Consider the following 56,816-nt stretch of genomic DNA (forward strand, 5'->3'; position numbering starts at 1 on the left):
CGCCCGCCCCGCCCGCCCCGTCCGTACGGGCGAACCCGGCCCCGGCCCCCGCCGCCGCGCCCCGGACCTCCGCCGCCGCGCCCCGGACCTCCGCCGCCGCGCCGCGGACCGTCCCCGCGCTCCGGCAGTGGACGCCCGGCAGCGGCAGCTACGCCTTCGGTGCGGACTCGCGCATCGTCGTCGACCCGGCGTACGCGGACCTGCTCGCCGGGGACGCCGCCCCCTTCGCCGAGGACCTCGGGGCCCTGGCGGGCCGCACCGTCCCCGTCGTCGACGGCACCCCCGCCACCGGCGACATCGCGCTCACCCTCGGCGACGGGTCCCTGCCCGCGGAGGGCTACCGGATGACCGTCGGTCCCAGCCTCACCGTCCGGGCCGGCACCGCCGCCGGCGCGTTCCTCGGTACCCGGAGCGTCCTGCAGCTGCTGCACCAGGCGCCGACCGTCCCCGCCGGCACGGCCGTGGACTGGCCCGACAAGCCCGAGCGCGGCCTGATGGTCGACCAGGGCCGGAAGTTCTTCACCGTCGGCTGGCTCAGGGAGCACATCAAGGAACTGGCCTACCTCAAGCTCAACTACTTCCACTTCCACCTGTCGGACACGTTCGGCTTCCGGCTGGAGAGCGCCACCCACCCCGAGGTCGTCTCCACCGCCCACTACACCAAGCGGGACGTCGCCGACCTCGTCGCCCTGGCGGCCCGCTACCACGTCACGATCGTCCCGGAGATCGACACCCCGGGGCACATGAACGCGGTCCTGGCCGCGCACCCCGAACTCCGGCTGAAGAACCGGTCCGGCGCCGCCAGCCCCGAGTTCATCGACCTTTCCCTGCCCGGCTCCTACGCCCTGATCCAGGACCTCGTCACCGAGTACCTGCCGCTCTTCCCCGCCCCCTACTGGCACATCGGGGCGGACGAATACGTCACGGACTACAGCCAGTACCCGCAGCTGCTCGCCTATGCCCGCGCCCACTACGGCGCCGCCGCCACCGCGAAGGACACCTACTACGGCTTCGTCAACTGGGCGGACTCCGTGGTCCGGGCGTCCGGCAGGACCACCCGGATGTGGAACGACGGGATCAAGGCGGGAGACGGCACCGTCCGCCCGGACCCCGGCATCCTCGTCGAGTACTGGTACGACTACGGACTCACCCCGCAGCAGCTCGCCGATGCCGGCCACACCGTCGCCAACGAGTCCTGGACGCCCACCTACTACGTGCTGGGCGGAGCCAAGCCCGACACCCGCTGGATGTACGAGAACTGGACCCCCGACCTCTTCCAGGGCGGCAAGGGGCTCACCGACCCCGCCCGCAACCGCGGTTCGCTCCTCCACGTGTGGTGCGACAACCCGAACGCCGAGACCGAGGAGCAGATCGCGGCCGGCATCATGTACCCGCTGCGCGGCCTCGCCCAGCAGACCTGGGGATCCCCCAAGCCCGTCGCCACGTACGCGGACTTCACCCCGATCGTCGTGGCCGTGGGCCACAACCCGGCCTGGCCGGCCGGTGGTCAGAGCGGTGACCTGGCCCGGAACCGCCCGACCACCGCGTCCAGCACCGAGACCGCCGCCTTCCCCGCCGCCGCGGCCACCGACGGCGACCCGGCCACCCGCTGGTCCAGCGCCTATGCCGACCCGCAGTGGCTCCAGGTCGACCTCGGCGCCGCCCGGGCGGTCGGCCGGGTGGTGCTGCGCTGGGAGGCCGCGTACGGGACGGCGTACCAGATCCAGCTCTCCGACGACGCGAGTACCTGGCGCACCGCCCGTACCGTCACCGCCGGGACGGGCGGCACCGAGACCCTGACCGGACTGGCCGGATCGGGCCGCTACGTCCGGATGTACGCCACCCGGCGCGCCACGTCGTACGGCTACTCCCTGTACGCCTTCGAGGTCTACGGCGACCAGCCGACGGGCCCGCACACCCTCACCGCGGGCGGCAAGGCGCTGGACGACCCCGGCAGCTCGCGCACCGCCGGAACGCAGTTGATCACCTGGTCCCCGCACGGCGGCGCCAACCAGCAGTGGCAGCTCACCGCCGACGCCGACGGCGCCTACACGCTGACGAACGGCGCCTCGGGCCTGTGCGCCGACGTCGCGGGCGGCTCCACCGCCCCCGGGGCCGCGGTCATCCAGTGGACCTGCACCGGCGGCGACAACCAGCGCTGGCTGCTCACCCCGATCGGTGCCGGCGCCTACACCGTCTCCTCCAGGAAGAGCGGACTCCTGATGACCACCGCCTCCCTGCAGGACGGCGCCCAGCTCACCCAGCAGCCCGACTCCGGTTCCGCCCTCCAGCACTGGCGGCTCGGCTGAGCCGGGCCGGGCCCGGGCGGTCGGCGCACCGAGTCCCGGCGCACCGCGTCCCGGCGTGCCGCCGCCGCCCGCCGGCCCGTGGCGGGGATGACGCGGAGTCCGGCCATCCGTTTCGTGTCCGAAAGCCGCTCGTCGCGGCCGGGACCGCGGGGTCCGGGCTTTCGGCGGCGGGGGCGGGAGGGCGCGGCGGGCGGGGGTGCGTGCCGTTCGAGGTGCGGTGACCGTCCCGCCGGCCCCGTCCGCGGCGCTCGCCGCAGGGCGGCCGCTTTCGGCCCGCCCGGCCGAGTCGGTGCGCGCGGGAATGGCCGGAGCGGACGCTGGGCCGGGCCGGGGGCCGACTCCTACGATTCGGCTGTCCGGACGCCACCCCCTCTTGCTGGATTGTCATGGACATGCCTCTCACGCGTGCGGCCTCCGCCGGCTCCGCACCCCCCACCCCCGCGCACCACCGGTAGCGGCCGCGTGCCGCCCGGTCCCCGAAGCAGCGATAGGAGAACCATGGCCGGAGGACTCCTGATGAGCAGCGCGATCGGCGTGCTGCTCGCAACGACACTGCCCGCCCACCCCACCCCGTCGGCGTTCACGGACCCGCCGACGGACCGCATCGTCATCGACATCGCGACCGTCAACGGATCCGGCTGCCCGAAGGACACCGCGGCCGTCGCCGTGTCCGAGGACAACACCGCGTTCACGGTGACGTACAGCGAGTACCTCGCACAGGTCGGCGGCGGCGCCCCCGCTACGGCCGCGCGCCGCAACTGCCAGCTCAACCTCGTGGTGCACGTGCCGCACGGGTTCACCTACGCGATCGCCAGCGCCGACTACCGCGGATACGCCTCCCTCGCGGCCGGCGCGAGCGGCACGGCGAAGGCCTCGTACTACTTCCAGGGCTCGCCGCAGACGGCCTCGCGGGAGCACCCGTTCAACGGGACGTACGAGGACAACTGGCAGGCCACCGACTCGACCGACTGGGCCCAGCTGGTCTGGGCGCCCTGCGGGGTGCAGCGCAACTTCAACATCAACACCGAGCTCCGCGTCCGCGCGGGCACGTCCTCGCCGCGCGCCACCAGCTACATGACCATGGACTCCACCGACGGCGACATCAGCACGGTCTACCACCTGGCCTGGCGGGAGTGCCCGCCGGCCTGACCCCCTCGGGCGGGGACCCCGTGTCCCCGCCCACCCGATCCGGTGACCGGTGCCGGGTGAACGGCCCAACCCTCCGGTGGGGCCCACGCCTTCGTGCGGAATCCCGAGCGCCGACTGAGCACGGCCTTCGGGGTTCCGGTCCCCGCGTGCGGGTTCCGGTCCCCGCGTTCGTCGTTCCGGCTCCCGTGCCGACCCCGCCACGCCGTGCGCAGGGCCGCACGTATACGGGTGCGGGCGGCCGGCGACGACGTGCCGTGCCCGACCCGGGTCACCGGCGCTCGACCAGGCCGGTCGCGCGGCCCTCGGTGTCCCAGCGGACCTCGAGGACGCGCACGACGGCGTCGCGGTCCAGAGGGCCGAACACGTGCGGGAACAAGGTGTCCTCGGGCACACCGGGCGGCGGTGCGGGGACCGCCGCCTCGGACTCGACCCGGCTGGTGAGCCGGTCTTCGTCGATGAGGAGGGCCAGCAGCGGCCGGGGCGCCGCGCGGTAGAAGGCGTTCGCGACGGCCAGCGTGGTCGGCTCGTCCGGGGAGCAGTGGACGAAGCCCTCCTCCTCCAACGAGGCGGGGGCGTACGGGCTGTCGGGGTCGGCGCTCCATTCGGCGAGCGGTACCGCGTGGTAGATCACGTCCCCCACCGTAGCGGCCCGGGCGGACGTCCCGCCCGCTCGCGGCGCCAGGCCACCCGGACCCTGCTCGCCAGGTTCGGCCCCGGGGCGAGCTACTGGACCAACGCCGTCGCCGCCGCCTCGGACCCGGAGGTCGACCTCGTCGCGAGCGCGCCGCGGGCGCCGGGCGGCCGGTTCCGGGGGCCGGGTGTTGCGGTCCGGCAGCACCGTCCGCCCGACACCGCGCGGCGGGCGTGGCGTCGCCGCCCGCCCGTACCTCAGGCCGCCACGACGGCCAGCCAGATCTGGAACTCCCGGTCGCCGTCCCCCACCTGGCAGTACTCCTCCAGGACCAGGTGCCGGTCCGCCACCGCCCACACCAGGCACCGGTTGCCGTCACCGCTGCGCAGGCAGTGCCGCACGTGTGCCAGCGGGGCGCCGTAGGCGGCGCGCAGCCGCTCCGCCACGTCGGCGTAGATCCGGCCGAAGGCGTCCTGCGCGTTGTCCTCCAGGAAGGGGTACTCGGCGAGCGACTCGGCCGCCAGCCAGGTGCTCGCGAGGGTGTGCACCGCGCCGGTCGAGGCCCCCTCCAGGTCGTACTCGTCGAGCTCGTCGAGGTCGTACGGGTCGTCCCGGCGGCCGAAGATCAGCGAGCAGGGGTAGAAGCGCCGGGCCGGCCGGTCCAGCAACTCCCGCACCACCGGACCGGGATCGCCCCCGCCGGCCGCGACGTGGTCGACGTACGCCTCCGGCCGGCCGGACAGGTAGGGCGGCTCGGACGCGAAGGTGCCGGGCCCGGCTGTGCCGCGCCAGACGGTCCCGCCCGCCGCGTCCCGCAGCACGACCGCGCTGCCGTCGGGCGCGTCCACCGCCACCCGGCACACGTCCCTGCCGTCGCGGCCGACGTACGCCACCTCCGCGTCGACCGTCAGGAACGGGGCCACGCCGTGCCCGCCGTCGAACCCGAGGACCCAGCCGTCGCCGTCGGTGAGGGGTTCGAGGTGCGGGGTGGGGACGAACGTGCCGTCCGTGCGCAGCACGCCCCACGCCGCCCGGTCCGCCGCCCGGGCGGCCACGGCCGCCCCGCCCCCGTCGAAGTGGTCGGCCCATGCGTAGACGGCCTCGATCGCCCACGCCCCGGTGGCGTCCCGGAAGCCGCGGGTGAAGCCGTCGCCGACCTTGAGCAGGCCGCAGTGCAGCGCGTCGTCCATCTCGCCGTCGCGGGTGACGACCCGCTCGCCGCGGGCGTCCACGAACGCCACGAACGTCTCGCCGGGTCCACCGCCGACGGCGTACGCGAGGCCGTTCTCGTCGAAGGCCTTCAGCAGCCGGAAGGACGGTTCCACGACCCACGCGCCCGCCCCGTCGACCAGCCCCCACAACTCGCCGACCCGTACGGGCGCGGTGCCCCCGGTGTTGAAGGGGCGCGCGCCGTCGAACCGGGGTGGTACGGCGAACCGGCCGTCCCGGTCGACGTATCCGCAGCGCCCGTCCGGCACCCGGACGGCAGCCAGCCCGTTCGGCCCGAACCGGCCCGCGTCCCGGTAGCCTCCGCCGATCACCACGTCGCCCGCCGGGTCGGCGTACCCGGCGCCGACCTCCGTCCGGACCACGGCCAGTCCGTGGTGGAACGACCCGGCGCCGGTGAACCGGGCCGGCACCACGCGGGTCCCGGTGGTGTCCGCGTACCCCCACAGCCCGTGGGACCGGAAGCGGGAGAGGCCGGCCCCGTCGAACTCCGTGGCGTGCTCGAACGCCGGCCCGACCACCCACCGGCCCTCCCCGTCCAGGTATCCCCAGGAACCGTCCGGATCGGCCGCCGGGGCCACGAACCCGCCCTTGCCGTCCGGGTGGAACGGGCCGACGGCGCCCCACTCCGGCGCGCGCACGAGGCGGCCCACCCGGTCGACGAGCGCGAACCGCCGGCCGAAGGGCGCGGCGCCCTCGACGGGAACGGCATGGGGCGCGAGGGGTTCGGGGTGCATGGCGACGGCTCCTGTCCGGGGCCCGCGGCGTGCGCTGCGGGCCGGGGGCACCAGCCTAGGCCGCCCCTACGACAGCCGCCCGGGGCACCGCCGGTGGACCCGCGCCGCCGGGCCCGGTCCGAACTGGGGCATGATCGTCGGATGATCCACCTCGACGGGCGGCTGCCCGGTTCCTGGAACAGCGCCCCCATCGGCGTGATGGAGACGACTGACCTCTACTTCCTTCCCGACGGCCGGGGTTGGAGCCGGTACGAGAGCATCAGCAAGGCGCTCGACATCGGCCGCTTCCGCTGGCACTGCACGGATGCCCGGCTGCTCGTCCTCCGCTACACCTGGCGGGTCCACGGCGAGTGGGCGACGGACCCGGACGGCTTCGCCGTCGTCCACCACAGCCGACCGGACGACGAGGTCATCGAGACCGGCTACCGCGTCATGCCCCAGCCGTCGCCCGTGTCCGGCGCCACCGGGACGGCCCTGCTCCTGGACGAGCACGTGGACTTCGAGACGACCTTCTACCGGGGACGCGACGCCGTCACCCCCGCCGACGACCCCTCTGCCGCCTTCCTGCCCTACCGGCCCACGCCCCGCCCGGCACCCCCGCGCCCGGCAGCCCCGCGCCCCGCTCGGTGACGGCCGGCGGCGGCCGCCGGCCGCCACCGAGCGGGACCGTCACGGGTGCCACTCCGAGAGGAGGATGGTCGCGTCGTCGTGGAGGCGGTGGTCCTGGTGGTGGAGCAGGTCCACGATGAGGCGGCGCAGCGCCTCGGGCGCGTTGTCGCCGGAGGCCGTGGACCGCACGACGGTGTCCACCAGCCGCTGCTCGCCGAACAGTTCGCCGGCGGTGGAGCGGGCCTCCGTGACCCCGTCGCTGTGGAGCAGCACGCGGTCCCCGGGCTGGAGCCGGGCGTGGTGGAGCGCGGGCGGATGGCCGCTGTGGAAGGCGAACCCCAGGGGGAGTTCCGGATGCCGCTCCAGCGCGTGCGGCACGATGCGGCCGTCGCGGATGAGCAGCGGGGGCGGGTGCCCGCAGTTGGTCCAGGTGAAGTCCCCGCTGGTGGAGTCCAGGTGGGCGAAGACCGCCGTCATCAGCCGCTGCGGCATCCACTGCTCCAGCGTCCGGTCGATGGTCGCGACGATGTCGGCGAGCGACCCTCCCGACCGCCGGGTCGCCCGGCACGCGGCCATCGCCAGCGCGCTGGCCTGTCCGGACGCCAGGTCGTGGCCCATGGCGTCGACCAGCATCAGGTGCAGGCCCCCGTTCGAGAAGCTGTGGTCGAATGCGTCCCCGCCGATGTCGTAGGCCGGTTCGAGCACGGCACTCGAGGTCACCCGGTCGGTGCCGATGGTGCGCGGCGGCAGGAACGCCCAGAGCAGCTCCGCCTGGACGCTCATGCGCCGGGCGCGCTCCCGCGCGACCAGGAGGTCGCTGTGCGTCGACTTCGACACCACCAGCAGCGTGGCCAGCCCGGCCAGACTCCGGGACGCCTGCAGCACGGCGGGGGTGAAGGACGGGGCGGTGGCCCTCATGACGCCGATGCGCTCGATCCCGTCGACCATCGGCACCCACGCCGTGGTGCCGTCGCGCGACTCCCGGACCTTCTGCGTGCGGTAGGCCAGCCCGCCCAGCGAGCCGTCCACGGGCAGCTCGGTCTCCTGCGGCGGGGTGCCCGGCTGCGGCAGCGCCAGGAGCAGGACCTGCTGCACGTCGCTCACGTACAGCCTGGCGCCGGTGAGCCCCATGCGCCGGGCGGCGGAGTCGATCAGGCGCGGGATGTCGCCGGCCGGTGCCGTGTGGGACTCCTCGAGCACCTCGGCCAGCACGGCGTCGTTCGCTCTCACCGGGCCTCCAGGTCCGCCGCCCGGCGCGCCGGACGTTCCGGACGCGACCCTAACCGGCGGGACGGCTCCCGGGTCCCCGCGACACGGCGGCGACCGCGCCGCGGCGGCGGCGCTCCGTACGGTCCGCCGGCGACCGGGTCGCACCGACCCCGCGCGGTGTGGGCGGGGGGCTCAGTCGCCGCCCGCCACGCGGACCGTCTCCACCCACGGGGGCGGCTGGGGGGCGTCCGGGCCGATCAGGGCGGCGATCAGGCGGCAGGACGGCATCTCGTCCGGCCAGGGCGTGTAGCCGTCCGTCAGGACGACGACGACGTCCGGCCGGTCCGGGAGGGCGCGGGCGGCGCGGATGCCGACGCGCATGTCGGTGCCCCCGCCGCCCGCGAGCTCCACCTGGTCGGTGCTGGTCACGCGGGCAACCGCGTGCACGTCTGCGTCGCAGGCCAGGACGGCGACGCGGTTGCCGTGCAGGCCCACCTCCCGCAGGACGCCGGTCACCTCGCCGAGGGCCGCGCCCAGTTCCTCCTCGCCCATCGACCCGGAGGTGTCGATGACGATCGCCACCCGCGGCAGGGGCCGGCGCAGGCTGGGCAGGACGACCCGGCCGCCGAGGGCGGGGGTGCGCCGCGACGGCCGGCGGTAGGTGTAGTCGACCGCGCCGGCGGCCCAGGCGGTGGCCTCCCGGACCGCCCCGGCCAGCGCCGTGCGCCAGTCGACGGTGGGCTCCAGGACCTCCTGCGCCCAGCGCTGCCACCCCGCGGGGAGGGTCCCGCGGGTGCGCTGGTGGGCGCGCATGGCCTGCGCGGTCTGCCGGCGCAATGCGTCCGCCTCGACCGGGCCGAGCCGGGCCGGACCGCCCTCGGATCCGACCTCCCACGGGCTCGGTACCCCGTGCGCCCCCGACCCGCAGTCGCAGGCGTGCGGCGGGGTCGCCGGGATCGCCGCCAGGTAGGTCTCGAACAGGCCCCCCGTCGGGAGGCCGTACAGCCTCGGCTCCATCCGGCCCTCGGGCAGGGCCAGTCCGTCGGCCAGGAGGTCGTCGTTGATCTCGCAGTCCTGCGCGACGTTGACCCGCACCCGGTCGCGCTGGTCGGCGGCCGGCAGCCGCTCCGCCCGCCCGTGGTGGTCGCGCAGCAGGTGGGAGACCTCGTGGATCCAGACCCCGGCGAGCTCGACCACCGGCGTCGCCGCGACGAAGGCGGGGGAGACGTAGCACCGCCAGTGCCGGTCGACGGCTATGGTGGGCAGCCGGTCGGAGGGGACCACGGTCAGCGCGTACAGGGCGGACGCCAGGTATGGTCGCGCCTCGGCGGCCCGGTAGCGGGCGGCGAGGAGCCTGGCCCGGTCCAGCCGGGACGCCGCCCCGGTCGGCCGGGGCTCCGCAGGCGCCCCGACCGGCCCGGGCGCGTGCGCGGTGCCGGGTCCGTCGCGCCCGTCGGGTTCGCGGGGTTCGACGGCGTCCGTCCGCTGCGCCATGCCGGGTCAGCCGCCGCCGGGCAGTGCGCCGGAGAGCTGGAGCAGTTCGACGAACGCGTCGATGCCCGGCGGCACGGGCCAGTCCAGGTCCCGCATCGCCGCGAGGTCGGCGGCGGCCCGGGCGGCCACGTCGGGCACGCCGGCGTCCACGGCCTTGGCCAGGACGGACCAGCCCGCCTCCCACCGCGGCCGGGTGAGCTCGCTCTGCACGGCCGCGACCACGGCGATGAGGAACGCCAGCTGCCGGTCGCCGCGTTCGGGCAGCGCGAAGGCGTCCGGGTCGGCCAGCACCCGGTCCGGGTCGGGCAGGTCGAGGTGCTCCAGGTACGACAGCAGCTCGATGCCCGCGGCCTCGCCGACCGCGCCGGTGAGCGCGGCCGCCAGGGCCTCCCGGTCGGCACCGGACGCGTACCCGGTGGCCAGCAGTCGCAGCGCCATCTCCCAGGTGCGCGGCGAGGGCCAGGCGCGGCCGCGGCCCTCGGCCTCGGCCGGCATGTGGTGCACGAGGCCGGGGCGGGCGGTCAGGAACCCGGAGACCACGCCCCGGGCCCGGGCGACGGCGCCGGGGACGCGGCCGGGGTCGACGGCGGGGATGGCCACCTCGGGCCAGGTGCCGGCCATGCCGCGGGCGACGGTGCGCGGGTCGTGCGTCCAGTCGAGGTGCACGAACCGGTTGGCCAGCGGCGGACTCAGGTGCCAGCCGTCCGCCGCGCTGGACGGCGGGTTGGCCGCGGCGACGATCCGTACCGACTCGGGCAGCACGAGGCTGCCCACGCGGCGTTCGAGGACCACGCGCAGCAGGGCCGCCTGCACGGCCGGCGGGGCGGAGGACAGCTCGTCGAAGAAGAGCAGGCCGTGACCGGTGCGGGCGAGCCGCACGGCCCAGTCCGGCGGGGCCATCGGCACGCCGGTGGTGGCGGGGTCGTCGCCCACGATCGGCAGGCCGGCGAAGTCGGAGGGCTCGTGGACGCTGGCGATGACGGTCTCCAGCTCCACACCGAGCGCGTCGGCCAGTTGCTGCATGCCGGCGGACTTCCCGATGCCCGGCTCGCCCCACAGCAGCACCGGCTGATTGGCCGTCACGGCCAGGGCCAGGGCCTGGAGCTGGACGTTGGCGCCGGGCTCGGTGCGGGTGGCGCGCAGCCGGGCACCGAGGGCGTCGGCGGCCGCCAGCGCGGGCGGCGGCGGGGACGACGGCGGGGGGCCGAGCGGGGCCGGGGGGCTCACGCGTCGTCCTCCTCGTACTCCTCGTCGTCCTCGCGCTCGTCCATCCACTCGTCGTACCAGTCGGCCCCGATGCCCGGGAACTCCTCCTCGACGCGCGTGCGCAGGAAGGACAGGTCGGTACGCCGGTAGCGGCGCACCAGCTGGGCCAGCGAGAGCTCGGCCTCGTCGACGACGTCGATGCGGCTGCCGGCCGCGACCAGGGCGTTCACGAGCGCGACGGAGCCGCCGAACTGGACGGCGACCTGCAGCGGCGTCAGGCCGCCGAGCGTGCTGGTCGCCTCGAGGTCCAGGCCGGCCGCCAGCAGCCGCGGCAGGAGGTCGTCGTGGTCCAGCAGGTTCAGCACGTGCAGCAGCGTGTACCCGCGGCGGTCGCGGACCCGCGGGTCCGTACCGGCGTCCAGCAGCGCCGTGACGCCCGGGGTGTCGCCGTGCTGCGCGCGCAGGAACAGCTCGCGCCGCTCCTCCTTGAGGGCGCGCGGCAGCCGGCCCTCGCCCGAGGTCCAGTGGTGCTGGACGGCGAAGCAGCCGGAGACGGCGCCGCCGAAGGCCCGCATGGCCCGCTCGCGCTGCTGCTCCGCCGCACTGTGCCGCAGCAGGTCCAGTACGCCGCCACCGGAGCGCACCTCGTGCCACTCGCCGCGGCAGCGCACCCGGACCGGCGCCGGCAGGGCCGGGCCGGGCGGGCCGGCGGCGGGGCCGGCAGCGGGGAACAGGGCGGCGGCGACCAGCGGGTGCAGCTCCTGCGGGGTGATCCGGCCGGAGCGGACCAGGTCGACGTCGACCGGCCGGCTCCGGGCGAACTCCGGCAGCCGGGCCAGCCGGCGCGCCTCCTGCCAGTGGATGGTGGACACCTTCAGGCCGCGGCTGCCGGTCGGCTCCGCGACGATGTTGCCCATCCGGCTCACCACGACCCGGAAGCGGTCGCCCTCGCCGGCCGCCTGCAGGAGCCGGACCTCGGCCTCCAGGCGGGTGAGGTCGACCAGGGTGCTCGCCGTCACGACGGACGGGGCGGCGGGGTTGCCGTACCGGTTGGGCGACTCCGGCACGGTCAGGTCCCGCTCGATGCCGGCGGCCGCGTACGCCTCGGCGACGTCCTCGCGGGCGTGCAGCAGCGCGACCCACTCAGCGCGTGCGGCCGGGTCGTCGGTGCCGGGATCGGCGTCGGGCAGGTCGGGTCCGGGGAGCGGGGTGCCGTCCGCGGCGAAGAACGGCAGCCGGTCGGCACCACCGGTGAGGCGGGCGCGCAGCTCGGCGGTGCGCCGGCCGTCCCACAACGGGCGGGCGGCGATCCAGTTCTCGACCCGGAAGCCGTCGTTGAAGGTGTAGAGGTCCTCGTGCTCCCGTGCCGGCACGGGAGCGCAGTGCAGCCGCAGCCGCTGCGGCCCGTCGACCATCGCGCCGGTGGTGGCGGACAGCACCGGCGCCGTGGCGCCCGACCCGTAGCGGGCGAACAGGACGCGCACCCCGGGCAGGAGGGTGGTACGGCCGCCCAGCGTGCGGGGCAGGTGCCAGCGCACCAGGTCCGGGGCCAGATGGCGCAGGTCGTCCTCGACGGCCTCCGCGACCGCGGACCCGTACCGGTCGGCGAGGTCGGACAGCGTGAACGTGACGTCCACGGCGGCCACGGCGCAGGCGGCCCCCCAGTCGCCGGCCGACCGGTGTCCGGTGGCCCGCTCGATCATCCAGCGGGGTACCGCGTAGCGGCGGGCGCGCTGCCAGGACGCGCCGTCGTCGGCCAGGTATCCGCCGGGCAGCCGGAGGACCTCCGACGGCCGGGTGCGGGCGCTCATCGGTACACGCTCGTGATGGCGGCGAGGTCGGGATGGGCGGGCCGGGCGGGCCGCAGGCGGGCGGTGAAGGACCGCTTGACCTTGCGGGGCAGACCCGGGCCGAGGCCCACGTACTCCAGCGGGGAGCCCTCGGGGACGGCGCCGAGCAGCTGCTTCGCACCGCGACCGGTGAGCCCGGTGTGGCGCAGTTCCAGGCGGCGCAGCGGCGTGCCGGGGAGGGCGGCGGCCAGCGCGTACGCCCCTTCGTCACCGGTGGCGTTGGCGGGGGCGCCCAGGCTGCGCTCGGACAGCGGTCGGCCGAGGTCGAGGGCCTCGATGCCGCCGAGCGCGTCGGCGAGGGCCAGAGCACCGGCCGGACCGATGCCGTTGCCGCCCAGGCCGAGCCGGACCGGGCGCGCGGGCTCGGCCGCCGCGGCGGCCGCGAGCACGGCGGCGCCCTCGTCGCCGAGGTGGTTGGCGGGCAGGTACAGCTCGCGGACGCCGGCCTCGCGGACGAGTGCGGCGAGCAGCGGCGCGTCGTCCGCGGTGAGGCCGTTGCCGCCCAGGAAGAGCCGCTCCAGCGGCGTCCCGCGGGTGCGCAGGGCGTCGAGGAGGACGCGCACGCCCTCGCCGCCGATGCCGGTGTTGACCAGGTCGAGCGTGCGCAGGGTGCGGTTGCGGCGCAGCAGCGCGGCCAGGGTGCGGGCACCGTCCTCGAAGACCGGGTTGCGCTTCAGCCACAGGGCCTTGACCGAGGTGTCGTCGGCGAGTGCGTCCGCGAGGGCGGTGACGCCGGTGGGGCCGATGCGGTTGCAGCCCAGGTAGAGGGTGCCGATGCCGTGGTCGCCGGCCGCGAGGGCGGCGGCGAGCGTGTGCGCACCCTCGTCGCCGATGGCGTTGGTGCCGAGCAGCAGGTGCCGGGCGTGCGGCGACCGGGCGGCCGCCTCCGCCACGCGGGCGGCGCCGACCGGGCCGAGCCCCTGCTTGCACAGGTCGACGCGGCCGTCCGCGCGCAGCGTGCCGAGGGTGAACGTCTCGTCGCCGGCCAGGTCCTGGCCGGACGCCAGTCGGGCGAGCAGCGGGTCGAGCCCGGCCGGGTCGGCGAGCGGCAGGTCGGGGTGCTCGATCGCGGGGCACCGTACGGGTATCGGCCGTGTCATCACCACTCCACCGGTTTCCATCGCCGGTGCCCGGCGTCGACGCGACAGGAAAGAAGACGCAAGACCGGTCGGATTCGAACCGACGTCCTCCAGCTCGATGCTTGGGCGCGACGACCTCTGCGCTACGGCCTTGCTGCGGAGATCATAGCGGCACCTCCCGCCGGACTCGATCACCAGTTTGAACATTTTGCGCCACCGACCGTGAGCGCCCGGGGCGCCCGTACCGGTAGCCCGGTAGCCCGGTAGCCCCAGGTGCTGCGGGGCGCGGCCGGAGGCGCCTGCCGGCACCGCGGTCCCGACGGGGCGCGGGCTCGGGCCGTGTGACGGCCCGTCGGGCCGCGGAGCGCCGGACGCGGGGTTACCGTGGCCCCGTGGAGCTGTTGCTGATGTCGGACACGCACGTGCCCGCCCGGGCCAGGGCGCTGCCGGGCGGGCTGCTCGACCTCGTACCGCGGGTGGACGTGGTCGTCCACGCGGGGGACTGGGTGGACGCGGGCACGCTCGACCTGCTGGAGGCGCGGGCGCGCCGGCTCGTCGCGGTGTACGGCAACAACGACGGGCCGGACCTGCGCGCCCGGCTGCCCGAAGTGGCGTACGCGGACCTCGGCGGGCTGCGGTTCGGCGTCGTGCACGAGACCGGCCCCGCCCAGGGGCGCGAACGGCGCTGCGCCGAGCGGTTCCCGGACCTCGACGTGCTCGTCTTCGGCCACAGCCACGTCCCGTGGGACACCGTCGCCGACGACCGGCTGCGGCTCCTGAACCCGGGTTCGCCGACCGACCGCCGGCGGGAGCCGCACTGCACGTACATGACGGCCCGGGTGGCGGACGGGGACCTGGTCGACGTACGGCTGCACCGGATCCCGCGCTCCGACTGAGCAGCGCACCTGGTCGCCGTTCGGCCCGACGCCCTTGATGGCGACGGGAGTTCCGTCCGGGGCGAACGCGTGGTGGAAGGTGAAGGCGTGCGGCGCGGAGCCGTGGTCGCGGAGGTGTTCCAGCCTGGCGACCCCGTCCCGCCAGGTGGGTATCACACTGTCGTGGACCCACCAGAACACGTAGTTCGGGTGTCCTGTCCTCTCGAACCAGTCGTAGCGCCTGTTCAGCGCCGCACGGTGCATACCGGTGTAGACGGCGTCGAACGCGGGGCGCAGGTCGGTCCAGAGCGAGAGGGTCGCGGCCAGGGCGGTGGTCTCCGCCGTACGGCCCTTGTCGTACCAGGTGGGTACGGCGAACCCTCCCCACGCACCCCAGTCCGCATCGAAGAGCGCGCCCCGGGCGATGTCTTCCGAGTCGGCATGGGCGAGGTACCCGGGTTGCCGGCTGATCTCCGGGTAGACGGCCGTCCCGCTGGCGTAGAACTCGCGCGTGAGGGGTCCGGGATCGGCAAGGGGGGACTTCAGGACGCCGAACGTGTACAGCGCAAGACGGGGCATGCGTGTCTCCCTGGTCGGGGCCCGGTGTGGACCCGGTAACTCCGCGGCGACCATGGGTGATCGCCCGGGATCAGGTGAAGGTAGCCGCCTTCGCGGGCCCTGTCGAAGTTGCGTTTTCCCTGCCCGGGTGCCCTCTTGGGCCCGCCCTCGCCGACCCCGTGCGCGTTTAGCACACGCGGGCGCGTCAACGGGCGGATTCCCGGCATGCCCACCCCCGGAGTGCGGGGCTCCGGCTACCGTGGCGGAAGCGGTCGACTCCGGTGGCGGCCGGGGGAGGAGCGGGCGAGATGGGCACCACGGTGGTGGGGTTCCGGCTCGGCTGGGACGCGAAGGGCCGGCAGGCGACGGTGGTGCTCACCCAGGCCGGGGTCCTGCACCACAGCACGGGGCTGCTCGGCATGGCGCCGCGCCCCGCACGGCCCCACGCCCCCACGGCCCCCGATCCGCACCCGGTGCCGCGGCAGGCCGCCACGCTGCGCAAGCTGTACGTCGACCTCGTCGACCGCGGCTACTCCCGCGAGCTCATCCCGCCCGCCTGCGTGCGCCTCGACGTGGACGAACACCCGCTCCACGCACGCCCCTTCGGCGACCGCGCGCCCCGCGCCCACCCCGAGCTGATCGACGACTTCACCGGCGTGGCCCCCGCCGGCCCCGGGTCGCTCGAGGACGCCCTGGCCGCGTTCTACACGGCGATCGGGCTCACCCCGCGCCGCAAGGTCCCCGTCCCGCCCGGCGCCGGAGGCGCCTCCCCGGCGGTCCGGGCGGCCCAGCGCGCCCTGTCGGAGGGCCGGACGCTGGCCTCCCGCCCGCGGCGCGGCGCCGGGTGGACGGTCACGACCGGGGGTGTGCGCCTGCACGCCGGCCCCGTCGGCGCGGACCTCAGCCACCGCGAAGTGGCCGACCTCCAGGCGGCCCTGACGGCGTGGCTCCGCCACCGGGGGCCGCGCGGCGGGTGACCCGCTGCTTACCCCTTGCTCCTTGCCGCTTACCGCTTGCCTCTCGCTCCTTGCCGGCTGTCGGCTGCCGGCTGCCGACTGCGCCGACCGCCACCGGCGGGCGGCGGCCCGGGCGGGCTACGCGCCGGCCCGCTCGGCCGTGAACAGCAGGTACTCCCACTCCATGGTGCCGTCGTCGAGATAGCGGCCGGCGAGCTCGGCGAGCGCCGCGTCCAGCGCGGCCACCCGCTCGGCGTCCTCCGCCACGAACCGGTACGTCGCGATGGTGGGCCCGTACGTCGCCTTGAAGAAGTCCCGGAAGTCCTCCGGCCGTTCGAACCGGTCGACGCGCAAGGCCTGCCGGCGGGCCTCCACCCCGGTGACCCGGTCACCGAACAGCGCGCGGACGTGCCCCTCGTCCCCCCACATCGGCGGCGGCTGGGCGCCGGGCGGCGGCGGGGGCGCGAACGGGCGCATGGTGGCGAACATCTGGCCGATGAACCCCTCGGGCGTCCAGTTGATCAGTCCGATCGTGCCGCCCGGCCGGCAGACCCGGACCAGTTCGTCGGCGGCCGGCTGGTGGTGCGGGGCGAACATGACGCCGACGCACGACATCACCCGGTCGAACTCGCCGTCCGCGAAGGGCAGCGCCTCGGCGTCCGCCACCTGCCACTCCAGCCGCGCCCCGTGCTCCTCGGCGAGGCCGCGGCCGACGTCCAGCAGCTCCGGCGTGAGGTCGGAGGCCACGACGTCGGCGCCGAGCAGGGCGGCGGGAATGGCCGCGTTCCCCGAGCCTGCGGCGACGTCCAGTACCCGGTGCCCGTCCTGGACGCCGCACGCCCGGACGAGCTGGGGGCCGAGTTCGGCGACGACCTCCGTGACGACCGCCGGGTAGTCGCCCAGGGCCCACATCGCCCGGTGCTTCGACTTGAGGGCCCGGTCCGCCTGGTCTGCCTGGTCTGCCTGGGCTGCCCGGTCCGCCTGACCGCCCTGGTCCGCTGCGACTGACTCGTTCATGACACCGTTCCTCCGCGCGCGTCCGGTTGGTCCCTTTTCGAGCCTAGCCGCGGGGACCGGACGGCGCCCCGCGGCCCCACCGGAGCCCCCGGCGGCGCCGCGGAGCCCGCCGTGGCCGTCACTCGTACTCGGTGCCGCCCTTGCGCGTGAGGTAGGCCGGGCTGACCGCCTTGGCGATGGCACGGCCGCCGGTGACCGGGCTGTAGCGCTCGGTGGCCGGGCGGACCACGACCCCCTCGCGGAGGTGCAGCTCCCCGCCGGAGACCGTCTCGCGGCCGGTGGCCGCGTCCAGCACGGCGGCCTGGTCGTACGGCCCCTCGTAGAGGCGCGGGACGAGAGGCAGTTCGCCGTCGAGCAGCCCGGCCGCGTCCAGCCAGTGGATCCGGCCGTCGATCTCGGCGGACACGTCGAAGACGGCGTACCCGGGACCGGTGGTACGCGCGTCGGCGCCGTACGCCAGGTCCTGGACGCCGGCGCCGAACACCTCGCCGAAGATCCCGACGCGGGCGGCCCCGAGCCGCTCGGCGAGCCGGGCGGCCGCCTCGGGGACGCGGTGGCCGCGGACGGCCCGCCAGTAGACGTTCGCCTCCGCCTCCTTGAGGGCCAGGCCGCGCGAGCCGAACCCCTTGGAGGAGACCAGCACCCTGGCGTCCTCGGCGACGTAGGTGAGCAGGCAGGCCGTGCCGTGCAGCTTCTCGGTGAGGACCACCGGCTCGCCGGGCTCGAAGATGTGCGGGTACCGCTGGAGGTTCTCGATGTCGACCCAGGGCAGCAGGTCCGGGGCGGACTCCACGTCGCCGTTCATGGTGGTGGGCACCGGCGGCACCCACTTGGTGATGCCCAGCAGCCCGGCGAAGTCGTCCCCGGCCGCCGCGGCCCGCTCCAGGTCGGTGTCCGCGACCGCGGCCGGTACGCAGACCAGCCCCTGGGAGAGCTCCCCGCGCAGCCGCACGGCCTTGACCCGGTTCGCGGCGCTGCCGGCCAGCCGGCCGGTGAGGCCCAGCTCCTCGACCAGCGCGTCCGGCAGGACGGCCTGCTCGGGGATGTAGAGGGCGATGTCTCCGGTCCGGTAGCGGCCCTTGGCCACCACCGCCCGGTAGAGGCCGACCTGGGCGAGTTCGAGGGCGTCGGCGTTCGGATGCTCGTGGACGGTCAGGACTTCTGCGGTGACTTTGAAGGTCGACATGCCCCCACTCTGACCAGCGGGAATTCCGCTGCGCGAGCGAATTCCGCTCTGCTAGGGGGTCTCGTGGACGCGCGGCCGGCGGCAAAAATCCCTGGCGCGGCGGCCGCGCAGCGCGAAGACTCGTCGGTCATGGCTGACATGGACGCGTTCCGGGAGGCGGTCACCGCATGGGCGGCCGGCGGCCCGGGTGAACCGGCCCGCGAGCTGGCCGCGCGCGGGCACGTCGCGGCGGCGGTCCTGCTCGAAGGGCGCAGCGATGCCGCCGCCGTCGACGCGCTCGCCGCCCGGCGCGGCCGGGACCTGTCGACGGAGGGGGTCTGCGTCCTGCCGATGGGCGGGGCCATGAGCGTGGGCCGCTTCGCCGGCCTCCTCGGGCCGACCGGCCTCGGCCTGCGGCTGACGGGACTGTGCGACGCGGCGGAACGCCCGTACTACGCCCGGGCCTTCGAGCGGGCCGGTGAGCCCCGCCCGCGGTTCCACGTCTGCGACGCGGACCTCGAGGACGAGCTCATCCGCGCGCTGGGTGTGCCGCGCGTGCGGGAGGTCGTCGAGGCCGAGGGGGAGTCGCGCCCCCTGCAGACCTTCCTGCGCCAGCCGGCACAGCAGGGCCGCACCGCGCAGCACCAGTTGCGGCGCTTCCTCGGTACGACGGCCGGCCGCAAGATCCGCTACGGACGCGTGCTCGTCGAGGCCCTCGACCCCGACCGCGTCCCCGCGCCCCTCGGCGACCTGTTGGACGACCTGCTCGGCGGACGCCGCGACGGGTAACGGCATGCGGAAGGGGCGCGCCCGACGCGATCCACGGGGCGTGGCGGCACCCGGAGGTTCCTACGGGGCCGGAGTCGCGGACTCCCGCGCCGCCGGCGCCGCTGATTCCTGCGGGGCGGGCGCGCGGCACGCGGCAGCGGCGTCGTCGTCCTCGGCACGCGGCCAGTGGCGCCCTTCGAGCGCCTCGGCGCTGCGGTTGAGCCGGACCAGGACGTCCTCCAGCTCCCGTACCTCCTCCGGTGACCAGCCCGCGACCACCCGGGCCAGGCAGGACCGGTTCACCTCGCGGTCGTCGGCGAGCCGGCGAGCGCCCTCTGCGGTGATGCGCAGCTTGCGGGCCATGCCGCCGTCCGGGTCCGCGACGCGCTCGGCCAGCCCGCAGCGCAGCAGCGCGGCCGTCTGGCGGTTCACGGTCGAGGTGTCGAGCCCGAAGGCGTCCGCCAACTGTCCGATGGACATGGGGCCCTGGGTGTCGATCCGGCTGAGCAGCAGGTACGCCGACCGCTCCAGGCGCTCGGGATCGCGCTCGCGCCGGGCCAGCACCTGGTGCCGCGAGAGGAGCATCAGCTCCCGCTCCAGTTTCTCCAGCACTGCGCCTCCCGCTCCTTCCGGCGCTCCATTATCGCGGACCCGTGACCACGCGGACGCGCCGGCCCGCGGACCGGCGTACCCGTGGGCCGGCGGACCGGCGGACCGGCGGACCGGCGGACCGGTGGAGCGGCGGACTCCGGCCTGCGCGGCCCGTCACGCCGACGGCACCGCACGACACCGCACGACGGTGGCCTGCGCAATATGCATGATACATAGCGTGTGTACTATGCACTCCTCGTTGCCACCCCGACGAGCCACAGCCTCAACCCGGAGGACCCGCATGCCCGTCACCACGTCCACCGCCTCCCGCGCGGCCGAGATCCTGTCCCGGCCCGTCACGCTGAACGGCCTGACCGTCCCCAACCGCATCGCGATGGCGCCGATGACGCGGATGTTCTCCCCCGGCGGCGTGCCCGGCGAGGACGTGCAGGCGTACTACGCCAGCCGCGCCGCCGCGGGCGTGGGCCTGATCGTCACCGAGGGCACCTACGTCGGCCACGAGTCCGCGGGACAGAGCGACCGGGTGCCGCGGTTCCACGGCGAGGAGCAGCTGGCGGGGTGGGCGAAGGTCGCCGCGGCCGTGCACGAGGCGGGCGGTACGATCGTGCCCCAGCTGTGGCACATCGGCATGGTGCGCAAGCAGGGCGACGCCCCGTACGCCGAGGCGCCCGCCGTGGGCCCCTCCGGCATCCGGGTCGACGGGACCGAGGGGGCGGGCAAGGCCATGACCCGCGCCGACCTCGACGACGTCATCGGCGCCTTCGCCGAGGCCGCCGCGGACGCCGAGCGAATCGGCTTCGACGGCGTCGAACTGCACGGCGCCCACGGCTACCTGCTCGACCAGTTCTTCTGGGAGCGGACCAACCGCCGCACCGACGCCTACGGCGGCGACGCGGTGGCCCGCACGAAGTTCGCCGCGGAGATCGTCGCCGCGGTCCGCGAGCGCGTCTCGGCCGAGTTCCCCGTGATCTTCCGCTACTCGCAGTGGAAGCAGGAGGCGTACGACGCCCGGCTCGCGCACACCCCGGAGGAGCTGGAGGCGATCCTGGCCCCGCTGGCGGCGGCGGGCGTCGACGTGTTCCACGCCTCCACCCGGCGCTACTGGCTCCCGGAGTTCGAGGGCTCGGACCTGAACCTGGCGGGCTGGACCAAGAAGCTCACCGGCCGGCCGACCATCACCGTCGGCTCGGTCGGCCTCGACGGCGACTTCATCCGCGCCTTCGCCGGGGAGGGCGCGGCGCTCGGCGACATCGACAACCTCCTGGACCGCATGGAGCGCGACGAGTTCGACATGGTCGCCGTCGGCCGGGCGCTGCTCCAGGACCCGCAGTGGGCGGCGAAGGTCCTCGGCAACCGCTTCGACGAGCTGAAGCCGTACGACGCTGCGGCGCTCCGGTCGCTCAGCCGGTAGCCGGTGGCGCCGGCCGTCCCGACGGCCGGTCCCTGGGCGCCCCGTGACGTCGGCGGACCGATGTCACGGGGCCTCCGCGTCCCGTCTCCTGCGGTACGCCACCGTGCCGCACACCGCGAGGAGGAGGACGGCCACGGCGGACACACCGAGGGCCGTCCGCTCGGCGAAGAGCCGCCCCAGCGCCTCGAGGGCGCCGACCCCCGCGGTCGCGTAGAGCAGCGCCCAGGCCGCTCCGCCCACGAACAGGGCGGGGAGGTAGCGCGGCAGCGGCATCCGCATGCTGCCCGCGAGGAAGTTGGCGGCGGTCTGGAAACCGACGGTCAGGAAGGAGACGGCGACCACCGGCGCCCCCCACCGCCGGATCGCCCGCTCGGCGCGGCGGAACCTCGCCGAGGACATCCGCCCGGCGAACCTGCTGCGCCGCGCGCCGGCACCGGCGAGCCACCCGACGGCGAACGTCCCTCCGGCGCGGAGCAGGACGATGACGTACAGGGCTCCGGCCGTGACCATGACCCTATCCACGGGGCCCCGTCCCGCACTCCGGCCCGGAACCCGGCACGCCCGTCACGCCCATGGCCGGCCCGCCCCGGCGGACCCACGGCGGCACGTACGAGCCCGTTCCCCGTCTCTCACCTGCACCCTGCCCCTTCCCGTTCCGTCCCAGGGCGTGCCCCTGCGGCACCGGCCCGAACCTGCAGCTCGCACGCGTGCATGCCCACCCACCAAGCAAGGTAAGCCTAACCGAACGTGCATGCGGAAATACAGGGCGCCCGGCCGCCGGCGGAAGGGGTCTGACCGGCCTGGCCGGATGCGGCACTCCGTCGCGATGGCCGAAACGCGCAGGGTCTCGGAACCGAACGGAATTCGAAGATCCGTTCTGTAGCATGATCGGCCCGCAGCAGGGTGCGCCGGTCCGACCAGCCGGTCGCGCAGCCGCGTGAAACATCTGATCCGGCCGCGCACGACCGACGGCCGAGGCGTTCTAGGGGGGATGTCCGTGCGGCACATCGCGCACGGTGGGGAATCGGGGGCACTGGCGTTCGCCGTGCTCGGGCCGCTGCGGATCCGGGGCGGCGTCGACGGGGCGACGGAGATCAAGCCGGGCTCGCCCCAGCAGCAGGCGGTGCTCACGCAACTGCTGCTGCGCCCGGGACTGGGCGTACCCATGTGGGACCTCGTCACCGGGGTCTGGGGTGAGGACCCGCCGGACGGCGCCATCGCCAACCTGCGGACGTACGCCTGGCGCCTGCGCAGGCTCCTGGAGCCGGACCCGGCCGCGCCGCGGTTCCTGGTGTCGGCGGGCGACGGCTACCGGCTCGACGTCCCCGGTTGCTCCGTCGACGCCCTGGAGGCCGCGGACCTGGCCGAACGGGCCGCGGCCGCACGCGGGGCCGGCCGGCTCCACGAGGCCGCCGGGCTCGTCACGGCCGCCCTCGGCCTGTGGCGGGGCGAGCCCCTCGCACGGGTGCCGGGCCCGTTCGCCGACCGGCAGCGCGAGCGCTGGGGCGAGCTGCGCACCGCCCTGCTCGAGGAGAAGTACGACCTGGAGCTGGCCCACGGCCGGCACCGCGGGGTGGTCCCCGAGCTGACCGCGCTCGCCGCCGAGCACCCGGGGCGCGAGCGGCTGCACGGGCTGCTGATGCGCGCCCTCCACGCCACCGGGCGCCGTACCGAGGCGCTCGCCCTGTTCCAGCGGGTCCGCCGCACCCTGATCGAGGAGCAGGGGGTGGAGCCGGGGCGGGAGCTCGCCGCCGTGCACCACCGGATCCTGGAGGAGGCGTCGTCGGGCGACGGGCCCGAGGAGTACGGGCCACCCGCTGCAGGTCCCGGCGCCGTTGCCGGCGCGGGTACGGGCCACGTCACCGGGCCGGCTCCGCATCCCGGTGCCGGAAGCGACCCGGGTGCGGCCGCCGGCCCCGGCACGGGGCAGTCGGCGGAGGCTGCGCAGCCGGCGGACCGTCCGAGCGACGGGGCCGCTGCGTACGCTGCCGTTCCCGCGCTCGTGCCCGCGCACGCTCCCGTGCTCTCTTCCGCACACGGCGCCGCGACCATTCCGGCACACGGCGCGGCGACCATTCCGGCACACGGCGCCGCGACCATTCCCGCACACGGACCCGTGCCTTCTCCCGCACGACCACCCGCACCCGCACCGGACCCCATCCGCACCCCCGCCCCCGCCCCCTCTCCGGCCCCCAGCGCGCCCCCGGCAGCAGGAGGGTTGCCCCGCGCCGTTCCCGCCCAACTCCTCCGCGCGGTGCCCGACTTCGTCGGGCGCCGTGCAGAGGTGGCGAGCCTGCGCTCGCTGCTGACCGCACCCGACCGGCGCAGCCTGCCGCTGGCCGCCGTCTCCGGCATGGGCGGCATCGGCAAGACCTCGCTCGTCCTGCACGTGGCGCACCTGGTGCGCGCGCACTACCCCGACGGCCAGCTGTACGCCGACCTGCGCGGGATGGACCCGGACCCCGAGGACCCCGCCATCGTGCTGGGCGCCTTCCTCGACGGACTCGGCTACCCCCTGCACCTGCTCCCCGACACCGTCGACGCGCGCGCCCGGCTCCTGCGCACCGTCCTGGACGGCCGCCGGGTGCTCATCGTGCTCGACAACGCGGCCGACGCCGCGCAGGTGCGCCACCTCGTGCCCGGCGCGCCCGGCTGCGCCGTCCTCGTCACCAGCCGCGCCCAACTCCCCAGCCTGGAGGGCGCGGTGCAGCTCGGGCTGGGCCGGCTGCTGCCCGAGGACGCGGCCACCCTGGTCGGCAGCATCATCGGCCCGGGCCGGCTCGACGCCGAACGCTCCGACGTCCAGGCACTCGTCGACGCCTGCGGCCAACTGCCGCTGGCCACCCGGATCGTGTCCGCGCGGCTCGCGGCCCGGCCGGGCTGGCCCATCGCCGCGCTGACGGCCCGGCTCCACGACGAGGCGCGCCGGGTGAGCGAACTGAAGGTGGGCGACCTGGCCGTCGAGGCGGCCTTCGACCTGAGCTACCGGCACCTGCCCGCGGCGCAGGCCCGGGCGTTCCGGCTGATCGCGGTGGCCACGGCCGCCGACCTGGGACCGCAGGCCGCCGGGGCCGTACTGCAGACCGACCCCTTCGACGCCGAGGACCTGCTGGAGGCGCTGGTCAGCGCGTCCATGATGGAGTCCCCGGCACCCGGCCGGTACCGCATCCACGACCTGCTGCGGGCCTTCGGCCGGGCCCGGGCCCGCGCCCACGACCCCGCCGAGGCCGACCGGGCCTGGGAGAGCCTGCTCGGCCACCTCCTCGCCACCGCCTGCAACGCCTTCGCGCAGCTGGTGCCCGGTGACGCGGTGGTCGGCTCCCTGACGTCGCTCGGCGCGGCCGGCGTGGAGTTCACGGACCCGCAGACGGCCCGCGGTTGGGCCGCCGAGCACTTCGAAGCGGCCGTACTGGCGGTCCAGACCTGCGCCGACCGGGCCGACGAGCAGTCCTACCGCCGGCTGCTGCCGGCCGCGACCGACCTGCTGGTGGCGCTCAGCCCGTTCGTGGGGGACCTGCGGCACGAACAGCTGGCTCCGGCCGCCCTCCGGGTCGCCGAGGCCGCCGAACGCCACGGTGACCAGCGGTCCTTCGGCCGCGCCCAGTGGCTGAGCTGCTCCTTCGCCCTGCGGGCCGGGCGGCTGCCGGCCGCCCAGGGCCACGCCCGGCTGGCGGTCGGGGCCTGCCGCGCGGCCGACGACGTCCCCGTCCTGCGGCAGGCGCTCAACGACCTCGGGCTGATCGCGGTGACCCTCGGGGACTTCGACGAGGCCATCGCCCACTACGAGGAGGCCCTGGCCCTGGCCCGCCGGCTCGGCCACCGCTCCGGGGAGATCGCCATCAGCCTCAACTGCGCGCTGGCGCACGTCCGGCTGGGCAACACGGCCCGGGCGCTCGGCGCGGCCGAGGAGGTCCTGGACGCGATCGGCGAACTCGACGACGCCGCCGCCCTCGCGTACGCGCTCTACGTGCGCGGGGTCGCACTCGCCGGGGCGGGCCGCCACGAGGAGGCCCGGGAGCAGCTCACCGAGGCCCTGGAAGCCTGCCACCGGGCCGGCGACGACGGCCGCGAGGTGCACGTCCGCTACCGGTTGGCGGACTCCCTGCGGCTGCTCGGGCGGTTCCCCGCGGCGGAGTCCATGGGCCGCCAGGCGGTCGCGCTGGCGCGCAGGCGCGCCGACGAGCGGGCCGAGGGCCAGGCCCTGCTGGTCTGCGGGCGGGTCCTGGCCGACCGGTCCGACGCCGAGGGCGCGCAGGTGTACCTCGAGCAGGCCCTGCACATCTTCGACGGGCTGGGGCTGCCGGAACGCCGCGACGTCGCCGATCTGCTGGAGCGGCTCGGCGGCCGTACCCCCTGAGGTAGTCGGCGCGCACACGGAAAGGGGCGGTGGCCCCGACTCCCAGGAGTCGGGACCACCGCCCCTTCGCCGTGCGCGCGCCCACCGCCGTCGTCGGGTCCGGTGAGGCCTACGACTCCGGCGGGTGCACCGAGGACCCGGTGTTGTTCCACGAGGGGACGATGCTCCCGGCGACCGTGACGGTGGTGCCGTCCGGCCCGGCCGGCGGCTGGCCCGAGGGCCGGGCCGCCCAGAGCCCCACCCCGGCGGCGAGGGCCGCCGCGGCGCAGAGCGAGACCGCCGCCGTCACGGTCTTCGAACGGCGGATGGACGTGGATCGGTGGTTCATGAGGGGCCTTCCGTCCCAGGTGCGGGGGATACGCGGGGAACTCTGCCAGGCGACCCGCCGGCCCCGATCTACAAACGATCGACGGTCGCTCCACGGCCGCGGACCGTGCGCGTCGAACGGCCGTCCATCGGGCCCCGCCTAGCGTTCTCGGTGTTCGGGGCGATCGCCTCGGACACCACAACACACCTTCCCGAAAGGGGAATTCACATGAACCGCAACCACGCCGTCGGTCTCCGTCCGCGCCTCGACAAGGTCGTCAAGAAGGGCTGACGCCCCGGCTGACCGGAGCGGCCGCCGCAGCCACCCCCGGCTGCGGCGGCCGCCCCGCCCCGCCCCTCCAAGGAAGGTGGCCCATGCCCCTCGGCCCCACAGCGCCCATGTCCCTGATCCCCGTGATCGACGAGAGGCTCCGTACGACCAGCCTCTGCCTGGCCGTCGCCGCCGGCTCACGCGACGACCCGGCCGACCGGGGCGGCGCGGCCCACCTGCTCGAACACCTCGTGATGTCCGTTCCCATGGCGGGCGGCGCCTCCTTCAGCGAGCGCGTCGAGCGGCTCGGCGGACGTACCAACGCCGAGACCGGCCTGGAGCAGATGCTCTACTACGCGCAGGTGCACGCCGACGACGCCGACGAGGTCGCGAGCCTGCTGCTGCGCGCCTTCACCGCACCCGACTTCACCACCGCGGCCCTCGACGACGAGCGCCAGGTGGTCTTCCAGGAGCTCGCCGCGGCCGCCGCCGACCCCGCCGACGTCGTCCAGGACGCCGTGCTCGCCGCGCTGTTCCCCGGCCACCCCCTGGGCCGGCCCGTCGGCGGTGACCCCGAGCAGCTGCGCGCGGTCACGCTGTCCGACGTACGGGCCGCGCACACCGCCCTGGTGGCCGCGCCCAGCACCCTGGTCGTCGTCGGTCCGCGCCTGCCCGGCGTGCTGGCCGACCTGCCGCGCGGCACCCGCCCCGCACCGCAGGTGCGGGCGCTGCCCGCACCCGAGCCGGGACGCGGCGCGGTCGCCGCCTGGCCGCTGGACGCGGACTACTGCTGGGTGTGCCTGGGCGCCAGGTCGCCCGAGGCGGGCTCCGCCCTGCGCCCCGTCTACACCGTCCTGGCCCAGCTGCTCGGCTCCAGCCCCTCGTCCCTGCTGTACCGGGCCCTGCGCGGCGAGCGCCAGCTGTCGTACGCCTTCCAGGCCTGGGACCGCGGCTACCGCGAGGCCGGCGCCTGGCGCGTCCTGGTCGGCACCGCCCCGCACCAGGCGGACGAGGTCGTGGGGGCCGTACGGGGCCTGCTCGCCGATATCGCCGCGCACGGGCCCGCCCCGGAGGACCTCGCGGCCGCGCGCCGCCAGGCGGAGACGAGCCTGCTGCTGGACACCGAGGAACCGCTGGAGCACGCGCGGCTGACGGCGGACCGCACCGCGGCGGGCACCCGGCCGTGGTCCCTGGACGCCGAGACGGCCGCGCTGCGGGCCGTGACGGCGGAACAGGTCCGCGCCGCCGCGGCCGACGTGGCGGACCGCCTGCTGGTGACCGTACGACCGGAGGGAACCCGATGACCGACGCCCACGGCACCGTCCCCGACCACCCGGCCCCGTCCGCCGCCTACTGGGCCGGGGCCGCGGCGGCCGGCACCGCGGTGCGCCGCGGCGGCCACCGGCTCGTCGCGGGGGCCAGCACCGACCCGCTGACCGGCGTGCGGGGCGTGCTCGTCGAGTACGCCGACCCGGGCGCGTTCACCGACGGCACGCTGGAGGCCGTCCTCGTGGACCTGCACGCGCCGGTCGGGGCGGCCACGCCGCGACCGGCCTCCACCGCCTCCATCTCCTCCGCCTCCATCTCCTCCGCCTCCATCTCCTCCGCCTCCATCTCCTCCGCCTCCATCTCCTCCGCCTCCACCGCCCGCGTCCAGGTCCGCACCCCCGCGGACACCGTGCTCCCGCCGCCCTGGCGGCGGTCGGTGACGTACATCTCCCGCACCGGCCCGCTGTCGGACCCGCCCCGCCCCGCCGGCCTGCGCATCGTCCCGGCAGGGGGCGCGCTGTGGCCCCCCGTACGGGACTGGATGGCCCGCGCCGTCCGACAGGGCGCCGCCGAGCAGGGCCTACCCGCGCCCGAGGAGGCGGTGGCGGCGGCCGTCGACGAGGTCCTCGGCGAGCCCGGCGCCGCCGTGCTCGTCGCCCTCCTCGACGACCGGCCCGTCGGGCACGCCGTCCTGCTCACCGGCGCCCGCGACACCGTCACCGACCGGGCCTTCGTCGAACTGTGGGACGTCCTGGTCGAACCGGGGGCCCCCGGCGCGGCGGACTGCCGCGACGCCCTGGTGGCCGCCGCGGCCGACCGCGCGGCCGGACTGCGCCTGCCGCTGCTCGGCCACGTCGTGCACCGCGCCGAGGAAGCCGCCTCCCGCGCGCTGACGTCCCTCCTCGTCCGGGGCTGGCACACCGACCACACCTACTGGACCGCCACGGCGAACGCCCCCGCCCCCGCACCCGCCTCCGCACCCGCCCCCGCCTCCGCGCCGGACGCCGCGCCCCCGGCCACCACCGCCCCCCACCCGACCCCGACCAGCAACGGAACCCCGCGATGACCACCACGAGCCCCGGCGACCGCCTGGACCTGGCCCTCCTGTACGCGCTCCTCGGCGTCCCGGACCACGAGGACGGACGCGACCTGGTCGCCGCGGCCCGCGAGGTCTCCGCGACCCTGCCCCAGCTGGTCATCTCCGTGGCGGCACGGGAGGGCACCCCCCTCGGCACCGGCAGCACGGACGAACTCTCCCGAGCCCGCGCCCGGTCGGCCCGCTACGCCCGGTTCCGGGCCGCGGTCGCCGAGGCCGCGCCGCGTGCCCGGGTCGTCAAGGGCCCCTCGCTGGCCGTGCGCTACCCGGCCGGGGTGGTCCGGCCGGTCGGCGACCTCGACCTCGTCCTGCCCGCGCAGGAGGACCTGTGGGCCGCGGCGCGGGCACTGACCACCGGGCACGGCGCCGCCCCGCACGAGCTGACCCTCGTCGCGGACGGGACCGGGCGCCTGCACGTCCTCCTCACCCTGGCCTGGCCGTCCCCCGACCCGCTGCTGGAGCAGGAGCTGCGCGTCGAGCTGAGCACCGCCGCCTTCTACGGGGACCTGGGCGCCCTCCCGCTGCGCGCCGGCCTGCCCGGCCCGCAGCCCCTCGCCGACCTGTTGTCCGTGGTGGAGGAGCGGCTCCAGCGGGAGTTCCACGCGAAGGACGCCGTGGACGTCCTCACCCTGCTCCACGCCGGGGAGCTCGACGACACCGCGGTCGTGGTCGACGCCCTGGCCGCCTTCCGACTCGCCCCCGAGGCCCTGGAACTCTTCGGGCTGGTGGGCGCGCACGCCCCGCACCCCACCCTGGAGGCCCTGACGGGCCTGCTCGGCCCCCTGGCCGCACTGGAGCGGGCCCGCCGTGCGGCCGTGCCGCCGCGGCCGGAGCCGACCGGCGTCCGGGCCCGCCTCGACGCCGGCCTGCCGGTCTGGGGCATGCTCCTGGACACCGGGGACACCGGGCCCCGCCGCGCCCCCGGCCACCGGCTGGTCCTGGACGAGTTCCACCACGCCCCCCCGCACGATGCCCCGGCCCACGCCCCCGCCGCGGCCGAGGCCACCCTCCTCGCCCACACCCCCGTCGGCTCGTTCCTGCTCGTCGCCGGCGAACTGGTCGACCCCGCCCTGCACGCGGCCGCCCTCGCCCGGCTCACCCCGGGGGCCGCCGCGTGACCGCCGCCATCGACGTACGCGGCCTGACCCGCTCGTACCGGCCCCGGCGTGGCGGCCCGCGCACGGAGACCACCGCGCTGCGCGGGGTCGACCTCACGGTGGCGGAGGGCGAGGTGCGCGGCCTGCTCGGCCCCAACGGCGCCGGCAAGACCACCCTGTGCAAGATCCTCAGCACGGTCCTGACCCCCACGGGCGGCACCGCCCGCGTCCTCGGCCACGACGTCGCCGCCGATCCGCGCGCCGTCAAACCCCTGGTCGGCATCGTCTTCGGCGGTGACCGGGGCCTGTACGGGCGGCTCGGCGCCCGTCAGAACCTCCAGCTGTGGGGTGCCCTGTACGGCCTTTACGGGGCCCCGCTGCGGCACCGCATCGCCGAACTCCTCGACCGCGTCGGGCTCGCCGACCGCGCCGACGAGCGCGTCGACGGGTTCTCCCGCGGCATGAAGCAGCGGCTGCACCTGGCCCGGGGCCTGATCAGCGACCCGCGGGTGCTGCTCCTCGACGAGCCCACCGCCGGCATGGACCCGGCCGCGGCCCTCGACTTCCGGTCCCTGGTCGGCGAACTGCGCGCCGAGCGCCGCACCATCCTCGTCACCACGCACGACATGGCGGAGGCCGAGGCCGTCTGCGACCGGGTCACACTGATGGACCACGGCGAGGTGATCGCCACCGACCGGCCGGGCGCCCTGGCCGCCCGACTCGACGCCCACGAGCGCATCGAGGCCCGCGACGTCCCGCCGGACGCCCTCGACGCCATCCGCCTGCTGCCCGAGCTGGTCGACCTCGACCTCGACCTCGCCGAGGACGGCTCGCTCGTGCGCGTGGACGTCCTCGGCCGTGCCGCCGTCCGCGAGGTCCTGGAGATCCTGGTCCGCGCCGGGGTCACCGAACTGGGCACCGTGCGACCCGGGTTGGCCGAGGTGTACCTGCGACTGATCGGCGGCGGCCGGGGCATGCAGGTGACGCGATGAGCCCACCGACCCTGTGGACGGTCTTCCGCCTCCAGCTGCTGATGACCCTGCGCACCCCGGACATCGCGCACGTCTTCGTCACCACGCCCCTCTACACCCTGGTCTTCCTCGCCATCCAGGTGCAGGCCGGCCGCACCGACCTGGCCGGGTACGCCGTGCTCGCCCCCGCGCTCATGGCGCTGTGGTCACTGGCCCTCCAGTGCGCCGGCGAACTGGTCAGCCAGGAACGCGACCAGGGCACCCTGGAGGCGATGGCGGCCTCGCCCGCCCGCTACCCCGTGGTGGTCAACGTCCGCATCGCCGCGGTGACCCTGCTCAGCGCCGTGTCGTTCGCCGAGGCCTGGCTGGTCGCGTACGGGGTCTTCGGCCTGACCGTGCGCATCGAGCACCCGGCCCTCTTCGTCCTGGCCGTTCTCGTGTCCGCCGCGGCCATGGCCGGCACCGCGAGCTGCGTGTCCGCGCTGTTCGTGCTGGCCCCCTCGGCGCGCGCGCTGCAGAACGCCCTCAGCTTCCCCTTCTACCTGCTCGGCGGCGTGCTGGTGCCCGTGTCGTTCCTGCCCGAATGGCTGCGTCCGCTGTCGGACCTCGTGTTCCTGTCCTGGAGCGCCCGGCTGCTGCGCGCCGCGCTCGACCCGGCCGCCCCCGCCGAACCGCTGGCGGCCCTGGCCGCCGTGGCGGTCCTCGGCCTGGCCGGCGGCCTCACCGGCACCCACCTGATCGGCCGGATGCTCCGCCGGGTGCGGACGACCGGCACGCTCGCCCAGAGTTGAGGAGCCCGACGACCATGGAAACCCAGGCGACGACCGCCCCGGCGGCCCCGGCGGCCCCGGCGGCCGCCCCCCTGGCGCGCACCGCCCGGATCATCGGCTACAGCGCGGCCAACGCCTACGCCGACTTCCGCGCCTCCTACACCTGGACCAGCTGGACCTTCGGCTGGCTCACCCGGATGCTCAGCCAGGTCTGCTTCTTCGGCCTGGTGGGGCACCTGCTCGGCTCCCCCGCCCACACCCGCTACCTCGTGATCGGCAACGCCGTCATGGCCTGCGTCATCGAGGCCATGACCGTGGTGGTCTCGACCGGCTGGGAACGCGGCCACGGCACCCTGCCCCTGCTCGCCGCCGCGCCCGGCGAGATGGGCTGGGTCATGCTCGGCCGCAGCCTGCAGTGGCCGGTCAGCGGCTCGGCCACGGCCGTGGTCTCGCTGCTCGTCGTCGGCCCCGCCTTCGGCGTGCACTGGCCGCCCGGCCGGGTGCCCGCGCTGCTGGGACTGGTCCTGCTGACCGCCGCCACCACCTACTGCCTCGGCCTGTTCGTGGGCGCCTTCGTCCTGGCCGCGCCGGAGGCCCGCAACATCGTCTTCAACGCCTCCTTCCTGCTCCTGATGGCCGTGTGCGGGGCCGAGGTGCCGGTCGACTTCTGGCCCGGCTGGGTCGGGACGGCCGCCGCAGTCCTGCCCCCCACCCACGGCCTGGCCGCGGTCCGCGCCCTCGCCGACGGCGCCCCCGTCGCGGCCGTCGCGGCCCCCGCGCTGTGGGCGCTGCTCACCGGCGCCGGCTGGCTGGCCGCCGCGCTCACCGCCTTCCGGGTCCTCACCGCGCGGGCCCGGGCCACCCACGCCTTCGGCTCCGCCGTCTGACGGCACGGCACCCGCCCCACCGAACGAGGGACCACCCCATGACCCACGACCGCACCGCGGACCGCGCCGACGGCCCGTACAGCGTCCTGCTGCTCAAGCCGGACGGCTACCTCCTGCCCGGCCTGCGCGCCCACCTGGACCGGCTCATCGAACGCCACCGGCTGCGCGTGGTCACCCGCTACCCGGTCGTCCTCGACGCCCGGGACGTCGAGGACGTCTGGCCCAAACTCGCCGGCGGCGCCTACCCGGTGGCCCACCAGCTGACCCTGCACTACATGACGGGCGGCACCTGCGAGGTCACCGTCGTCGCGGCGGCCGACCCCGCCGACCCCGCCGACCCCGCAGACCCCGCCGACCCCGCCGACTCCGCGGGCGGCCCGGACTCCGCGGGCGGCCCGGGCGGTGGCGGCGCCGCGGACGTGGTGGCCCGCTGTACGGCCATCCGCACCGAGGTGCGGCGCGAGTTCGGGGACACCGTCTTCGCCAACAGGCTGCACACCCCGACCGAGCCCGAGGAGATCGCCCCCTGCGTCTCCAAGTTCCTGCACAGCCTGCCGGACGGCCTGCCGCACGTCCGCCACCACGACCCGGGCACGGCCCCCGGCGCCTTCGGCCGGCTGGCCGCCCTGCCCTCCGGCGAGATCCGCGCCGCCGCCCTCGACGTCTGGCGCCGGCAGCGCCGCGACGGCTGGCAGTCCTTCCGGCTGGACACCCCGCCGGGCGCGTACGCCACGTACCTGCTGCCCGGGGACTCCCACTCCATCGACTACGGCATGTCCGTGATCGCGGAGCTCCTGCCACACCTGACCCTCGATCAGATCATCACCGCCTACATCGAGATGGACGTGCGGGGCGAGAGCCGCCTCTACGGGGGCCCGGCCGAGGAGAGCACGCACCTGGCCGACCGCATCACCGCGGCCGGACTGTTCGCCCGGGCCCGCGCCGTGCGGCCGGCCGCCCACCGCGGCCCCCACCAACCCCAACACTCCCACCAACCCCAACAGCCCCACCGTCCGGCATGAGGAGGCCGAACGCCATGACCCGCCAGCAACTGGTGCTCGACGCGCTCGACGCCGACGACCCGGCACCCCACCTGGACGCCCTCGCCCGCGGCGGCTCCGCGATCGACTGCCCCGACCTCGGCAGCGGCCGCCTGGTCCTGCCCCGGTACGCCGAGGTACGCCACGTGCTGCGCGACCCGGCCTTCGGATGCGCGCCCTCCGCCGGCCACTTCCTCGACGACCTGCCCGCCGCACTGCGCCCCGCCCTGGCCCCCGTGGCCTCGTGGGCCCTGTACGCCGACGGCGCCGACCACCGCCGACTTCGCTCCCTGCTCGCCAAGGCCTTCACCCCGCGCCGGATCGCCGCCCTGGAGGAGCGCACCGCCGCCACCGCCCGCGGCCTGCTCGACCGGCTCGCCGCGGCGGGCGGCGGGGACGCGGTCCGCGCCCTGGCCTTCCCGCTGCCCGTCCTGACCGTCTGCGCCCTGCTCGGCCTGCCCGCCGCCGACCAGGACCTCCTCAAGGACTGGTCCGACGACCTGATCCGGATCGTCGAGCCCGACCCCGGCCCCGCGGACGTCGCCCGCATCGCCGGCGCCTGGCACGCCCTGTGGGACTACTTCACCGCCGTGGTCGCCGACCGCCGCGCCCGCCCCGGCGACGACGTGGTCTCCGGCCTGGTCCGGGCCGAGGCGGAAGGCTCCCGCCTGACCACGGAGGAGATCGTCTCCAACTGCGTGTCGCTCCTCCTGGGCGGCCACGAGACCACCACCAACCTGCTCACCGCCCTGCTCCTCGCCGCCACCGCCCACCCCGCACCGGCGGCCGCCGCCACCCGCGACCCCCGCGCGGCCGCCGCGTTCGTCGAGGAGGTGCTGCGCACCGACGGCCCCTCGAAGATCACCGCCCGTACGGCGCTGGCCGACACCGAGGTCGCCGGCCTCCCCGTCGGACGAGGCCGCCGCATCGTGCTGCTGCTGGCCTCGGCCAACCGGGACCCGCGGGCCTTCGAACGCCCCGAGCGCTTCGACCCGTCCCGCCCCGCCAACCCGCACCTGGCCTTCGGCCACGGCCCGCACGCCTGCTTCGGTGCCGCCCTGGCCCGCCTCCAGGCGCGGATCGTGCTGGAGCAGTACACCGCCCACCCCGCCGCCTTCGCCGTCCACCCGGACCGGGTGCGGTGGAAGCCCTCCCGCGTCCTGCGCTCCGCCCGCAGCCTGCCGCTGACCACCGGCCGCCGGAGCGCCGCATGATCCTCACCGGACCCCGCATCGAGGAGGAGCACGCCGCCGGCCGCATCGTCATCACGCCCTTCCGCGCCGACGCGGTCAACCCCAACAGCTACAACTACCGCCTCGGCAGCACCGTCAAGAGCTTCGACGCGACCACCCGCAGCTGGCTCGCCTTCGAACTCCCGGAGGACGGCTACGTGCTGGCCCCCGGCCGCATGTACCTCGGCCACACCGAGGAGGTCATCGGCAGCGACACGTACGCCATGTCGCTGATCGGACGCAGCTCGATGGGCCGCCTCGGACTGTTCCTCCAGGTCTCCGCCGACCTCGGGCACACCACCTCCTGCCACCGCTGGACGCTGGAGATGGTCGCCACCCGCCCGCTGCGGATCTACCCCGGCATGACGGTCGGCCAGGTGTCCTTCTGGCACAACCAGGGCCGGGTGCGCCCCACCCCCGCCCTCTACGCCCGCTTCAACGAACCCCACGAGTCCGCGATCGGAGACCGGCTGTGATCCTCACCGGCGACGAGGTGGCGCGGCAGGTCGACCGGGGACGCATCGTCATCTCCCCGTTCGACCCGGCCCGCTGCACCACCAACTCCTACGACCTGGCGCTCGGCCGGCGGGTGCTCGTCTACACCGACGACGTGCTCGACCCGCGCCGGCCCGCCGCCCACGAGGTGCGCGAGATACCCGAGGAGGGCCTCGAACTCGCGCCGGGCGAGTTCGTGCTCGCCGAGACCGCCGAGACCATCGGCAGCGACCACTACGTCCCGCTGATCCACGCCAAGTCCGGCACCGCGCGCATGGGCCTGTTCGTGCACGTCACCGCGGACCTCATCGACATCGGCTTCGTCGGCCACTCCACCCTCCAGCTGTACGCCACCCTGCCGGTGCGGATCCGTCCCGGCATGCTGATCGCCCAGGTCACCTTCTGGCAGCCGGTGGGCGCGATCCGCCTCTACGACGGCAAGTACCAGCTCGCCGACGGCCCCCAGCCCTCCCGTACGTACCTCGACCACCAGGTGGCGGGCCGTGCCTGACCCGACCACCGCGACCGCCGCCGCGCCGCCCGCGACCGCGGGACCCGGCTCCGCGCCCGCGCCCGCCTGCCCGTCCGCGCCGGCCCGGACCGACTCGGCCGACGCGTTCCGCGCCGTGCAGGACCGCGCCGAGTGCACCTTCGCCCGCCGCTCGCGGCTCGTCGGCATGCCCGCCCACACCGGCCCGGACGCGTACGCAGCCGGCCTGGCCGCCGGGCCCGCGCTGCACGCCTTCACCGCCCGTGCGGCCTCCGACCGGCTCGACGGGTTCGTCGTCGAGCTGACCGATCCCGCCCACGGGGCCACTCCCGCCGCCGTCGCCGCAACGACCCGGGCCCTGCTGGCGGGCGTCCTCACGGCCGACGGCGACCGCGACCTGGCGGGGCTGGAGGGGGCGGAGGAGGAGCACTGGTGGTTCCGGGCCTTCGGGACCCGCTGGTTCGCGCTGGTCTTCGCCCCCTCGTACGGGCCCGAGTCGCCCCGCCACACCTTCGGCTCCGCGTCCACCTTCGTCCTGCTCCAGCCGGTGGAGGCCTTCGACCGGCACGCCAGCCCGCGCGGCGCCGCCATCGCGGAGAGCGTCCGCGAGGACATCCGCGACCGGTACGCCGCCGGCGGCCGCCCCTACGACGCCGAACTCGCCGCCCAGGACGTGGAGTCGCTGAAGTTCGTGTGGCCGCACGGCCCCGCCGACGCGCCCGTGCGCTGGTGGGAGCGGTCCGCACCGCCCGCGGACGCCGCCGGTCGCGGGCCGGCGGCCGAGCAGGGCACGGACCGGGGGACCCCCCACCCGGTCGCCCGCGCCCTCCTGGCGGACGTCGCCGCGGCCGCGGCCGCCACGCACGCCGGACCGCGCGCCCGGACCCGGGGCCTTCCGGACACGGCCTCGACCGCCGGGTCTCGGGCCGGTGCCCGGCCCCCGGCGGCGGCCGGTGCGCCCGCCGGGCCGCCCCCGACCGGGGCCCGGGACCTCGCCGCCGACCTGCTCGTCACCGCGACGGCGGCCCTGGCCGACGCCGTGCCGCCCGTGGACCGGGAGACCGCGCGCGGGCTGCTCGCCGGCCTCGCCGGGCTGGCCCTCGACGGCCCGCACCGCCGCGTGCCGCTGTACACCGCCCTCCCCGGGACCGGCCTCCCGGCCGCCCTGCGTCCCGTCGGCGCCCACGGCGCCCCGGAGGAGGACGTGTTCCGGCTGGCGCTCGCCGCGGCCTGCCCCGGCGCGCCCTGGCCGGACGGGCCCGCGGACCCGGCCGCGCTCGCCGCGGCCGTCCGGGTGCTCGGCGGCCGGCTCGGCTGCCGGGTGCCGGCGCTGGCCGCGGTGGCCGCCCGCCACCTGCTGCACCTGCTGCCGGCCGCCGACGCAGCGGGCCGCCGCCACCTCCTGCGCCGCCTCGCCTGGCTCACCGACTCCCGGGCCGCCGGCGCGCAGGAACTGCTGCTGGGCCTCACCGGCCCCGGCGACCCGCTCGTACACCTCCCCGCGGTGCCCCCGGCTCCCACCCCGGCCACCGGCGCCGGCGGCCCGGACGAGGACGAGGAACCGCTGCCCCTGGCCGACTGGCACCGGGAGCCGCCCGCGCCGGACGAGGAGCGCCGCCTCGGCGGCCGGGTGCGGGCCGTCCGCCGCCACCGCGGGGCGACCTTCGCCGACCTGACCTGGGGCGGCCGGACCGTACAGTTGTCCCTCCCCCCTGCCGGCGGACCGGCCCGCATCCGCCCCGGGGACCTGCTGGCCGTACGCGGCCGCGGGGGGCGCTCCCGGACCGGCGCCGCGGTCCTCCTCGTCGACGAAGTGCTGCGGCACCGCCCCGGCCGCTCGGCGCGCCCGCTGCGCGCCACCGGCCCCGACCAGGTCGGCGAGCCCCCCGTCGCGGGCCTGCTGCGGCCCCGACTGACCCGACTCGGGTTCACCGAGGCGGCCTCGCCCCTGCTCACCGAGGGCTACTTCGGCGGCCGGGCGCGCCCGTTCGCCACCCGGCAGGCCGACCGGGACCGGCCGCTGTACCTGCGGGTCACCACCGAGCTCGACCTGCTGCGCCGCCTCGCCGAGGGCCGCACCCGCGTCTACGAGATCGGGCCGAGCTTCCGCAACGAACCGCTGCGCGGCGCCGCCGCCAAGGAGTTCGGGATGCTGGAGGCGTACGCCGCCGACCTGCGCCTGGACGCGATGGCGGAGCTGGTCGCGGACCTGGTCGCCGACGTGCTCGGCGACCCGCGCCGGCCCCGCTGGACCACGTTCGACGAGGCCTTCGCCGACACCGCCGGGGCGCACCCCGACGACACCGCGGCACTGCACCGGCTGGCCGCCCGGACCGGCCTCCCCGACCCGCGGCGGTTCGCCGACCCGTACGCACTGGCCCAGCGGCTGTGGCGGGGCACCTACCGCCACCGGCTGCCCGGCGTGGCGCTCGTCCACCGGATCCCGGGCCCCGCCTCGCCGTTCATCGCGGGGGAGGGCCGCTCGGCACGCCGGGTCTGGCTCTCCGTCGACGGGGTCGAACTCGCCGAGATCAGCGCCAACGAACGCGACCCGGACCGGCTCGCCCGGCGGCTGGCCGCCCAGTTCGCCGGCGACCCGCACCCCGTCCACCGCGACTACGGCGACGTACTGGAGACCTTCGCCGCCGGCGTACCGCCCTGCGTCGGCGTCGGACTCGGTCTCACCCGCCTGGCGGAGCTGCGGGCCGCCCGTAGGACCACCGCGCAGGAGCCACCGCCGTGATGCCGACCGTGATGCCGACGCAGACGGCGACGGACGCCGACGGCGACCGACACCGACGCGGACGCCGACCCACACCGACCGACGCGGACGCCGACCCACACCGACCGACGCGGACGCCGACCCACACCGACCGACGCCGACGCCGACCCACACCGACCGACCCGGGAGCACCCAGCCATGACCACCACCGCCCACGCCCCCTGGCTGGCCGCCAACGAGGCCCTGTGGGACGCCCGCGTCCCGCTGCACGCCGACAGCGACTGGTACGACCTGGCCGGCTTCCGCGCCGGCGGCCTGGCCCTGGACCACATCGAGCGCGCCGGCGTCGGCGACCCCGCCGGCCGCAGTCTGCTGCACCTGCAGTGCCACTTCGGGCTGGGCACCCTGTCCTGGGCCCGGTTGGGGGCCGACGCCGTGGGCGTCGACTTCTCGGCCGCCGCCGTCGAGCGGGCCCGCGCGCTGGCCGCCGAGACCGGCCTCCCGGCCCGGTTCGAGCAGGCCGAGGTCGGCGCCCTCGACCTCGGACGCACCTTCGACGTGTGCTTCACCTCCTGGGGCGTGCTGATGTGGCTGCCCGACCTGACGGCCTGGGCCCGCTCCGTCGCCCGCCACCTGCGCCCGGGCGGGGTGTTCTTCCTCGCCGAAGGCCATCCGCACCTCTTCGTCTGGGACGACGAGCCCGGCAGGGACGGCTACCAGCCGCGCAACCCGTACTTCCGGCACAGCGCGCCCGTCGTCGACGCGGAGGCCGGCACGTACGTCGACACCTCCGCGACCCTGGGCCTGCCCCAGTACCGCTGGAACCACCCGCTGTCCGAGGTGGTCTCCGCCCTGGCCGGCGCCGGCCTGCGCATCACGGACATGGCCGAGCACCCGGTCCTGCCCTGGCAGCCGCTGCCCTGGCTGACCCCCGCCGAGCAGCCGGGCTTCTGGCGGATCCCCGGCGACCCCTTCCCGCTCAGCTTCACCGTCACCGCCACGAAGGACTGACCCCCCGCCCCCGGCCCGCCGGCGGCCCGCCCCCTCCCGCGTACGAAAGGACCACGACGTGACCACCACCACCCTCCGCGCCCTCCCCGCCTGGCCCCTGGCCCGGATCCCGCGCACTCCCGCCGACGTGTGGGACGCGAGCTACACCGAGTTCGTCGCCATGGTCAACCAGACCAACGTGCCGCCCGGTTCGTACGCCACCCTCAACGCCTGGGCGACGTTCGGCCGCATCGACGCCTCCTCCTCGGTCCTGGAGGTCGCCTGCACCACCGGGTTCTCCTCCCGCGAACTCGCCCGGCTCACCGGCTGCTCCGCCACCGGCTTCGACCTCAGCGACGACTCGGTGCGCGTCGCCCGCTACAACCACCGGGCCGTCGACCCCGCCCTGCGCCTGGACTACTTCACCGCCGACGGCGCCACCGCCGAACCCCGCGGCCGCTTCACCCACGTCGTCGTCGGGGCCGCCCTCGGCTTCTTCCCCGAGCCCGCCGCGATGGCCCGCCGGCTCGGCGGCTTCCTCACCGACGGCGGACTGCTGCTGGCCTCCCCGTTCTGGGCCGACGAGCCGCTGCCGGCCGAGGCGGAGGACCTGCGCCGCGAGGTCTTCGGCATCACCAGCCCGATGGAGACCTACCACGAGGCCCTCTCCCTCTACCGCGGCTTCGACGTGCTGCACGAGACCCGGCACGTCCCCGCACAGGAGAGCGAGGACGACATCGCCCACTACTGCGCCTCCACCGTGGACCGCGCCTGCGCCCAGTCCGGCGTCACCGACCCCGCGGTCCGCGCGGCGATGACCGAGCGCCTCGCCGCCGTCCGCCGGGCCTCCAACCGGCTGCGCCGCCACCTGCGTTACTCCGTGCTCGTCCTGCGCTACGACCGCGCCACCTACCCCGCCCGCTACGTCGAACTCTTCTGAACCCCGGACCGGACCCCCGGCCCCACCCGGACCCGCCCCCCGGACCGGACCGGGCGGACCGGGCGGACCGGACCGGGCGGACCGGCCGGACCGGCAGCAGCGGACCCACAGGAACGGACCCCACCCCACCATGGCAATCGCCCACGACTCCTCCCGCGTGCGCGCCCGCGACCTCATCGGCCTGGAGCGGCACGAGATCCCGGCCGTGCACGACCTCCTCGACTACCTCCGCTACGACGACCGCGGCCGGCTCCGCGTGCACGGCCACGATGCGCACGACCTGCTCACCGGGGCCGGCGCACCCCTGATCTGGTACCTCGGCGACCGGGTCCGCGCCAACTACCGCGCCGTCGACGGGGCGTACCGCGCGCACTTCACCGGCCACCGCACCTTCGCGGCCGTCAAGGCCTGCTACGTCAAGGAGTGCCTCACCGTCCTGCGCGAGGCCGGCGCCGGTGCCGAGGTGATGAGCGCCCTGGAGCTCCAGATCGCCCTCCAGACGGGCTTCGACCCGGCGGACGTCGTCAGCAACGGCGTGGGCCGCAGCCCCGAGTACGCCGATGCCACCGTGGCCGCCGGCGTCGGACTGACCGTCCTCGACTGCCCGGAGGACCTCGCCACCCTCGCCGCCGCCTGCCGCCGCCACGGCGTCCGGGCCCGCGTCGGACTGCGGGTGACGCCCCCCGTCGACCACGAGGGCATCTACATCACCCCGTCCTCCAAGCTCGGCGTCGACTGGGAGGGAGGGGAGTTCCTGCGGCTGGCGAAGGCCGCCCTGGACACCCCCGAGGTCGAGGTCGTGGCCCTGCACGCCCACCAGGTCACCCACTGCTCCCAGCCCGCCAAGTACCGGGCCACCCTCGCCGGCGTCGCGGACGTGGCCCGCGCCGTGGAGCGCGAACTGGGCCTGCGCTTCGAGGTCGTCGACATCGGCGGGGGCCTGGAGACCCGGTTCCTGCTCCGCCGCTCGGGCCTGGGACCCGAGGACTTCGCGGCCGTCGCCGCGGAGGAACTGGGCCGCATCGGCTACCCGTTCGTCCTGCACATCGAGCCGGGCCGGTTCCTCACCGCGGACGCGGCCGTGGGCCTGACCCGGGTGACCGCCGAGAAGCGCAACGGCGAGCACCGGTACCTGATCACCGAGATCGGCTCGAACGTGCTGATCGACATGGCGGAGGTCACCTACCACCCGCTGCCGACCGTGCTGCCCGCCCCGGACGCGCCCTGGGCCACGTACGACGTCGGTGACTCCACCTGCGCCCCGGCCCTGGTCTGCCGCACCGCGGCGCTGCCGGACACGCCGGACAACCGGCTGCTGCTCCTCCTCAACTGCGGTGCCTACTCCACGGTGTTCACCCAGCTGTGGGCCTTCCGGCTGCCCCGCTACCTGTTCAGCGACGGCGACGGACCGGTGCGCACCGTCTTCGACGACGAGGCCCAGCGCACGATGTACCGGGCCCTGTACGGCTACGAGATCCGGCCGTGACCCCCGCCCGGGACCCGGCCGCATCCCCCGCCGCGTCCCCCGCCGCCGCCCCCGCGGCCGGGGGCGGCGGCCCGGTGGTCTGGATCAACGGGCCCTTCGGCTGCGGCAAGAGCACCGTCACCCGCCACCTGGCCGCACTGCTGCCCGGCGCCCTCGTGGTGGACCCGGAGGACGTCGGGCACATGCTGTGGCGCCAGCTCCCCGGCGCACTGCGGAAGGAGGAGTTCGAACTGGAGCCGCTGTGGGCCCCCCTGACGCGGCTGCTCGTCGAGCGCTGCGCCCGCTCCTACGGCCGCCCCGTGGTGGTCCCCATGACGGTCTCCCGGCTGCCGGTGTTCGAGCAGCTCGTCGGCGGTCTGCGCGGCGGCGGCCTGGACGTGCGCCACTTCACCCTGCTCGCCGACCCGGCCACGATCCGGGAAAGGCTGCGCCGGCGCATGGCCGAACGCGGTGAACCGCCGGACGAATGGGGCGAGCTGAGCTGGGAGGGCCGCCAGCTGTCGCGGTGCCTGGACGCGTTGACCGGCCCCGAGTTCGGGACCCACCTGTGGACCGCCGGCAAGCCGCCCGAGGACGTGGCGCGCGAGCTGGCGGCCCACCTGTGAACCGCCGCCCGCGCGCCGCCCCGGGCACGGAGTGCTACTGCAGGAGCTTCGCCTTGGCCTGCTCGAACTCGGCGGGGGTGATGTCGCCGCTGGCCTTGAGCCTGGACAGCCGGTCGAGCTCGTCCACGTGGCTGCGGGGCCCGGCGGTCTCCCGGATGTAGTCGTCCATCATCGCCCTCTGCTCACGTGCCTGCTCGATTTCGCGCCTGCCCATGCTCTTGCCGCGGGCGATGACGTAGATCAGCACGCCGAGGAAGGGGATGATCAGCACCAGGATCAGCCAGCCGGCCTTCCCCCACCCGCTCATCGAGTCGTCGCGGAAGATGTCGACGATGATGCGGAACAAGAGCATGAACCACAGCACCCAGAGGAAGATCCACAACACGGTCCAGAACGCGCCGAGCAGCGGGTAGTCGTACGCGAGGACTTGGCTTTCCATCGCACGGTCTCCTTCCATGCGCACAGCCGTGCCGGGCGGAACCGGACGGCCCGCGCCCACGGTGTTCAGCCTGGGCGAGCCCCGGCCCGGTGCCTTCACCCGCGGCGGGTGATTCGTCCGCGCCCCGCCGGCCCGGAGACCATCCCCATGGACCTCGCGGAGCCGCAGGTCAGGCCCATGCGGCCGGCCGCAGGGGCCCGACGTGGCGATCATGGATCCGGCACCCGATCATGGGGGTGAAGTGCCCAGGGGCCCGCAGCCCCGCCCGTCCGGGGCGGGACGCGGGCACGACCGACAAGAGGGGCGTGGCCGAAGGCCGCGATCGCGCGCAGCCCGCCCCGCGCGGGGTGACCCATGAGCGTGGCTGTTCCGGAAGACCCCTTGCTGGCCGCGAAACTCGCGGTGCCCGTCCAGGCCCCCGGCCTGGTCCGCCGCGAGCGCCTGCTGGACCGGCTCACCGCCGGTACGGCGGGTCCCCTGACGCTGATCACCGGGGCGGCCGGGGCCGGCAAGACCGCCCTGGCCGCCTCGTGGGCCCTCTCCCGTCCGGAGTCCGCGCCGCTGGTCTGGGTGACGGTGGAGGAGGACGACACCCCGGCGTCCTTCTGGGCGTACGTCGCCGAAGGCCTGCGCCGCCGCGGACTGCCCTCCGGCACCGGCCCCGGGACGCCCGTCCCCGCCGACGCCGCGGCCCGCTCGCAGCTGGTCCGGCTGGCCGCCGCGTTCGAGCGCCTGCCCGACCCCCTGGTGATGGTCGTCGACGGGCTCGACCGCGTCCCCGGCAGGGAGGTGCACGACGGCCTGCGGTTCGTCACCGAGCACGCCGGCCCGGCCCTGCGGCTGGTCCTGATCAGCCGGGAGGACCCGGGCCTGCCGCTGCACCGCTACCGCGCCGAGGGCCGGCTCCAGGAGATCCGGGAGGCGGACCTCGCCTTCACCCGCCACGAGGCGGCCCTCCTCCTCGGCGGCCCGGGCCCGGCGCCCGACGACGAGGTCGTGGACCTGCTGCTCGGCCGCACCGAGGGCTGGGCCGCCGGCCTGCGCCTGTGCGCACTGGCCATGGCCAGGACCGCCGACCCGGCCGGCTTCGCCCGCTCCTTCACCGCCTCCGAGCAGGCCGTCTCCGACTACCTCCTCACCGAGGTACTCGCCGCCCAGCCGACCCCGGCCCGCGAGCTGCTGCTGCGCACCGGCGTCCTCGACCTGGTCCACGCCGACCTCGCCGCGGCCCTCACCGGTCGGGCCGACGCCGAGCGCACCCTGCAGGAGCTGGTCCGCTGCCACGCCTTCGTCGAACCCCTGGCCGGCACCCGCTGGTACCGCTTCCACCCCCTGTTCGCGGAGGTCCTGCGCGCCCACCTGCGCAGCCTGCGGCCCGAGCTGGAGCCCCGGCTGCACCGCCGCGCGGCCCGCTGGTACGCCGACGGGGGCCGCCCCGCCGAAGCCGTCGACCAGGCCGCCGCCGGCGGCGACTGGGACTTCGCGGCCGCCCAGACCGTCCGGCACCTGATGGTCGCCCCCCTCCTGGCCGTCCCCGGCGCGACGCCGTCCGCCGACACCTTCACCGACATGCCCGCCGACCTCCCGGGCGCCGCCCCGGCCCTGGTCGCCGCGGCCTGCCGGCTCAGCCACCACGACGCCGCCGGCTGCGGCACCCGGCTGGCTTGGGCCGAGCGCCGGATGCACGACGCCGACCGGCCCCCGGAACCGGCCGACCAGCTCACCGCCGTACTGCTGCGCCTGCTCTCGGCACCCGACGGACAGGGCGACGCGGAGGCCCGCCGGGCCGCCGCCCTCATGGCGCACCTGACGCCCGAGGAGCGCGCCGGCCACCCCGAGATCGAACCCCTGCGCCTGTACGGGCACGCCCTCGCCCGTCGGCGGGCCGGCGCCCTCCGCGCCGCCCGCGACGGCCTGGAGCAGGCCGTCGCCGCCTGCTCCGGCGACCCGACGGCACTGCTGCGCCACCGGAGCCTGGGCCGACTGGCCCTGGCCGACGCCGCGGCCGGCGCCCTGGCCTGGGCCCAGGAGCACGGCACGGCCTCCCTCGCCGTCGCGGACCGGTACGGCCTGCCCGACGCCCAGCGCTCCGGGGCCGCCGACCTGGCGCTGGCCGCGGTGGCCGTGGAACGCGGGGACCTCGGCACGGCCGCCGCCCACCTCGACGGCTGCGAACCGTTCCCGGACACCAGCCGCGACGCGGACCTCGCGACGGAGCGGCTGGTGCTGCGCTCGCGCCTCGCGGTCGCCCGGGGCCGGTGGCAGGAGGCGCTCGACGTACTGGACGAGCCGGCCCCGCCCGCCTCTCCCGACGCCGTCGCCCGCCTCGCCGTCGCGCACGCCTCCGCCGCGCTGGCCCACGGGGACCCCGGCACGGCCCTCGTCGTGCTGGCGGAGCTGCCCGAAGGCCCGCCCGCGTGCACGGTGGTACTCGCCGAGGCGCACCTGGCCGCCGGGCGCCCCGACCAGGCCCTGCGGCTGGTCGCACGGGCCGAGGACGCCGAGGAGGCGACCGATGCGGACCGGGTGCGCCTGGAGCTCCTGCGCGCGCACCACGCGCTCCTGGCCGGCGACGAGTCCGCGGCCCGCGACCGGTTGGCGCAGGCCGTCGACCGTGCGCTGCCCGAACTGCTCCGCCGCCCGTTCACGGAGGCCGGCCCCTGGGTACGGCACCTCGCGCGCGACCTCAACGGCCACGCCGACGCGTACGTACGCCTCACCGGCGCGCCGGCCCGGTCCGAAGCCCTCGTGGTGGAGCAGCTGAGCCCGCGCGAGAAGGAGGTGCTGCGGCAGGTGGCGCGCATGATGTCCACCGAGGAGGTCGCCGCGGAGCTGCGGCTGTCCGTCAACACCGTCAAGACGCACCTGCGCGGCATCTACCGCAAGCTGTGCGTCTCGCGGCGGCGGGACGCGGTGGAGCGCGCCCGGGAGCTCCACATCCTTTGACGGGCGACGTCCCGTCCCGGGCCGCCGGGCTCCCGGGGCTCCGCACCCCTCGCCTCACCTGCCGCGGGTGAGGTGCGCGGCCCGGTCCACGACCACGATGAAGGGGACGGGCCCGACGTCCGGGCACGGGCTCACAGGGGAGAGAGGGACACTGCCCATGCGCTACGAATTCCGGATCACGGGCCACGTGTCCGAGCCGCTGTCCCACGCCTTCCCGGAACTCGACGACAAGCCGGCACCCGGGCAGACCCTGTTCTTCGGCACCGTCACCGACGACGCGCACCTCTACGGACTGCTCGGGCGCTTCCGGGACCTGGGCCTGCACGTCGAGGAGATGCGGCGGCTGCCCGACTGAGCCGGGTGCGTCCGGCGCGGCGGACGCGGGACCGGCCACGGCAGAGCGAGAAGGGGCACGGGTATGAAGAAGGCGGCGGCAGACGGAGGAGGCGGCGGGAAGCGGTCCGCCCGCCCCGGGCGCGAGGCCCTCGACCCCGACGAACGCGCCCGGCGCGGCAGGACGGCGCGCACGAGCGTCCGGCGCTCCGAGCACGCGCGGCTCGACCTCGGGGCCGACCGGGACCCCGTCGGCATCCTGGAGGCGCAGTCGGCCAACCGGGTGCCCGAACTCGTCCCCATCCGCAACGGCCGCATGCTCGAGTCGCCGTTCCGCTTCTACCGGGGGGCCGCCGCCGTCATGGCGGCCGACCTCGGAGGCCTGCCCCACACGGGACTGACGTCCCAGCTGTGCGGCGACGCCCACGTCCTGAACTTCGGCCTCTTCGCCTCGGCCGAGCGCACCCTCGTCTTCGACGTGAACGACTTCGACGAGTCCCATCCCGGGCCCTTCGAGTGGGACGTCAAGCGGCTCGCCGCCAGCCTGGCCGTCGCCGGCCGGGCGAACGGGTTCTCCGCGGCGGACCGGGCCGACATCGTCCGCGAGGCCGTGTCCGCGTACCGCCTGCGCATGCAGCGCTTCGCCGGCATGCGGGTCCTCGACATCTGGTACGCCCAGGACGACGCCGACGCCCTCCGCGCCCTCGGGGCGGAAGGCGGCGCGCGCGTCCTGCGCGGGGCCGACCGGCTGCTGGCCAAGGCGCGCACCAAGGACAACATCCAGGCCTACGGCAAGCTCACCCGCCGCGTCGGGGGAGAACCGCGCCTCGTGTCGGACCCGCCCCTGATCGTCCCCCTCTCCGACCTGCTCGGCAGCGACGCGGGGACGGACCAGGACACGGCGCTCAACGAGCTCGTCGACGCGTACGCCGCGAGCCTGGCACCCGAGCGCCGCCACCTCCTCGGCTGCTTCCGCGTGGTCGACATGGCCCGCAAGGTGGTCGGCGTCGGCAGCGTGGGCACCCGCTGCTGGATCATCCTCCTGACCGGCCGCGACGCGGACGACCCGCTGCTGCTCCAGGCGAAGGAGGCGGGCCCGTCCGTCCTGGCGCCGTACGCGGGGCCGGCCGGGTACGACAACCAGGGCCGGCGGGTGGTGTACGGCCAGCGGCTGATGCAGGCCGCCGGCGACATCTTCCTCGGCTGGGTGCGGAGCACGGGCATGGACGGCCGGTCCCGCGACTTCTACGTCCGCCAGCTGCACGACTGGAAGGGGGCCATCGAGACGGAGGGGATGCGACCGGCCGGCATGCGGCTGCTGGCCCGGGCCTGCGGCGCCTCGCTGGCCCGGGGCCACGCCCGTTCCGGCGACCCGGTGGCCATCGCCGGCTACCTCGGCTCGTCGGACTCCTTCGACCGGGCCCTGGTCGGGTTCGCCGAGGCCTATGCCGACGTGACCGAGCGCGACCACGAGGCCTTCGCCGAGGCCGCCCGGACCGGCCGGATCCCGACGGCGGAGGGCTGACCCGCCCGTGTCCGGGCGGGCCGCCGTCGCGCTGCTGGCGGCGTTGTGCGCCGCCGGGGCCCCGTACGCCCCTGAGCGGTACGCCCCCGTGGCGTACACGTCGGTGTCGTACGCCCCGGTGGCGGCCGCACCGACGGCGCTGACGGCGCCGGGGTCGCACACCGGGCCGGCCGCCGGGGCCTTCGACCCCCGGCGACCGCGGTTCGTCGCCCGGGTGTCGCCCGTGCCGCCGGACCGGCTCGGCCGGTCCCACGGGACGGACTGCCCGGTCCCGCCGGGGGAGCTGAGGCTCGTCCGCCTGACCCACTGGGGCTTCGACGGCACGGTGCACACGGGCGAGCTCGTCGTGCACGAGCGGGCGGTGGACCCCGTGCTGCACGTGTTCGCCAAGGCGTTCGAGGCGCGGTTCCCCATCCGGAAGATGCGCGTGACGGCCGCCTACGGCGGCGACGACGCGGCCGCGATGGCGGACGACAACACCTCGGCGTACAACTGCCGCGCCGTGACGGGTCACCCCGGGCTGCGCTCGCAGCACTCGTACGGCGACGCGATCGACGTCAACCCGGCCGAGAACCCGTACGTGGACCGCAGCGGCACCGTCCACCCGCCCGGCGCGACCGGCTACCTCGCCCGGCGCGACCGCGGGCGCCCCGGCGTCATCCTGCCGGGCGGCGCCCTGGCCACCGCCTTCGCGGAGGTCGGGTGGCAGTGGGGCGGCCGTTGGAGCCTCCCGGACTACCAGCACTTCTCCGCCAACGGGCGCTGAGCGGCGAAGCCGGTCGTTCAACAGCTCCTCGCGCAGGTGGCCCAGCGTGCGGGCGAGCAGGCGCGACACGCGCATCTGCGAGAGCCCGATCTCTTCGCCGAACTGCGCCTGCGTCGGGCGGCGGCTAGCGTTTTGCGTCCCTGAGGAGTTCGTCGAGGGTGCGTTCGGCGTAGCGGCTGCTGGTCGTCATGCCGTAGGGCTCCTGTTCCGCGTCGTCGAGGACCTCCTCGCCTTCCGGGTCCTTGGACACGGACACTTCCAGGTAGGGGGAGGTGTCACCCTTTGCGAAGTCGCTGCCCTCGTGCCACTTCGGGATGACCCACCACGCGGCCGCATGGTCCGCGGCGTGCGTGAGGTTCAGCATCTCGCTGCTGTGATAGACCCTCGAGTGGTACCGGTAGACCTCGTCCCCCGGTTCCGCCAGCCAACCAGGCGCGTCCCACTGGTGCTCCTGCCCGGCGGACCCCGTGTCCCACGACGCCTCGTAGCTCTGCGCGTAATTGTTGCCGAGCTTGCCCCGGTCCGCTCTGACGAACGATGCTTTGGCGTAGATCCGGACGCGGCCGAGTCCGGACCGCACCGGCACGTCCACCACGGTGTCCTCCGAAAGGTCGTCACCGGGATCGAGGCGCGAACCCGGATCCACGAAGTTCCCGGCGCCGAGCATGCGCGAGGGCCCGTAGCTCACGTGCCTCAGCGTGGCTCCCCACTGCCACATGTCGCGCTTCCAGTCCGCCATCTTGTTGCCGCCCGGGTTGAGCGTGACGGGGTAGCCCTTCACCGTCCACAGGGTGCCGACCACGTAGATGCGCACCGATCCGGCATTGCGGAACTCGACGTGGGCCGGCACGTGGAGGACGGATCCGTCGGCGCTCGCCGTCGGCTTGCCGAACGACACCCCGAACGGAATGTCCACCGGGGTCGAGTAGGGCACGTACATCTGCGAGTAGCCGACACCGGCCGCTCCGACGACGCCCGTCACCACAACGCTCAGAGCAATGCTCCTGGGGTGGGGGATCGAGGCCCACACCGCCTGCCGGGTCAGGACCCACAGCGCCCAGGCGACCCACGACAGCAGGCCGACCCAGAGCCACAGGAACGGCGTGTACGTGCGCCCCTCGATCTGCGTGATCAAGAACATCAGATCGGAGACGAGCACGGTGCCGACGCCGACGAGCACGACCGCGCCCGAGTACCGCACGGCCCGCCTGCCCCAGAAGTCGCACGCTGCGACGACCGCGGCCAGCTCCACGAGCGCAGCCACGATGAACGAGGCGCCCACCACCCGACCGCCGTAGGCGAGGGCGTTGAACGCGTCCGTGGTACCCACGTGGAAGAGCACCGCGGCCGACGCGAGCAACCCCGACGCCATCAGGACTCCGGTCGCTCGTCTGAGCCACGGCCGCATCGGCGCCCGGGGCCGGGTCGCAACAGGGAGGGGCATCGCGCGCACGCTCCCAGCGTGGCGGCGGCCGGTCGGGCCGCTGCGCAACGACACACGACCCCGTGCCGACTTCCCGTCCAGCTCGGCCTCGGACGCCTCGCATGCCTCGCACGCCTCGGGCCAGAACCCCCGGAGGGGTCCTGGCCTGTGTCGGACGACGACCGGAACGTCGAGCGTGCTCGTCCCGGGCGGCGGTGTGCGCGGACCCGACGGGTCCTCGCGGCCTGATCAGGCCGCTTCGTCCATGAGGGCGCGGATCAGCTTCCGCTGGTCCTCGGAGAGGTAGGGGTCCTGGAGGTCGATCACCTGGTCGTCCACGGTGATCCGGTAGTGGAAGCCGTCGGGGGTCGGTGCGACGGCCCGGTGCGCCAGCTCCTCCCAGCGTTCCGCGTCGCGTCGTCCCCGGGTGTCGATCTCCCGGGCCTTCTCGACCCCCGCGAGGCCCCCGGAACGGGTCACAGTGATCAGCATGGGCTTTGCCTCCCTGGTCCGGTGTGCCGCCGCGGGCGCCCCCCCATCGGCCGCCCGCGGCGGTGGCGGCGCGGTGCCGCCACCGCCGCGGCTGCCCCGGAATCCCGCCCCGGCCCCGCTCTCGCGGCCCATGCGCCCGGATCCGTCCGAAAACGGTGCTTCCGTGGCCGACGCCCAACGCCAGACGCCCAACGCCTCACCCCCGACGCCCGCTTGACGGCGGGTCAGCTCATCCGTCACCCGGACGGGGCTACGGCGCCGTCGGGGCCATGGCGGTGCGGTCGGAGGCCGTCGCGGCGGGGGCCGCCGACCCGGCCGCCAGGAGGGCGAAGGCGGAGTCCAGGCAGGAGGCGGCGCGCCCGGGGTCGGGGTCGACCTTGCGCATGATCTGGAGGCCCTGGACCAGGTTGAGCAGGAGCTGGGCGCCCTGTCGGGGGGTGACGGCGGGGGCGAGTTCCCCCTCGCGGGCGGCCCGCTCCAGCTGGGCGGTGAACGCCTCCTCGGCGTACTGGAGGTTGCGCCGGGCGAGCTTGGCCACCTCCTCGTCGTGGGGCAGCAGCTCGGCGATGCTGTTGACGCTGAAGCACCCCGCGTTGCCCGAGGCGGCGTCGGCGGCCAGCAGCCGGCCCAGGACGTCCCGCAGCCGGGGGAGCACCGGTGCCGCGTCGTCGAGCGCGGTGTCGAGCAGCCGGGTCTGGTGGTCCAGGTAGCGGCCGAGCGCCCGGATGAACAGCTGGTGCTTGTCCCCGAACGCCGCGTAGATCGATCCACGGCCCAGCCCCAGCTCCGCCACGAGGTCACTCAGCGCGGTCGCCTCGTAGCCCTTGCGCCAGAACAGGACCATCGCCCGGTCCAGGATCGCTTCTTCGTCGAACGTACGCGGTCTCGCCATGCACCCCACGGTAGCGAAGGTCGGCGGCCGCGGCGCACATATTTGACCGCTCGTTCCAGAATGGGCTACGTTATGGAACGAGCGGTCCGGAATTCTCCACGGGGAGCCGGGCCCCGACCTCCGTCCCCGTCACCACCCCACCCGCCCCGAGCGCACGGCCAAGGCCGCCGGCACGGCCGCGCAGGCCCGGCACAGACCCGATCAAGGAGTTCCCCATGAAGGCAGCAGTCATCAACCAGTACGGCCAGGTCCGCGACGTCGTGCGGGTCACCGAGGTGCCCGTCCCCGCGGTCGGCCCCCAGGACGTGCTCATCGAGGTCCGTGCGGCCGGCGTCAATCCCGTGGACCACCTGATCGTCAAGGGCTTCCTCAGCGCGGGTGAGCCGACCGGGGACGTGGTCATCGGCAACGAGGTCGCCGGCGTGGTGACCGAGGTCGGCGGCGAGGTCACCCGCTTCGCGGTGGGCGACGAGGTCTTCTCCCGCGTCGACCCCCGCGTGGGCGGCGCCTTCGCCGAGTACGTGGCCGTGGACCAGTCCCTGGTCGCGGCCAAGCCGTCCGCCCTGACGTTCGAGGAGGCCGCCTCGCTGCCCCTGGTCGCGCTCACCGCCCTGCAGGCCCTCACCGAGCACGCCGACGTACGGGCCGGGAGCCGCGTGCTGATCCACGGCGCCGCCGGCGGCGTGGGCTCCGCCGCCGTCCAGATCGCCAAGCAGCTCGGCGCCGAGGTGGTGGCCACCGCGAGCGCGGGCAGCGTGGAACTGGTCCGCGAGCTCGGGGCCGACCGGGTGATCGACTACCGGGCCGAGAAGTTCGACGAGGTCGTCTCCGACGTCGACGTCGTCCTGGACACCATCGGCGGCGAGACCCAGGAGCGGTCGTTCGGCGTCCTCAGGACCGGCGGCACCCTCGTGTCGATCGTCCCCATCGCGGACGCCGAGGCCAGGAAGGCGCGGTGGAACGTCGAGGCCCGCAGCTTCTTCATGCACCCGCACGGCGGGCAGCTGGCCCACCTGGCCGGCCTGGTGGAGTCCGGGCGGCTCCGGCCGATCGTCGAAACGGTCTACTCCCTCGACGAGGCCGCCGAGGCCCTGCAGAAGGTGGAGCGCGGCGGCGCCCGCGGCAAGACCGTCATCGGTGTCCGCGCCTGACGGCACCGCACCTCACCCCGCTCACCGAGGCCGCCGATCGCCCCCCGACCGGCGGCCTCGCCTCGACCCGCGCACGCGCAGCCCACGGGGGGTCAACCGCCCCCGATCGCCCGCCCCTTCGGGCCGTGGTCCACGCCGCCCGGAACGGCCACCTTTCGTAAGTCCCGGGCGCCCTTGACGCCGTCCACGGCCGGAGCGCACGCTGAAGGAACGAGGTACACATCGGGCATGTCCCTTACGCCAGCGCGTCCGTGCACGCCGTCGAGCGTGCCCCGTCCGCGGCAGCCGGCGCCGCTCCCGGCCCGGCCCCGATGTCGACCCCGCACCCCGAAGCCGGCCCGGCCCCGCGCGTGCGCGGGAGCCCGGCGGCGCCCGAGGGAGGCCCCCATGTCAAGCGAGTACACGACGTTGCGCGTCCGGGTCACCACCCGGGACCCCGACACCCTGCGCGCCCTCCTGCGCGAAACCCGCCCCGACGTCGGCGGCCGGGTCAGCCAGGCCGAGGACGGCAGTTGCACCTTCGACGCCTACGTCGGCCCCCAGGAGGCCGAGGCCCTCGAACGGGACGGCGTGACCGTCACGGTCGTCGAGGACGCCACGGCTGTCGGCCGGGCCCGACAGGCCGAGGTCGGCGAGGGCGACCGCTTCGCCGACGAGGACGCGGTCCCGCAGGGATTCGCCCTCAAGGTGGAGGACGCCTGAAGACAGACCCGAAGCACACCTGAACGACACGGAGGAGACGTCCGGGAGGAACGCCATGTCGTACCTGAACATCGTCGAGGTCGAGTCCGGTGTGGCCTCCCTGGCCGCCGCCTTCCCGACGACCACCGACCTCGTCCCACTGCCCGAGCCCTCCGCCGAGGGCCGCGCCTGCAACGCCCTGCGGATCGGCACCCACCGCCTCGAGCCGAAGAACGCCGTCGTCCTCACCGGCGGTCTGCACGCCCGCGAATGGGGCAGCTGCGAGATCCTCGTGAACCTCGCCGCCGACCTGCTGCACGCGCACGCCGGCGGCACCGGTCTGGCGTACGGCGGCACCCACTTCACCGCCGCCCAGGTGCGCACCGTCCTCGAGGAACTCGACGTCGTGGTCTTCCCCCTCGTCAACCCCGACGGGCGGCACCACAGCCAGAACGTGGACCCGAACTGGCGGCGCAACCGCAACCCGGCGATGTCCGGCGGGAACCCGGCCGCGATCGGCGTCGACGTCAACCGCAACTTCGACTTCCTCTTCGACTTCGAGACCGCCTTCCACCCCCTCGCACCGGTCCGCGTCTCGAACGACCCGGCCGACCCCAACCAGGTCTACCAGGGCCCGGAACCCTTCTCGGAGCCGGAGACGCGCAACGTCCGCTGGCTGGTGCAGCACTTCGACCGCACCCGTTGGTACGTCGACGTGCACAGCTACACCCAGACCATGCTCTACGTCTGGGGCGACGACGACAGCCAGTCCGACGACCCCACCAGGAACTTCCGCAACCACGCGTTCGACGGCAGGCGCGGGCTCAAGGACGACCTGCTCTACGCCGAGTACCTCCCGAAGGTGGACGCCGACGACTCCGCCGTGCTGGCCGAGCAGTTCTGCAGGGCGCTGGGCGGCGTACGGGGCAAGGTCTACACGCCCAAGCCCGCCTTCGACCTCTACCCGACCTGCGGCACGAGCGACGACTACACGTACGCCCGCCACATCGTGGAGGAGGGCGGGGAGCGGATCCTGGCCTTCACCGTCGAATGGGGGACGGAGTTCCAGCCGCTGTGGCCGGAGATGCAGAAGATCGTCCTCGACGTCGACGCCGGACTCGTCCAGTTCTGCCTCACCGCCCTCGGCGCCGACTGACCCCGGCCCGTCCCGGAAGCAGGGCGACGGCCAGGACGCAGGTGGCGACGACGAAGCCCGCCGGGGCGGCCGCGACGGTGACGACGCCGGCCTCGTCGGCGGCCTCGGCGTTGGCCGCCAGGACGACGGCACCCGCCGTCGCCAGGCCGACGGCCCCGCCCAACTGCCGGAGCGTCTGCCGCAGGACGGACGCGTCGGCCCGCTTGTGATCGGGGACCGCGCGCATCAGCTCGGCGCTCAGGGCCGGGACCGGCAGCCCCATCCCGAATCCCGCGAGGACCATCCCGGGGACCTGCCAGGGGTACGCGCGCGAGGGCAGGGCCGCCGTCCAGAGCGCCGCGCCGAGCACGGCGGCGACCAGACCGGCCAGGACGGGCACCCGGATCGACCCGGACCGCTCCAGCAGGTGCCCCGACAGGAGGGTGCCCGTCGCCATGGCCGTCACCAGGGGCAGCAGGCAGACGCCGGTGGCCAGCACCGACAGGTGCACGACCTGCCGCAGGAACAGCGTGCCGTGCACCAGCACGATCAGCTGGGGCGCCTGCACCATGAACGTCAGCCCGACCGCGACGGCGTACGGGCGGTTCCCCAACAGCCGCAGGTCGACGAGCGGGTGCCGGGACCGCAGGACGAGGCGCACCGCCACGGCGAGCGTCACGACGCCCGTCGCGAGCACGGCGAAGGTCCGCGGATCGGTGGGGCCCACCTCGCCGCACGCGTACAGCGGCGCGAGTCCGCACAGCCCCGAGGCGAGGGCGAACGCCGCGGTCCCGAACCGGAACGTGCGCAGGAGGCCGTACCGGCGGGCGGCCATGCCGCCGACCGGGGCGAACGCCGCCAGTGCCAGGATGTAGACGAGCACCACCGCGTGCATCTCGAAGGCGGTGAGACCCAGGCTGCGCGCCATCGGACCGAGCGCGACCGCGACGACGGTCTGGTCCAGCATCACCATCCCCCCGGCGCAGGCCATCGCCGCGACGACGACGCGCCTGCGGGGCGGGGGAGGTGCCTGGGGAGAGGGCGGGTGCGGACGTGACACCCCCTCCCAACGAGCCGGGCGCCCGAACGCAATGGCCCCGACCGCCCGGCGCCCGGGCGGGCGGTGGTCAGCCGGTCGTGACGACGAGCTTGCCGCGCACGTGCCCGGTGGTGGCGGCGGTGTGGGCCTCGGGCATCGCGCTCAGGGGGTAGGTGGTGGTCCGGGGGAGGCGGAGGGTGCCGGCGGTGACGAGCCCGGCCAGCTCGGCCATGTCCTGGTCGGTGGCCCGGTAGCCGAAGTTGACGGCACGTACGCCGCGGGCGGCGAGGGCCTCGGGATCGGCGGCGAAGACGGTGGTGGCCAGCCGGCCCCCGTCGCGGACCAGCGGGGCGATCCGCCCCATGAGGACCTCACGGTCGTCGGCGAGGTCGAGGACGGCGTCGACCCCCCGCGGGTGCGCGGCGCGGACGGCGTCGGCGACGTCGGTGGTGCGGTGGTCGATGACCTCGGCCGCCCCGAGGGAGCGGGCGTAGTCGTGGTCCTCGCCGGCGGCGACCGCGATCACACGGGTGCCGCGGGCGGCGGCCAGTTGGACGGCGTACGAGCCGACGCCGCCGGTGGCACCGACCACCAGCAGCGTCCCGCCCTCCGCCGGGTCCAGCCAGTCGATCAGGCGCAGGGCGGTGCCCCCGGTCATGGGCAGCGCGGCCGCGGCGACCGGGTCCAGGTCCGACGGCCGTACGCCGAGCGCGGCCGTCTCCGGCGACGCGGTCATGTACTCGGCGTACGAGCCGTGCGGGTTGCTGGCCGGGGCCGTCGGCAGCCGCATCCCGAAGACCTCCTGCCCCACGTCGAAGGCCGCGCCGTCGCCGACGGCACTGACGCGGCCCGCGAAGTCGAAGCCGAGGGTCTGCGGGAAGGGGAACGTGACGCCGGGGGGTGCGAAGGCCCCGGCGGCCACCTTCCAGTCGATCGGGTTCACCGAGGCCGCCCGGACCTCGATCTGCACCTCGCCGGGCCCCGGTTCGGGCACCGGAAGGTCCTTGAGCTGCGGGGTCTGCCCGAAGGAGTCGATCGCGAAGGCGCGCATGGGTGCCTCCACCTTTCTCTGGGGTGACGGGAGGGCCGGGGACCCGGCGGCGGGGGGAAGGGGGTGGGACCTACCTACGGCGCGATCTCGAACGCCGGCGGTCGGAGGCCGGCCAGGCAGGACGTGTCCGGCGCGGTCGGGCGGTCGAAGAACGAGTTGGTGATCGTCTGCGCGCACGTCGAGTCGGCGAAGACCACGTGGGCGACGTACGGGACGGTGACGGCGGTGGACCGGCTGAGCGTCCGGGCGACGTACGCCCCGTTGCTCGGCGCGGTCTGGGCGTCGAACCCGCCGGACAGGGCGAGGGTCGGGATGTCGCTGCGGGTCACGTCGCGGACGGAGCGCGGCAGGGCGGGGACGTCCCAGGCCCGGCAGTCGTCGTGCAGCCAGGCGAGCTGGGGGGCGTTGGCCAGCATCGAGCGGGGGAACGTGGGGAAGGCGCGCCGTCCGCCCCGGATGATGTCGGCCCGGCTCTCGTAGGGGGTCCACTGGCTGCAGAAGATGCCGTACACCAGTCCGTGGGAGGTCCTGCCGATGGCCTGGGGGCTGTACTTCCCGCCCGCGAGCTGCTCGGCGATCCGCTGCGGGTTGCCGTGGGCCAGTTCGTCGATGGAGCGGGGCACGCCGGCCGCCACGTGGGTGGCCGAGGTGAGCCAGCCGACCAGGTTCGCCCCGTCGATCACGACCCGCACCGGTTGCGGGTGGACGGGGACCGTGACGGTGGTGGTGATCGGGTGGGCCTCCAGCTCACTGACGAGGCGCAGGAAGGTGTTTTTGAGGTCCGGGTAGCGGGTGTTGCAGGCGGGCTGCTCCTCGCAGGCCTTGAACAGGCCGTCGAAGCCTTCCCGCGCGGCCTTCCAGGTCACCGCCCCGCCGGCCAGGGACGGCGGCAGGACGCCGTCGATGCCGACCGAGCGGATGCCCTTCGGGTGCAGGCGCATGTAGTTGAGCGCCAGGTGGGTGCCGTAGGAGATGCCGAAGACGTTCCACTTCTTGAGGCCCAGCGTCCTGCGCAGGGCGTCGTAGTCGGCCGAGCTCTCGACGTCGTTGTAGGCGC

At 75.5% G+C, this 56,816-nt stretch carries 49 protein-coding genes, 1 tRNA gene and 1 pseudogene (1 of these 51 running past the window's edge); 30 read left to right on the top strand and 21 right to left on the bottom strand.

Going from position 1 to position 56,816, the window contains the following annotated elements:
* Both IF43_RS36365 and IF43_RS0111700 read left to right on the top strand, forming a co-directional pair.
* Positions 1–2,309: family 20 glycosylhydrolase (locus IF43_RS36365; RefSeq protein ID WP_063753315.1), on the top strand; the 2,309-nt coding region annotated here is incomplete at its 5' end.
* A gap of 498 nt (positions 2,310–2,807) precedes the next feature.
* Positions 2,808–3,458, top strand: coding sequence for a DUF4360 domain-containing protein (locus IF43_RS0111700; protein ID WP_030197999.1), 651 nt, complete (start codon positions 2,808–2,810; stop codon positions 3,456–3,458).
* 268 nt (positions 3,459–3,726) lie between these two features.
* Here the strand turns inward: IF43_RS0111700 and IF43_RS0111705 are convergent, their stop codons facing one another.
* Positions 3,727–4,089 (bottom strand): DUF952 domain-containing protein, encoded by a 363-nt coding sequence (locus IF43_RS0111705; protein WP_030198001.1) that lies wholly within the window; start codon positions 4,087–4,089, stop codon positions 3,727–3,729.
* A 257-nt stretch (positions 4,090–4,346) separates the two neighbouring features.
* Positions 4,347–6,053, bottom strand: a complete 1,707-nt coding sequence (locus IF43_RS0111710; RefSeq protein ID WP_030198003.1) for a WG repeat-containing protein — start codon at positions 6,051–6,053, stop codon at positions 4,347–4,349.
* A 141-nt stretch (positions 6,054–6,194) separates the two neighbouring features.
* On the opposite strand from IF43_RS0111710, the gene IF43_RS0111715 reads away from it, so the two are divergent.
* On the top strand, positions 6,195–6,683 hold the full coding sequence (locus IF43_RS0111715) for a hypothetical protein (protein WP_030198006.1): 489 nt from the start codon (positions 6,195–6,197) through the stop codon (positions 6,681–6,683).
* A gap of 39 nt (positions 6,684–6,722) precedes the next feature.
* On the opposite strand, the gene IF43_RS0111720 is transcribed toward IF43_RS0111715, so the two are convergent.
* From IF43_RS0111720 to IF43_RS41575, 6 genes are all read right to left on the bottom strand, one after another.
* Positions 6,723–7,892, bottom strand: a complete 1,170-nt coding sequence (locus tag IF43_RS0111720) for a PP2C family protein-serine/threonine phosphatase (RefSeq protein ID WP_030198009.1) — start codon at positions 7,890–7,892, stop codon at positions 6,723–6,725.
* A 171-nt stretch (positions 7,893–8,063) separates the two neighbouring features.
* Positions 8,064–9,365: a VWA-like domain-containing protein gene (locus IF43_RS0111725; protein ID WP_078910084.1), complete on the bottom strand. Its 1,302-nt coding sequence runs from the start codon at positions 9,363–9,365 to the stop codon at positions 8,064–8,066.
* Between the two features lie 6 nt (positions 9,366–9,371).
* Positions 9,372–10,592, bottom strand: a complete 1,221-nt coding sequence (locus IF43_RS0111730; protein ID WP_030198015.1) for an AAA family ATPase — start codon at positions 10,590–10,592, stop codon at positions 9,372–9,374.
* A complete protein-coding gene (locus tag IF43_RS0111735; protein WP_051795142.1) occupies positions 10,589–12,382 on the bottom strand; it encodes an ankyrin repeat domain-containing protein in 1,794 nt (597 codons plus the stop codon). The genes IF43_RS0111730 and IF43_RS0111735 overlap by 4 nt, the downstream gene beginning before the upstream one ends.
* Complete coding sequence (locus tag IF43_RS0111740) at positions 12,379–13,521, bottom strand: hypothetical protein (RefSeq protein WP_030198020.1); 1,143 nt, start codon at positions 13,519–13,521, stop codon at positions 12,379–12,381. Before IF43_RS0111740 ends, IF43_RS0111735 begins: the two co-directional genes overlap by 4 nt.
* Before the next feature lie 59 nt (positions 13,522–13,580).
* Positions 13,581–13,653, bottom strand: a tRNA-Arg gene (locus IF43_RS41575).
* 239 nt (positions 13,654–13,892) lie between these two features.
* Here IF43_RS41575 and IF43_RS0111745 point away from each other — a divergent pair.
* Positions 13,893–14,396, top strand: coding sequence for a metallophosphoesterase (locus IF43_RS0111745; protein ID WP_030198021.1), 504 nt, complete (start codon positions 13,893–13,895; stop codon positions 14,394–14,396).
* Between the two features lie 21 nt (positions 14,397–14,417).
* On the opposite strand, the pseudogene IF43_RS39300 reads toward IF43_RS0111745, so the two are convergent.
* Positions 14,418–14,954: pseudogene (locus IF43_RS39300) on the bottom strand (DUF3291 domain-containing protein); the annotation flags it as partial.
* A 287-nt stretch (positions 14,955–15,241) separates the two neighbouring features.
* On the opposite strand from IF43_RS39300, the gene IF43_RS0111750 reads away from it, so the two are divergent.
* Positions 15,242–15,910: a hypothetical protein gene (locus IF43_RS0111750; protein ID WP_051795144.1), complete on the top strand. Its 669-nt coding sequence runs from the start codon at positions 15,242–15,244 to the stop codon at positions 15,908–15,910.
* A 117-nt stretch (positions 15,911–16,027) separates the two neighbouring features.
* Here IF43_RS0111750 and IF43_RS0111755 read toward each other — a convergent pair whose 3' ends face one another.
* Together IF43_RS0111755 and IF43_RS0111760 are read right to left on the bottom strand one after the other, a co-directional pair.
* The gene (locus IF43_RS0111755) at positions 16,028–16,906 is read right to left on the bottom strand and encodes a class I SAM-dependent methyltransferase (protein ID WP_078910085.1); all 879 of its coding nucleotides are present in this window, start codon (positions 16,904–16,906) and stop codon (positions 16,028–16,030) included.
* A 118-nt stretch (positions 16,907–17,024) separates the two neighbouring features.
* Positions 17,025–18,092, bottom strand: a complete 1,068-nt coding sequence (locus IF43_RS0111760) for an RNA ligase (ATP) (protein ID WP_030198028.1) — start codon at positions 18,090–18,092, stop codon at positions 17,025–17,027.
* A 129-nt stretch (positions 18,093–18,221) separates the two neighbouring features.
* Here IF43_RS0111760 and IF43_RS0111765 point away from each other — a divergent pair, with 129 nt between their 5' ends.
* Positions 18,222–18,860, top strand: a complete 639-nt coding sequence (locus IF43_RS0111765; protein ID WP_030198030.1) for a TOPRIM nucleotidyl transferase/hydrolase domain-containing protein — start codon at positions 18,222–18,224, stop codon at positions 18,858–18,860.
* A gap of 60 nt (positions 18,861–18,920) precedes the next feature.
* Here the strand turns inward: IF43_RS0111765 and IF43_RS0111770 are convergent, their stop codons facing one another.
* Positions 18,921–19,424, bottom strand: coding sequence for a MarR family winged helix-turn-helix transcriptional regulator (locus IF43_RS0111770; RefSeq protein ID WP_078910096.1), 504 nt, complete (start codon positions 19,422–19,424; stop codon positions 18,921–18,923).
* Between the two features lie 307 nt (positions 19,425–19,731).
* Between IF43_RS0111770 and IF43_RS0111775 the strand changes: the two genes are divergently transcribed.
* Complete coding sequence (locus IF43_RS0111775) at positions 19,732–20,862, top strand: NADH:flavin oxidoreductase (RefSeq protein ID WP_030198038.1); 1,131 nt, start codon at positions 19,732–19,734, stop codon at positions 20,860–20,862.
* Between the two features lie 63 nt (positions 20,863–20,925).
* Here the strand turns inward: IF43_RS0111775 and IF43_RS0111780 are convergent, their stop codons facing one another.
* On the bottom strand, positions 20,926–21,384 hold the full coding sequence (locus IF43_RS0111780; protein ID WP_030198041.1) for a DedA family protein: 459 nt from the start codon (positions 21,382–21,384) through the stop codon (positions 20,926–20,928).
* 469 nt (positions 21,385–21,853) lie between these two features.
* On the opposite strand from IF43_RS0111780, the gene IF43_RS0111785 reads away from it, so the two are divergent.
* Positions 21,854–25,219: a BTAD domain-containing putative transcriptional regulator gene (locus IF43_RS0111785; RefSeq protein ID WP_051795146.1), complete on the top strand. Its 3,366-nt coding sequence runs from the start codon at positions 21,854–21,856 to the stop codon at positions 25,217–25,219.
* Positions 25,220–25,328: 109 nt separating this feature from the next.
* Here IF43_RS0111785 and IF43_RS0111790 read toward each other — a convergent pair whose 3' ends face one another.
* Entirely contained in the window at positions 25,329–25,547 is a 219-nt protein-coding gene (locus tag IF43_RS0111790) for a hypothetical protein (protein ID WP_030198047.1), read from the bottom strand.
* Positions 25,548–25,900: 353 nt separating this feature from the next.
* On the opposite strand from IF43_RS0111790, the gene IF43_RS0111795 reads away from it, so the two are divergent.
* From IF43_RS0111795 to IF43_RS0111865, 15 genes are all read left to right on the top strand, one after another.
* On the top strand, positions 25,901–27,100 hold the full coding sequence (locus tag IF43_RS0111795) for a pitrilysin family protein (protein WP_078910086.1): 1,200 nt from the start codon (positions 25,901–25,903) through the stop codon (positions 27,098–27,100).
* A complete protein-coding gene (locus tag IF43_RS42105) occupies positions 27,097–28,131 on the top strand; it encodes a hypothetical protein (protein ID WP_030198051.1) in 1,035 nt (344 codons plus the stop codon). Before IF43_RS0111795 ends, IF43_RS42105 begins: the two co-directional genes overlap by 4 nt.
* Positions 28,128–29,279: a hypothetical protein gene (locus IF43_RS0111805; protein ID WP_030198056.1), complete on the top strand. Its 1,152-nt coding sequence runs from the start codon at positions 28,128–28,130 to the stop codon at positions 29,277–29,279. The genes IF43_RS42105 and IF43_RS0111805 overlap by 4 nt, the downstream gene beginning before the upstream one ends.
* Complete coding sequence (locus IF43_RS0111810) at positions 29,276–30,250, top strand: ABC transporter ATP-binding protein (RefSeq protein WP_051795148.1); 975 nt, start codon at positions 29,276–29,278, stop codon at positions 30,248–30,250. The genes IF43_RS0111805 and IF43_RS0111810 overlap by 4 nt, the downstream gene beginning before the upstream one ends.
* Positions 30,247–31,020 carry an ABC transporter permease gene (locus tag IF43_RS0111815; RefSeq protein ID WP_030198061.1) on the top strand — a complete coding sequence of 258 codons (774 nt, stop codon included), beginning with the start codon at positions 30,247–30,249 and terminating at the stop codon, positions 31,018–31,020. Before IF43_RS0111810 ends, IF43_RS0111815 begins: the two co-directional genes overlap by 4 nt.
* A 14-nt stretch (positions 31,021–31,034) precedes the next feature.
* Positions 31,035–31,886, top strand: a complete 852-nt coding sequence (locus IF43_RS43440; RefSeq protein ID WP_051795149.1) for an ABC transporter permease — start codon at positions 31,035–31,037, stop codon at positions 31,884–31,886.
* A 38-nt stretch (positions 31,887–31,924) separates the two neighbouring features.
* Complete coding sequence (locus IF43_RS0111825; RefSeq protein ID WP_030198068.1) at positions 31,925–32,908, top strand: hypothetical protein; 984 nt, start codon at positions 31,925–31,927, stop codon at positions 32,906–32,908.
* Between the two features lie 14 nt (positions 32,909–32,922).
* Positions 32,923–34,140 carry a cytochrome P450 gene (locus IF43_RS36370; protein ID WP_051795151.1) on the top strand — a complete coding sequence of 406 codons (1,218 nt, stop codon included), beginning with the start codon at positions 32,923–32,925 and terminating at the stop codon, positions 34,138–34,140.
* Positions 34,137–34,634, top strand: a complete 498-nt coding sequence (locus IF43_RS0111835; RefSeq protein WP_030198074.1) for a deoxycytidine deaminase — start codon at positions 34,137–34,139, stop codon at positions 34,632–34,634. Before IF43_RS36370 ends, IF43_RS0111835 begins: the two co-directional genes overlap by 4 nt.
* Positions 34,631–35,164 carry a dCTP deaminase gene (dcd, locus tag IF43_RS0111840; protein WP_030198075.1) on the top strand — a complete coding sequence of 178 codons (534 nt, stop codon included), beginning with the start codon at positions 34,631–34,633 and terminating at the stop codon, positions 35,162–35,164. The genes IF43_RS0111835 and dcd overlap by 4 nt, the downstream gene beginning before the upstream one ends.
* Positions 35,157–37,886, top strand: a complete 2,730-nt coding sequence (locus IF43_RS43445) for an amino acid--tRNA ligase-related protein (RefSeq protein WP_051795153.1) — start codon at positions 35,157–35,159, stop codon at positions 37,884–37,886. Before dcd ends, IF43_RS43445 begins: the two co-directional genes overlap by 8 nt.
* A 177-nt stretch (positions 37,887–38,063) precedes the next feature.
* Entirely contained in the window at positions 38,064–38,876 is an 813-nt protein-coding gene (locus tag IF43_RS0111850) for a bifunctional 2-polyprenyl-6-hydroxyphenol methylase/3-demethylubiquinol 3-O-methyltransferase UbiG (RefSeq protein WP_030198079.1), read from the top strand.
* A 58-nt stretch (positions 38,877–38,934) separates the two neighbouring features.
* A complete protein-coding gene (locus IF43_RS0111855) occupies positions 38,935–39,795 on the top strand; it encodes a bifunctional 2-polyprenyl-6-hydroxyphenol methylase/3-demethylubiquinol 3-O-methyltransferase UbiG (RefSeq protein ID WP_030198082.1) in 861 nt (286 codons plus the stop codon).
* A gap of 130 nt (positions 39,796–39,925) precedes the next feature.
* The gene (locus IF43_RS0111860; protein ID WP_030198086.1) at positions 39,926–41,281 is read left to right on the top strand and encodes an alanine racemase; all 1,356 of its coding nucleotides are present in this window, start codon (positions 39,926–39,928) and stop codon (positions 41,279–41,281) included.
* Positions 41,278–41,886: an AAA family ATPase gene (locus IF43_RS0111865; protein ID WP_051795155.1), complete on the top strand. Its 609-nt coding sequence runs from the start codon at positions 41,278–41,280 to the stop codon at positions 41,884–41,886. The genes IF43_RS0111860 and IF43_RS0111865 overlap by 4 nt, the downstream gene beginning before the upstream one ends.
* A 34-nt stretch (positions 41,887–41,920) precedes the next feature.
* On the opposite strand, the gene IF43_RS0111870 is transcribed toward IF43_RS0111865, so the two are convergent.
* Positions 41,921–42,325 carry an SHOCT domain-containing protein gene (locus IF43_RS0111870; RefSeq protein ID WP_107048468.1) on the bottom strand — a complete coding sequence of 135 codons (405 nt, stop codon included), beginning with the start codon at positions 42,323–42,325 and terminating at the stop codon, positions 41,921–41,923.
* A 360-nt stretch (positions 42,326–42,685) separates the two neighbouring features.
* On the opposite strand from IF43_RS0111870, the gene IF43_RS43450 reads away from it, so the two are divergent.
* From IF43_RS43450 to IF43_RS0111895, 4 genes are all read left to right on the top strand, one after another.
* Positions 42,686–45,271 carry a LuxR C-terminal-related transcriptional regulator gene (locus tag IF43_RS43450; RefSeq protein WP_267884761.1) on the top strand — a complete coding sequence of 862 codons (2,586 nt, stop codon included), beginning with the start codon at positions 42,686–42,688 and terminating at the stop codon, positions 45,269–45,271.
* A 157-nt stretch (positions 45,272–45,428) separates the two neighbouring features.
* On the top strand, positions 45,429–45,626 hold the full coding sequence (locus tag IF43_RS0111885) for a hypothetical protein (RefSeq protein ID WP_030198095.1): 198 nt from the start codon (positions 45,429–45,431) through the stop codon (positions 45,624–45,626).
* Between the two features lie 63 nt (positions 45,627–45,689).
* Positions 45,690–47,129 carry a DUF2252 domain-containing protein gene (locus IF43_RS0111890; RefSeq protein WP_051795161.1) on the top strand — a complete coding sequence of 480 codons (1,440 nt, stop codon included), beginning with the start codon at positions 45,690–45,692 and terminating at the stop codon, positions 47,127–47,129.
* A 7-nt stretch (positions 47,130–47,136) separates the two neighbouring features.
* Positions 47,137–47,895 carry a M15 family metallopeptidase gene (locus tag IF43_RS0111895; protein WP_030198101.1) on the top strand — a complete coding sequence of 253 codons (759 nt, stop codon included), beginning with the start codon at positions 47,137–47,139 and terminating at the stop codon, positions 47,893–47,895.
* Positions 47,896–48,019: 124 nt separating this feature from the next.
* Here IF43_RS0111895 and IF43_RS0111900 read toward each other — a convergent pair whose 3' ends face one another.
* The 3 genes from IF43_RS0111900 to IF43_RS0111910 form a co-directional block, all read right to left on the bottom strand.
* Positions 48,020–49,267, bottom strand: coding sequence for a hypothetical protein (locus IF43_RS0111900; RefSeq protein WP_030198104.1), 1,248 nt, complete (start codon positions 49,265–49,267; stop codon positions 48,020–48,022).
* A gap of 300 nt (positions 49,268–49,567) precedes the next feature.
* Entirely contained in the window at positions 49,568–49,810 is a 243-nt protein-coding gene (locus IF43_RS0111905) for a protealysin inhibitor emfourin (RefSeq protein WP_030198106.1), read from the bottom strand.
* Between the two features lie 250 nt (positions 49,811–50,060).
* Positions 50,061–50,702 (bottom strand): TetR/AcrR family transcriptional regulator, encoded by a 642-nt coding sequence (locus IF43_RS0111910; RefSeq protein WP_078910088.1) that lies wholly within the window; start codon positions 50,700–50,702, stop codon positions 50,061–50,063.
* A gap of 215 nt (positions 50,703–50,917) precedes the next feature.
* On the opposite strand from IF43_RS0111910, the gene IF43_RS0111915 reads away from it, so the two are divergent.
* The 3 genes from IF43_RS0111915 to IF43_RS0111925 all read left to right on the top strand — a co-directional run bounded on the left by IF43_RS0111915 (position 50,918) and on the right by IF43_RS0111925 (position 53,690).
* On the top strand, positions 50,918–51,853 hold the full coding sequence (locus IF43_RS0111915; RefSeq protein ID WP_030198111.1) for an NADP-dependent oxidoreductase: 936 nt from the start codon (positions 50,918–50,920) through the stop codon (positions 51,851–51,853).
* Between the two features lie 387 nt (positions 51,854–52,240).
* The gene (locus tag IF43_RS0111920) at positions 52,241–52,555 is read left to right on the top strand and encodes a hypothetical protein (protein WP_030198114.1); all 315 of its coding nucleotides are present in this window, start codon (positions 52,241–52,243) and stop codon (positions 52,553–52,555) included.
* 55 nt (positions 52,556–52,610) lie between these two features.
* Positions 52,611–53,690 (top strand): M14 family metallopeptidase, encoded by a 1,080-nt coding sequence (locus IF43_RS0111925; RefSeq protein WP_030198117.1) that lies wholly within the window; start codon positions 52,611–52,613, stop codon positions 53,688–53,690.
* Here the strand turns inward: IF43_RS0111925 and IF43_RS0111930 are convergent.
* The 3 genes from IF43_RS0111930 to IF43_RS0111940 form a co-directional block, all read right to left on the bottom strand.
* Positions 53,668–54,636, bottom strand: coding sequence for an MFS transporter (locus tag IF43_RS0111930; RefSeq protein ID WP_030198130.1), 969 nt, complete (start codon positions 54,634–54,636; stop codon positions 53,668–53,670). The genes IF43_RS0111925 and IF43_RS0111930 overlap by 23 nt on opposite strands.
* A 160-nt stretch (positions 54,637–54,796) precedes the next feature.
* Positions 54,797–55,759: an NADP-dependent oxidoreductase gene (locus IF43_RS0111935; protein ID WP_037888185.1), complete on the bottom strand. Its 963-nt coding sequence runs from the start codon at positions 55,757–55,759 to the stop codon at positions 54,797–54,799.
* Between the two features lie 74 nt (positions 55,760–55,833).
* Positions 55,834–56,816, bottom strand: the 3' portion of a protein-coding gene (locus IF43_RS0111940; RefSeq protein WP_030198140.1) for an alpha/beta hydrolase. 643 nt of this gene lie beyond the right edge of the window; only the last 983 of its 1,626 coding nucleotides appear in the window; its start codon lies off the right edge, out of view; it ends in the stop codon at positions 55,834–55,836.

The sequence above is a fragment of the Streptomyces sp. NRRL S-87 genome, assembly GCF_000719335.1.
Taxonomy (GTDB): Bacteria; Actinomycetota; Actinomycetes; order Streptomycetales; family Streptomycetaceae; genus Streptomyces.

What these genes read in the sequence shown, in the direction of transcription:
- IF43_RS0111825 (WP_030198068.1), top strand. Translation starts at nt 31,925, where the DNA reads ATGACCCACGACCGCACCGCGGACCGCGCCGACGGCCCGTACAGCGTC.
- IF43_RS0111915 (WP_030198111.1), top strand. Translation starts at nt 50,918, where the DNA reads ATGAAGGCAGCAGTCATCAACCAGTACGGCCAGGTCCGCGACGTCGTG.
- IF43_RS42105 (WP_030198051.1), top strand. Translation starts at nt 27,097, where the DNA reads ATGACCGACGCCCACGGCACCGTCCCCGACCACCCGGCCCCGTCCGCC.
- IF43_RS0111885 (WP_030198095.1), top strand. Translation starts at nt 45,429, where the DNA reads ATGCGCTACGAATTCCGGATCACGGGCCACGTGTCCGAGCCGCTGTCC.
- IF43_RS0111700 (WP_030197999.1), top strand. Translation starts at nt 2,808, where the DNA reads ATGGCCGGAGGACTCCTGATGAGCAGCGCGATCGGCGTGCTGCTCGCA.
- IF43_RS0111860 (WP_030198086.1), top strand. Translation starts at nt 39,926, where the DNA reads ATGGCAATCGCCCACGACTCCTCCCGCGTGCGCGCCCGCGACCTCATC.
- IF43_RS0111785 (WP_051795146.1), top strand. Translation starts at nt 21,854, where the DNA reads ATGTCCGTGCGGCACATCGCGCACGGTGGGGAATCGGGGGCACTGGCG.
- IF43_RS0111765 (WP_030198030.1), top strand. Translation starts at nt 18,222, where the DNA reads ATGGCTGACATGGACGCGTTCCGGGAGGCGGTCACCGCATGGGCGGCC.
- IF43_RS0111775 (WP_030198038.1), top strand. Translation starts at nt 19,732, where the DNA reads ATGCCCGTCACCACGTCCACCGCCTCCCGCGCGGCCGAGATCCTGTCC.
- IF43_RS0111715 (WP_030198006.1), top strand. Translation starts at nt 6,195, where the DNA reads ATGATCCACCTCGACGGGCGGCTGCCCGGTTCCTGGAACAGCGCCCCC.
- IF43_RS0111850 (WP_030198079.1), top strand. Translation starts at nt 38,064, where the DNA reads ATGACCACCACCGCCCACGCCCCCTGGCTGGCCGCCAACGAGGCCCTG.
- IF43_RS0111935 (WP_037888185.1), bottom strand. Translation starts at nt 55,759, where the DNA reads ATGCGCGCCTTCGCGATCGACTCCTTCGGGCAGACCCCGCAGCTCAAG.
- IF43_RS0111870 (WP_107048468.1), bottom strand. Translation starts at nt 42,325, where the DNA reads ATGGAAAGCCAAGTCCTCGCGTACGACTACCCGCTGCTCGGCGCGTTC.
- IF43_RS0111815 (WP_030198061.1), top strand. Translation starts at nt 30,247, where the DNA reads ATGAGCCCACCGACCCTGTGGACGGTCTTCCGCCTCCAGCTGCTGATG.
- IF43_RS0111750 (WP_051795144.1), top strand. Translation starts at nt 15,242, where the DNA reads ATGGGCACCACGGTGGTGGGGTTCCGGCTCGGCTGGGACGCGAAGGGC.
- IF43_RS0111710 (WP_030198003.1), bottom strand. Translation starts at nt 6,053, where the DNA reads ATGCACCCCGAACCCCTCGCGCCCCATGCCGTTCCCGTCGAGGGCGCC.
- IF43_RS0111740 (WP_030198020.1), bottom strand. Translation starts at nt 13,521, where the DNA reads ATGACACGGCCGATACCCGTACGGTGCCCCGCGATCGAGCACCCCGAC.
- IF43_RS0111920 (WP_030198114.1), top strand. Translation starts at nt 52,241, where the DNA reads ATGTCAAGCGAGTACACGACGTTGCGCGTCCGGGTCACCACCCGGGAC.
- IF43_RS0111890 (WP_051795161.1), top strand. Translation starts at nt 45,690, where the DNA reads ATGAAGAAGGCGGCGGCAGACGGAGGAGGCGGCGGGAAGCGGTCCGCC.
- IF43_RS0111900 (WP_030198104.1), bottom strand. Translation starts at nt 49,267, where the DNA reads ATGGCGTCGGGGTTGCTCGCGTCGGCCGCGGTGCTCTTCCACGTGGGT.
- IF43_RS0111805 (WP_030198056.1), top strand. Translation starts at nt 28,128, where the DNA reads ATGACCACCACGAGCCCCGGCGACCGCCTGGACCTGGCCCTCCTGTAC.
- IF43_RS0111930 (WP_030198130.1), bottom strand. Translation starts at nt 54,636, where the DNA reads ATGCTGGACCAGACCGTCGTCGCGGTCGCGCTCGGTCCGATGGCGCGC.
- IF43_RS0111760 (WP_030198028.1), bottom strand. Translation starts at nt 18,092, where the DNA reads ATGTCGACCTTCAAAGTCACCGCAGAAGTCCTGACCGTCCACGAGCAT.
- IF43_RS0111790 (WP_030198047.1), bottom strand. Translation starts at nt 25,547, where the DNA reads ATGAACCACCGATCCACGTCCATCCGCCGTTCGAAGACCGTGACGGCG.
- IF43_RS0111835 (WP_030198074.1), top strand. Translation starts at nt 34,137, where the DNA reads ATGATCCTCACCGGACCCCGCATCGAGGAGGAGCACGCCGCCGGCCGC.
- IF43_RS0111735 (WP_051795142.1), bottom strand. Translation starts at nt 12,382, where the DNA reads ATGAGCGCCCGCACCCGGCCGTCGGAGGTCCTCCGGCTGCCCGGCGGA.
- IF43_RS0111905 (WP_030198106.1), bottom strand. Translation starts at nt 49,810, where the DNA reads ATGCTGATCACTGTGACCCGTTCCGGGGGCCTCGCGGGGGTCGAGAAG.
- IF43_RS43440 (WP_051795149.1), top strand. Translation starts at nt 31,035, where the DNA reads ATGGAAACCCAGGCGACGACCGCCCCGGCGGCCCCGGCGGCCCCGGCG.
- IF43_RS0111755 (WP_078910085.1), bottom strand. Translation starts at nt 16,906, where the DNA reads ATGAACGAGTCAGTCGCAGCGGACCAGGGCGGTCAGGCGGACCGGGCA.
- IF43_RS0111770 (WP_078910096.1), bottom strand. Translation starts at nt 19,424, where the DNA reads ATGCTCCTCTCGCGGCACCAGGTGCTGGCCCGGCGCGAGCGCGATCCC.
- IF43_RS0111910 (WP_078910088.1), bottom strand. Translation starts at nt 50,702, where the DNA reads ATGGCGAGACCGCGTACGTTCGACGAAGAAGCGATCCTGGACCGGGCG.
- IF43_RS36370 (WP_051795151.1), top strand. Translation starts at nt 32,923, where the DNA reads ATGACCCGCCAGCAACTGGTGCTCGACGCGCTCGACGCCGACGACCCG.
- IF43_RS0111925 (WP_030198117.1), top strand. Translation starts at nt 52,611, where the DNA reads ATGTCGTACCTGAACATCGTCGAGGTCGAGTCCGGTGTGGCCTCCCTG.
- IF43_RS0111795 (WP_078910086.1), top strand. Translation starts at nt 25,901, where the DNA reads ATGCCCCTCGGCCCCACAGCGCCCATGTCCCTGATCCCCGTGATCGAC.
- IF43_RS0111725 (WP_078910084.1), bottom strand. Translation starts at nt 9,365, where the DNA reads ATGGCGCAGCGGACGGACGCCGTCGAACCCCGCGAACCCGACGGGCGC.